Annotated in this window: 43 protein-coding genes and 1 pseudogene; 24 read left to right on the top strand and 20 right to left on the bottom strand. The window is 32.7% G+C overall.

Annotated features, from left to right (window positions below; translation table 11 throughout):
- Positions 1 to 19: 19 nt before the first annotated feature.
- The 7 genes from MKY71_RS19915 to MKY71_RS19890 form a co-directional block, all read right to left on the bottom strand.
- On the bottom strand, positions 20 to 148 hold the full coding sequence (locus MKY71_RS19915) for a class III lanthipeptide (protein ID WP_340733908.1): 129 nt from the start codon (positions 146 to 148) through the stop codon (positions 20 to 22).
- Between the two features lie 43 nt (positions 149 to 191).
- Entirely contained in the window at positions 192 to 320 is a 129-nt protein-coding gene (locus MKY71_RS19910) for a class III lanthipeptide (RefSeq protein ID WP_340733908.1), read from the bottom strand.
- Positions 321 to 363: 43 nt separating this feature from the next.
- Positions 364 to 492, bottom strand: coding sequence for a class III lanthipeptide (locus MKY71_RS19905; RefSeq protein WP_340733908.1), 129 nt, complete (start codon positions 490 to 492; stop codon positions 364 to 366).
- A gap of 43 nt (positions 493 to 535) precedes the next feature.
- On the bottom strand, positions 536 to 664 hold the full coding sequence (locus tag MKY71_RS19900) for a class III lanthipeptide (protein WP_340733908.1): 129 nt from the start codon (positions 662 to 664) through the stop codon (positions 536 to 538).
- Positions 665 to 701: 37 nt separating this feature from the next.
- A complete protein-coding gene (locus MKY71_RS20015; protein ID WP_445683749.1) occupies positions 702 to 824 on the bottom strand; it encodes a class III lanthipeptide in 123 nt (40 codons plus the stop codon).
- A 71-nt stretch (positions 825 to 895) separates the two neighbouring features.
- The gene (gene lanKC / locus MKY71_RS19895) at positions 896 to 3,517 is read right to left on the bottom strand and encodes a class III lanthionine synthetase LanKC (protein WP_340733907.1); all 2,622 of its coding nucleotides are present in this window, start codon (positions 3,515 to 3,517) and stop codon (positions 896 to 898) included.
- 21 nt (positions 3,518 to 3,538) lie between these two features.
- The gene (locus tag MKY71_RS19890) at positions 3,539 to 4,198 is read right to left on the bottom strand and encodes a trypsin-like serine peptidase (RefSeq protein WP_340733905.1); all 660 of its coding nucleotides are present in this window, start codon (positions 4,196 to 4,198) and stop codon (positions 3,539 to 3,541) included.
- Positions 4,199 to 4,665: 467 nt separating this feature from the next.
- Here MKY71_RS19890 and MKY71_RS19885 point away from each other — a divergent pair, with 467 nt between their 5' ends.
- The 5 genes from MKY71_RS19885 (at position 4,666) to MKY71_RS19875 (ending at position 7,253) form a co-directional block, all read left to right on the top strand.
- The gene (locus tag MKY71_RS19885; protein ID WP_340733903.1) at positions 4,666 to 4,809 is read left to right on the top strand and encodes a hypothetical protein; all 144 of its coding nucleotides are present in this window, start codon (positions 4,666 to 4,668) and stop codon (positions 4,807 to 4,809) included.
- A gap of 34 nt (positions 4,810 to 4,843) precedes the next feature.
- Positions 4,844 to 4,978 carry a class III lanthipeptide gene (locus tag MKY71_RS20010; RefSeq protein WP_445683748.1) on the top strand — a complete coding sequence of 45 codons (135 nt, stop codon included), beginning with the start codon at positions 4,844 to 4,846 and terminating at the stop codon, positions 4,976 to 4,978.
- 16 nt (positions 4,979 to 4,994) lie between these two features.
- Positions 4,995 to 5,111: a class III lanthipeptide gene (locus MKY71_RS20005; protein WP_445683747.1), complete on the top strand. Its 117-nt coding sequence runs from the start codon at positions 4,995 to 4,997 to the stop codon at positions 5,109 to 5,111.
- A 169-nt stretch (positions 5,112 to 5,280) separates the two neighbouring features.
- Positions 5,281 to 6,990 carry an ABC transporter ATP-binding protein gene (locus MKY71_RS19880; RefSeq protein WP_340733902.1) on the top strand — a complete coding sequence of 570 codons (1,710 nt, stop codon included), beginning with the start codon at positions 5,281 to 5,283 and terminating at the stop codon, positions 6,988 to 6,990.
- Positions 6,991 to 7,025: 35 nt separating this feature from the next.
- A complete protein-coding gene (locus MKY71_RS19875; RefSeq protein WP_340733901.1) occupies positions 7,026 to 7,253 on the top strand; it encodes a DUF3923 family protein in 228 nt (75 codons plus the stop codon).
- A 99-nt stretch (positions 7,254 to 7,352) separates the two neighbouring features.
- Here the strand turns inward: MKY71_RS19875 and MKY71_RS19870 are convergent, their stop codons facing one another.
- The 4 genes from MKY71_RS19870 to MKY71_RS19855 are packed head-to-tail and all read right to left on the bottom strand — an operon-like array spanning position 7,353 to position 11,339.
- Entirely contained in the window at positions 7,353 to 7,916 is a 564-nt protein-coding gene (locus MKY71_RS19870) for a helix-turn-helix transcriptional regulator (RefSeq protein ID WP_340733899.1), read from the bottom strand.
- Between the two features lie 28 nt (positions 7,917 to 7,944).
- Positions 7,945 to 10,257 carry a sensor histidine kinase gene (locus MKY71_RS19865; protein WP_340733898.1) on the bottom strand — a complete coding sequence of 771 codons (2,313 nt, stop codon included), beginning with the start codon at positions 10,255 to 10,257 and terminating at the stop codon, positions 7,945 to 7,947.
- Positions 10,248 to 10,424: a competence pheromone ComX gene (gene comX, locus MKY71_RS19860; protein ID WP_340733896.1), complete on the bottom strand. Its 177-nt coding sequence runs from the start codon at positions 10,422 to 10,424 to the stop codon at positions 10,248 to 10,250. The genes MKY71_RS19865 and comX overlap by 10 nt, the downstream gene beginning before the upstream one ends.
- A 12-nt stretch (positions 10,425 to 10,436) precedes the next feature.
- A complete protein-coding gene (locus MKY71_RS19855) occupies positions 10,437 to 11,339 on the bottom strand; it encodes a polyprenyl synthetase family protein (RefSeq protein ID WP_340733894.1) in 903 nt (300 codons plus the stop codon).
- 2,575 nt (positions 11,340 to 13,914) lie between these two features.
- On the opposite strand from MKY71_RS19855, the gene MKY71_RS19850 reads away from it, so the two are divergent.
- Both MKY71_RS19850 and MKY71_RS19845 read left to right on the top strand, forming a co-directional pair.
- Positions 13,915 to 15,360 carry a hypothetical protein gene (locus tag MKY71_RS19850; protein WP_340733893.1) on the top strand — a complete coding sequence of 482 codons (1,446 nt, stop codon included), beginning with the start codon at positions 13,915 to 13,917 and terminating at the stop codon, positions 15,358 to 15,360.
- 1,374 nt (positions 15,361 to 16,734) lie between these two features.
- Positions 16,735 to 17,295 carry a DUF3967 domain-containing protein gene (locus MKY71_RS19845; protein WP_340733891.1) on the top strand — a complete coding sequence of 187 codons (561 nt, stop codon included), beginning with the start codon at positions 16,735 to 16,737 and terminating at the stop codon, positions 17,293 to 17,295.
- Positions 17,296 to 17,877: 582 nt separating this feature from the next.
- Here the strand turns inward: MKY71_RS19845 and MKY71_RS19840 are convergent.
- Positions 17,878 to 19,197, bottom strand: coding sequence for a transposase (locus MKY71_RS19840; protein WP_340733890.1), 1,320 nt, complete (start codon positions 19,195 to 19,197; stop codon positions 17,878 to 17,880).
- 697 nt (positions 19,198 to 19,894) lie between these two features.
- Here MKY71_RS19840 and MKY71_RS19835 point away from each other — a divergent pair.
- The 4 genes from MKY71_RS19835 (at position 19,895) to MKY71_RS19820 (ending at position 22,808) form a co-directional block, all read left to right on the top strand.
- Positions 19,895 to 20,032 (top strand): hypothetical protein, encoded by a 138-nt coding sequence (locus tag MKY71_RS19835; RefSeq protein WP_340733887.1) that lies wholly within the window; start codon positions 19,895 to 19,897, stop codon positions 20,030 to 20,032.
- A 267-nt stretch (positions 20,033 to 20,299) separates the two neighbouring features.
- The gene (gene istA, locus MKY71_RS19830) at positions 20,300 to 21,820 is read left to right on the top strand and encodes an IS21 family transposase (protein WP_340733909.1); all 1,521 of its coding nucleotides are present in this window, start codon (positions 20,300 to 20,302) and stop codon (positions 21,818 to 21,820) included.
- 1 nt (position 21,821) lies between these two features.
- Positions 21,822 to 22,574 carry an IS21-like element helper ATPase IstB gene (istB, locus tag MKY71_RS19825; protein WP_340733885.1) on the top strand — a complete coding sequence of 251 codons (753 nt, stop codon included), beginning with the start codon at positions 21,822 to 21,824 and terminating at the stop codon, positions 22,572 to 22,574.
- An 81-nt stretch (positions 22,575 to 22,655) separates the two neighbouring features.
- Entirely contained in the window at positions 22,656 to 22,808 is a 153-nt protein-coding gene (locus tag MKY71_RS19820) for a DUF3967 domain-containing protein (protein WP_340733883.1), read from the top strand.
- A gap of 547 nt (positions 22,809 to 23,355) precedes the next feature.
- On the opposite strand, the pseudogene MKY71_RS19815 reads toward MKY71_RS19820, so the two are convergent.
- The 5 genes and pseudogenes from MKY71_RS19815 to MKY71_RS19795 form a co-directional block, all read right to left on the bottom strand.
- A pseudogene (locus tag MKY71_RS19815) lies at positions 23,356 to 23,607 on the bottom strand (class II fructose-bisphosphate aldolase); the annotation flags it as partial.
- 371 nt (positions 23,608 to 23,978) lie between these two features.
- Positions 23,979 to 24,293, bottom strand: coding sequence for a hypothetical protein (locus MKY71_RS19810; RefSeq protein ID WP_340733882.1), 315 nt, complete (start codon positions 24,291 to 24,293; stop codon positions 23,979 to 23,981).
- A 115-nt stretch (positions 24,294 to 24,408) separates the two neighbouring features.
- Positions 24,409 to 25,005 carry a hypothetical protein gene (locus MKY71_RS19805; protein ID WP_340733881.1) on the bottom strand — a complete coding sequence of 199 codons (597 nt, stop codon included), beginning with the start codon at positions 25,003 to 25,005 and terminating at the stop codon, positions 24,409 to 24,411.
- 232 nt (positions 25,006 to 25,237) lie between these two features.
- Positions 25,238 to 25,381, bottom strand: a complete 144-nt coding sequence (locus tag MKY71_RS19800; protein ID WP_340733879.1) for a hypothetical protein — start codon at positions 25,379 to 25,381, stop codon at positions 25,238 to 25,240.
- Between the two features lie 228 nt (positions 25,382 to 25,609).
- The gene (locus MKY71_RS19795; RefSeq protein ID WP_340733877.1) at positions 25,610 to 27,160 is read right to left on the bottom strand and encodes a primase C-terminal domain-containing protein; all 1,551 of its coding nucleotides are present in this window, start codon (positions 27,158 to 27,160) and stop codon (positions 25,610 to 25,612) included.
- 1,304 nt (positions 27,161 to 28,464) lie between these two features.
- Here MKY71_RS19795 and MKY71_RS19790 point away from each other — a divergent pair.
- The 4 genes from MKY71_RS19790 to MKY71_RS19775 all read left to right on the top strand — a co-directional run bounded on the left by MKY71_RS19790 (position 28,465) and on the right by MKY71_RS19775 (position 33,653).
- Positions 28,465 to 29,271, top strand: coding sequence for an AAA family ATPase (locus MKY71_RS19790; RefSeq protein ID WP_340733875.1), 807 nt, complete (start codon positions 28,465 to 28,467; stop codon positions 29,269 to 29,271).
- Complete coding sequence (locus MKY71_RS19785) at positions 29,264 to 29,680, top strand: hypothetical protein (protein WP_340733874.1); 417 nt, start codon at positions 29,264 to 29,266, stop codon at positions 29,678 to 29,680. The genes MKY71_RS19790 and MKY71_RS19785 overlap by 8 nt, the downstream gene beginning before the upstream one ends.
- Before the next feature lie 219 nt (positions 29,681 to 29,899).
- Positions 29,900 to 30,727, top strand: a complete 828-nt coding sequence (locus MKY71_RS19780) for a hypothetical protein (RefSeq protein ID WP_340733872.1) — start codon at positions 29,900 to 29,902, stop codon at positions 30,725 to 30,727.
- 172 nt (positions 30,728 to 30,899) lie between these two features.
- Positions 30,900 to 33,653 (top strand): type I restriction endonuclease subunit R, encoded by a 2,754-nt coding sequence (locus MKY71_RS19775; protein ID WP_340733870.1) that lies wholly within the window; start codon positions 30,900 to 30,902, stop codon positions 33,651 to 33,653.
- Between the two features lie 267 nt (positions 33,654 to 33,920).
- Here MKY71_RS19775 and MKY71_RS19770 read toward each other — a convergent pair whose 3' ends face one another.
- Complete coding sequence (locus tag MKY71_RS19770) at positions 33,921 to 34,178, bottom strand: hypothetical protein (protein ID WP_340733868.1); 258 nt, start codon at positions 34,176 to 34,178, stop codon at positions 33,921 to 33,923.
- A 321-nt stretch (positions 34,179 to 34,499) separates the two neighbouring features.
- Here MKY71_RS19770 and MKY71_RS19765 point away from each other — a divergent pair, with 321 nt between their 5' ends.
- From MKY71_RS19765 to MKY71_RS19745, 5 genes are all read left to right on the top strand, one after another.
- Entirely contained in the window at positions 34,500 to 35,084 is a 585-nt protein-coding gene (locus MKY71_RS19765; protein ID WP_340733866.1) for a restriction endonuclease subunit S, read from the top strand.
- Between the two features lie 13 nt (positions 35,085 to 35,097).
- Complete coding sequence (locus MKY71_RS19760; RefSeq protein ID WP_340733865.1) at positions 35,098 to 36,651, top strand: type I restriction-modification system subunit M; 1,554 nt, start codon at positions 35,098 to 35,100, stop codon at positions 36,649 to 36,651.
- A gap of 4 nt (positions 36,652 to 36,655) precedes the next feature.
- Positions 36,656 to 37,822: a restriction endonuclease subunit S gene (locus tag MKY71_RS19755; protein ID WP_340733864.1), complete on the top strand. Its 1,167-nt coding sequence runs from the start codon at positions 36,656 to 36,658 to the stop codon at positions 37,820 to 37,822.
- Between the two features lie 231 nt (positions 37,823 to 38,053).
- Positions 38,054 to 38,707 carry a hypothetical protein gene (locus MKY71_RS19750; RefSeq protein ID WP_340733863.1) on the top strand — a complete coding sequence of 218 codons (654 nt, stop codon included), beginning with the start codon at positions 38,054 to 38,056 and terminating at the stop codon, positions 38,705 to 38,707.
- Positions 38,692 to 39,369 carry a hypothetical protein gene (locus MKY71_RS19745; RefSeq protein WP_340733862.1) on the top strand — a complete coding sequence of 226 codons (678 nt, stop codon included), beginning with the start codon at positions 38,692 to 38,694 and terminating at the stop codon, positions 39,367 to 39,369. The genes MKY71_RS19750 and MKY71_RS19745 overlap by 16 nt, the downstream gene beginning before the upstream one ends.
- 35 nt (positions 39,370 to 39,404) lie before the next feature.
- On the opposite strand, the gene MKY71_RS19740 is transcribed toward MKY71_RS19745, so the two are convergent.
- Complete coding sequence (locus MKY71_RS19740; RefSeq protein WP_340733861.1) at positions 39,405 to 40,298, bottom strand: tyrosine-type recombinase/integrase; 894 nt, start codon at positions 40,296 to 40,298, stop codon at positions 39,405 to 39,407.
- Positions 40,299 to 40,689: 391 nt separating this feature from the next.
- Here MKY71_RS19740 and MKY71_RS19735 point away from each other — a divergent pair, with 391 nt between their 5' ends.
- The 4 genes from MKY71_RS19735 (at position 40,690) to MKY71_RS19720 (ending at position 42,899) form a co-directional block, all read left to right on the top strand.
- Complete coding sequence (locus tag MKY71_RS19735; RefSeq protein WP_340733860.1) at positions 40,690 to 41,013, top strand: PadR family transcriptional regulator; 324 nt, start codon at positions 40,690 to 40,692, stop codon at positions 41,011 to 41,013.
- A complete protein-coding gene (locus MKY71_RS19730; protein WP_340733859.1) occupies positions 41,006 to 41,566 on the top strand; it encodes an HAAS signaling domain-containing protein in 561 nt (186 codons plus the stop codon). The genes MKY71_RS19735 and MKY71_RS19730 overlap by 8 nt, the downstream gene beginning before the upstream one ends.
- Positions 41,559 to 42,371, top strand: coding sequence for a DUF4097 family beta strand repeat-containing protein (locus MKY71_RS19725; RefSeq protein ID WP_340733857.1), 813 nt, complete (start codon positions 41,559 to 41,561; stop codon positions 42,369 to 42,371). Before MKY71_RS19730 ends, MKY71_RS19725 begins: the two co-directional genes overlap by 8 nt.
- A 102-nt stretch (positions 42,372 to 42,473) precedes the next feature.
- Positions 42,474 to 42,899 carry a response regulator gene (locus tag MKY71_RS19720; protein WP_340733855.1) on the top strand — a complete coding sequence of 142 codons (426 nt, stop codon included), beginning with the start codon at positions 42,474 to 42,476 and terminating at the stop codon, positions 42,897 to 42,899.
- 186 nt (positions 42,900 to 43,085) lie between these two features.
- Here the strand turns inward: MKY71_RS19720 and MKY71_RS20000 are convergent, their stop codons facing one another.
- Positions 43,086 to 43,214, bottom strand: a complete 129-nt coding sequence (locus MKY71_RS20000) for a class III lanthipeptide (RefSeq protein ID WP_445683750.1) — start codon at positions 43,212 to 43,214, stop codon at positions 43,086 to 43,088.
- Between the last annotated feature and the right edge of the window lie 25 nt (positions 43,215 to 43,239).

Raw genomic sequence — 43,239 nt, 5'->3', positions numbered from 1 at the left:
GGATATTTAACTAAAGTTATTAGTTAGCGCAGAAATATAAGCTGATCGTACTGATGTTATCACAGCCTAAACTTACTGATGATTTACCTTTCAGTAAAACTACTTCCTTATCAAGTGCAGTATGTTGTAATGATAGTAACTTTTTCATTGTTTCACCTCCATGTCCAATTTTGGATATTTAACTAAAGTTATTAGTTAGCGCAGAAATATAAGCTGATCGTACTGATGTTATCACAGCCTAAACTTACTGATGATTTACCTTTCAGTAAAACTACTTCCTTATCAAGTGCAGTATGTTGTAATGATAGTAACTTTTTCATTGTTTCACCTCCATGTCCAATTTTGGATATTTAACTAAAGTTATTAGTTAGCGCAGAAATATAAGCTGATCGTACTGATGTTATCACAGCCTAAACTTACTGATGATTTACCTTTCAGTAAAACTACTTCCTTATCAAGTGCAGTATGTTGTAATGATAGTAACTTTTTCATTTGTTTCTCCACCTTAACCAAGTTTAAATATTTAACCAAAGTATTAGTTAGCGCAGAAATATAAGCTAATCGTACTGATGTTATCACAGCCTAAGCTCACTGATGATTTACCTTTCAGTAAAACTACTTCCTTATCAAGTGCAGTATGTTGTAACGATAGTAACTTTTTCATTTATCTCACCTCCTTTCAGGATTAAAGATTTTAGCAACTAGCAAAGAAAAACGCTTATAGTACTGATATTTCCGCAACCTATACTCACTGTTGAATTACCCTTTAGTAAAATAACTTCTTTATCAAGTGCAGTATGTTGTAGCAACAGCAATTTTTTCATTGTCCTCACCTCTCTCAAATTAAAGGATTATTTATAAATCTAAAAGTAAATCACATGGTTATTGAAACAGGCTATTTTTTAAAAAGATTTAATTTGTTATATTTAGATATAGGAATCCAGTTATTCCATTTATTATTTTGAATATCAGAAAGTGCTAATAATAATCCGCTATTTCCAGTTTGATAATCTAAAGAACAACGATATCCATAATCTCCAGGACTTATAATGCCCTTATCTCCTTCATATAAAAGGTAGTTTTTTAGCATTCCAATAGAGTGATTCAATGATCCTTTACTATAACCATAACTTTCTTTTGCGTTAGATAAGATTATCATCCCTCCTGCACCCCGTAATATTCCTGCTGTATAAGTACAGAAAAGTTCAGCAACGTTACTTAGTTGATATAATAATTTGAGATTTTCACCTTCATTGAAATCTGGGAAATGTTTTTTAAATTCCATTATAGTTAGAGCTACACCTGCAGATCCTTCTCCTAAATAAGGAACCAATCTTCCTTTCCCAATAGACGTATCGAAAATTTGAGCTAAATCTAACTCGGCATCGATTTGTATATTTTCATTAATTTCCTTCTCTAAAATTTCTTTAGAAATATTTAATAAATAATTATCTTCGCAAATATTCCCTAGTTGAAGGAGGAACAGACTAACTCCTGTCCAACCATTTAATAATCCATTGGGCATAGCGAATGGATCTAAGACACTAATAGCACCGTTATTTTTATATGTGTCGATTAGAATACTCCCTATTAACTTGGCTTTCTCTAAAAAAACTCTTTCATTTGTTATGGAATAGAAGGACAAATAATTAAGCCCAATTCCTGAAAGACCAGAATATAAGGTTAAATCTGTATGAATGATTTCTTCTATCTGAATATTTCTCAAAATATCGATAGCTTTATTTTTATAACCAATGTCATATAGAACGGTAGCAATCCCAGATAACCCATTAAAAAGGCCAAATGGGGTATGTTTAAAGTTTATTTTTTCTGGATCTAAATAATCTTTTAATATTTTATCCACCCATTTAAAAACTTCTTTAGGGACCTCTCCAGTTCTATCCAGAGCCATTATTCCTCCAAATCCACCTGTTGCTACAGATAAACCACCGAAATTTTCTATGAATTGTCGGATATCCCCATTTATTAACGTTTTAGAATTAATATCTAAATTATTTATAATACCTTTTCTTAAATCATTAATAATTAGATCTTTATTCTCTGTTGTAATAGCCATTGGAGGGACTGATAAATTATGCATATTATTATTGGACTTTAAAATTGGATTTACACGCTCTTTTATTTCTTGTAGCTTAATCATTACATTATTTCCAAAGTATTCTTTAATCCACTGATTTTGATTATTTTCAATTTCGTCGGATAAATCTGATACCGGTTCAATAGGTAAAAATAAAAATCTAGAAATTCTCATTAATGCAAACCAATCTGCTTGCTCAAAATTCTGTGCATTTTTTGATATAAAACCTGGGGTCATTAATCCTGGTTGATATTTTTGATCTGGCGTAGTAGCAGTTTCCAAATCTATTAATTTAATTGTTCCATCCTCTAAGATAACTATGTTATTTGGCTGTAAATCACCAATTGCTATTCCTAATTTATGAATGCTTTCAATAAGGTTTTCAATTTGTTCTATTACATTTAACATTTTCTCTGCATAAAGAGTTCTATTTTGTTTATAAGAGAACGGGAAATTTTGAGCCACATAGTCCCCAATATCTTGTCCATCTAAAAACTCTTCAATCAAATAATTATTTTCCCAAATTTCAAAATAATCATATATATCAACAACATTCTTTTCATTCTTTAGGACATTTAGAATTTCAGCTTCTGTTTTAAGACGATTAAACCCATCAGTCTTCAATCCATCTAAACCAGAGCCTGGTCGCCCTTCTTTCATAACATAGAATTTACCGTCTTTTTTAACCTTGTAAACTCCTCCACCATTACTAAAATGTAAAGCTGAGATAATTTCATACGCATCAAATTTTGAAGTATCTTCTTTTTCTAGCTCTTTTTCTATATTTTCTGTCATTAATTGAATTTCTGAAGGCTCTATAATAAATTCAGGTACTTCATAGTAAGGAGCCCTTACATCTGGAATTAATTCACCATCTAAGTTTTCAATAGCAGGTACGTTTATACCATCCTTATTAACGTACATTGAAGTAAAACCACCATATCTAAAGAAGAGATTTGTATCTTTCCAACGTTTATCATTTAAAATATAAGGTCCTTTAGGTAATTCTGAAATCAAATTTTCAATCTCTGATAAGATTTTTAAAAATTGATTTGTATCATTTGGATAAACCGTTATGAATTTACCGGAAGCTGATCTATCTCCATATTTAGAGTTTTTAGAAAGTAATTCTTTCTCATTTGGTACATATTTGAAAGAAATTTTATTATTTACAAAGTAAGGGACAACTAAATCTAAAGTTTTTTGGGCATAATCTAATGCTGTAGATATATGAATTTTCCATCCTTGCTTTGGCATGGGGTTACTTAAATTTATACAGTAACTCCAATTTCTATCCCCTTCTTGATTCCATTCATTATCATCCAATTTCAAAACATTATAATTTTTACGCTCTGCCAAAGGTATTGATTCGTAATATAAAGCTCCATTTTTTAAAAAATCAAGATATCTAACATCCATAGTAAATTCATCTTCCTTTCTTTAAATAAAAATGTAACCTTCCATTTTATTAGAACAATGTAGGTTTTCTAAAATTCTAAGCGCATTGTTATCCCAAGTTGTGGTCCATACTGTTTTTTTGAATTTTCTGATTTTGAAAGAAGCCACACCTAGTTGATAATACTTATCTTCTTTTTTTAAAAAACAAGGACCGCCAGAAACTCCTGATTTTAAATTACTTTGGATTCCTATTAGCCCTTCTTCTTTCAAGAACATTAAGTTTAGTTTTCCTTGCGAGATTTTTTGCTTAGTGTTTAGAAAACTAATAGGATATCCTCCCAAATACATTTCCGTCTTTTTATTAATATTTTCTTTAAAGTTGAAGTATGGTTCAAAATATTCTAAATCTTCTTTGTTCAACGATGTGGTGGAAATTTTCCCAAATGCATAATCAAAGGAAAGGTTTCCTGTACTAGCCCATTTTTTAGGAAGTATAATTACCGGAACCTTTATGTATATATTTTTTTTATTACGAACTTCTATATAAATATCTCTTGCCTTTTCTTGATGTAAAACATCGTATATACAATGTGCAGCTGTAGCAACATAGAGTTCATTATTGTATTTAATAATTGAAGCACTAGCAGATTGTTTTTTATTTGAAGATCCTAAATAAAAATGTAGTCTTACTATAGATTCCATGGGTAGAATACACCTCCTATTTCAGTGAATGTTTAAGAAGCCAACTTTAATATTAATTGAATAAAAAAGTAAAAAAGTAAAATTATTGAATACTTGGAAAAAGTAATATTTTTATTAATTCTTAATCTATCATTCGGTTAACCGACAGTACAACCGACAATTCTAACATCGGTTACACCGTCGGTGAATCGAGTCCACATGCTAAGCAAAATCTACACTAACTTTAAATAAGAAAAACCTTCTACTCGATGAAACCATCAAGTAAAAGGTTTTTATTTATAAACTTGCTATAAGCACCCTAATTTTTAACCGACAGTACAAACGACAACAAAATTGTCGGTTGTACTATCGGTTAAATAAATGGTAAATATAGTAATACAGAGATATGTTTTTCTAGATTATTCAATTAAAAGCGGTGTTTTTTAAAACTATTGATATATCAACATCTATAGAGGGAGGTGATCTATATGACAAAATTATTAGCTTTACAGCAATTAAACACTACAGCATTCAGAAACAAATTTAATAAATCAAATTTAAGTATTGTTTGTGACATTGGTTCAGGAAGTACTTTAAGTCTGTATTCATGTAATACGATGGGGAATTTTTAATGAGCTCTAATAATAGATATCGAGGTGTAATAAAATGTCTAAAATTTTAGAACTTCAAAAAATTAATAAGGATAGTACGGTCTCTCCTGATCGGAATTTATCTACTATAAGTGTGGGAATATGCAGTAGTTTGCCTATTTGGAGTCTTACTTCAGCATTTATTTGTTAAATAAGGAGGTGATTTAATGTTAAAAGTTCTTGAACTTCAAAAATCTAATCATAGTATTGAAAGAAATAAAATACAATCCAATTTAAGCATTGGTTGTTTAAATCGTAGCAATTTAAGCTGGTATTTTTGTTGATTTAGCATGATATTGTCTAAAAAATCTTTTTATTTGGCCATCGTTTAGAACCGATACTCTTTGTGTATTGGTTCTATTTACATTTTAAGTAGGCCTCACATAATAATATATAAATTAATAACTTACATACGGAATATTCTAAGTAAATCATTTTAAGGTGGTAATATTTTTGAAAAATACTAATACATTATTATTCCTGTTAAAAAAGATTTCCCTTCCTTGGAGATTAATAACCATTTCTATAATTATAATATCTATAGGTAGTATTACAGGTTTAGTAATCCCTCTATTCACCGGGAAAGCGGTTGATGATTTTAGCGCAGATAATATTACCCCAACATTCTTAGTTGTATTTCTTATTGCTTTTCTTTCTAATGCTTTTTTAAGCGGTTTAGGAATTTATCTGATGAGTAAGATTGGAGAAAAAATAATTTTCTCAATTAGAGAGATGTTATGGAATCATATTATTCATTTGAAAGTTTCCTTTTTCGATAAGAATGAAAGCGGAGAGTTGATGAGTAGAATAACTGATGATACTAAAATAATAAATTCATTTGTAGCTGAAAAACTCCCCAATGTTATTCCCTATATAATTACTTTGATAGGTTCAATAATTATACTTTTTATATTAGATTGGAAAATAACATTAATAGCTTTGGTTTCTTTGCCTGTATATGTTTTAATTATGATCCCCTTAGGAAAAGTTGTTCAACAGATTTCTAACAAAACACAAAATGAAATTGCTCATTTCACAGGTTTATTGGGAAGAGTATTAGGTGAAATGCGATTAGTAAAACTGTCTAACGCCGAAGAAAAAGAGAAAAAAAACGCAAAAGATAATTTACTCGAAATTTACTTATTAGGTTTAAAAGACGCAAAAATCTTTTCTATTATTCAACCTTTAACTAGCATTTTCACTCTCATTACTATTGGTTTAATATTAGCAGTTGGGGGACTTCGAGTTTCAGACGGTACTATTACCGCAGGAACTTTAGTTTCTATGCTATTCTATGTAATACAATTAACCGTACCTCTAATTAATATATCTACATTATTTACTGACTATCAAAGAGCAATTGGAGCAAGTAAAAGAATTAAAGAAATTTTATTGGAACAAACTGAACAAATAGATGATAGTTTCTTAACTTTTGAAAATGGGGACATTCAATTTCAACACGTAAAGTTTAAGTACTCCAAAAATAACATATTAAAAAATTTAAACTTTACTATAGAAAAAGGAACAACTGCTGCAATTGTTGGACCTTCAGGTTCAGGTAAAACAACTATTTTAAATTTAATTGCTAGATTATATGAAAATATAGAGGGAGAAATATTAATAAATTCTACCAATATACACGAAATATCTCTTAAAAATTGGCGAGAAAGTATAGGTTATGTATCTCAAGATAATCCTATGATAAATGGAACTATTAGAGATAACATACTATATAGCACTAATAAAGAATTAGCAGAAGACGAGTTGATAAGATATTCAAAATTGGCAAATTGCCATTCATTTATAGAAAATCTAGATTCCGGTTATGACACTTTAGTTGGAGAAAGAGGCCTGAAATTATCTGGTGGGCAAAAACAACGTATAAATATTGCTCGCAATTTTATTAAAAATCCCAAAATACTATTATTAGATGAAGCTACAGCGAGTTTGGATAGTGAAAGTGAAAAGAAAATTCAACAATCTTTAAATAATTTAATAGATGGGAGAACTACTATTATCATTGCTCATAGATTGTCTACTATAGTAAAAGCAAATAAAATTTTATTTTTAGATCAAGGTGAAATAACTGGTGAAGGATCACATGAAACGTTAATGAAGGAACACGCAAAATATAGGAAATTTGTAGAAACTCAAAGACTATAATTAACACTTTATTTCGATTTGGAGGTGAATTTGTAGTGAAATTATGGTGGTTAACAAGCTTTTTATGGTTAATATTTTTTAGTATTGTCGCATTAATTATTGGTTTTAGAAAAGTAGATGGTTCTGGTTTAGAACAAACTTCAGAATTAAGAATTGTTGCATTTATAATATTAGGAGTAATTTTTATCTTTGTTTTACTGTGCCAATTGGTATTTCTTTACTTCGCACTTAAACGGAAATCCAATTCTACTTATGGGAGATAATACATTTAGTTTTCTTTAGATTATTGATGTAAGAAGGCACCTGGTACTTAAATTTTGCCGTACCGAGGTGCCTTTTCTTAAATGGTTATATTGAATATATTATAATAAATTTTTTTCTTTAACAAATTCAATTGCTTGTGTTCTTGACGATACATCAAGTAATGTAAAAATCTGTGTCAAATAGCGTTCAACGGTACGCTGCGTGACATCAAGTTTATCTGCAATAACCTTATTTGTGTACCCTTCCATGAGCATGGTCATAAGTTGTTTTTCTTTATTTGTAAGTTGTAGATTATCGTGTTTATGCTGCATTTTATTTTTTAGATAATCAATAAAATCGCTCGGTAAAACTAAATCTCCGTGTACAATAGATCGAATTGTTTGGATAACTTTTTCACGTGGAGCTGTTTTAGATAAAATCCCATCAACCTTTTTCTCTATAATAAATGGATAGTAAGATTGAATATCATCTCCTGTATATAAAATTATAAGGGCTTTTTCTTGAGCCCCTTTAATATCAGCCGCTAGTGACAGTCCATCCTGAACAGCCATATTGACATCGATTAGAAATACATCAAAGTAAGTATTTCGTATTTTATTAAGTACTTCCGCTGTATTCTGTTCTGTTTCAATATGGATATCATTTAATCCTTGAAATAGCATTTTAGATCCTTCTAAAACAATAGGGTGGTCATCCACTATTAATACTGAAATCAAGTACATCACTTCTTTCAATAATTTTAATATGAATTGACATGCCTTCATTCATATTAGAATCAATCATTATCTGCCCATTAAAAGCATCTACTCTATCTAGTATACCTTGAAGCCCCATTGAATCACTACGCCAAACCTCTGATACGTTACAGCCAATACCATTATCGCGATATATTAATTCAAATCCGTCATCAATTTCTTGCAGATATAATTGTACACTCTCAGCTTGTGAATGCTTTATTGCATTATTTAATAATTCTTGAACAATACGGTAAATGACTAAATTTAACTGATCATCTTCTAAATACAGACGATTTAGCTTTGTTGTAAGTTTAAATTTTGCTCGATTTGCGGTCTGCTCAAAAAGTCTTTCAAGTGCAGCATTTAAACCGATATTTGTTAATAATGGGGGTTTTAATGTTTCACAATAGGACCTTAAATTATTTATCGATAAAATCATTTGTTCATGAAGACTTTTTAGTTTTGCTTTTATTGTTAATGTTTCTTTTTCATATTTTAATCCATCAACTTGTCTAGCAATATGTAAATGCTCTTGCAAAATCGTATCATGTAATTCTTGTGCTAATTGAAACTTTTCATCTTCTACTCTTACCCAAACTAACTTTTTGAGCCACGTTGGTTCGCTTACATCTGTCTGTTGTATTTGATGTAACTCATCTATCAATTCCTCAATTATTTTTGTACTTTCAATAAAGCTATTTGCATAAGTAAGCAATAACTCTAGCCATAATAACTCCTCTACTTTTAAGCGAATAGTTTGATTATGATTAATAATTAGCCACCTTTTATAATCCTTATCATTATGAAGCAAAGCAATATATGATCCGTCCTTTTTAGTGATCTCGCCTACATCTAGCTGTTGAATTGAGGCGATGCAAGGGACAGATACATTATTATTTGTTGATACTATTGTTTCAGTTTCATAACCGTACGTTATTACTGCCACTTCTTTAACTTCTAAATAGGCTATAATTTCATTTGTTAACATTTGTAACATCTGTTCCACACGATGAGAATGACCTATTTTGTCAATTGTTTGGTAAAGCTTGTGAATATTATTTCCTTTAGTAGAAAATAATATTTTCCTTCCACTATAGTCAATCTTTTCCTTTATATATAAAAAAACAATAGAAGATAAAAATACAAATAAGGCAGTCAAGAATAGTTTAGTTAATGATATATCATAAATTAAATACAAGCCCGTAATTAACCAAAATGAGAAAAATAAAGATATAGTTGAATAATAACGAAAGCGTGTTATGTGATACATGATGTCAAATAATCGGTCAGTTAATTGCATAAAAATTAAGTTAAAAGGGATTAACAATAAAAATAAAGCGCAAATATCTGCAGTAAAAATCGGTGAGTTAACTAATATTTCAGGTAATACATATAAGAATACGGATGGTAGAAATGGTAATACTAAACCAAAAAACGTCAATTTTAACTGTGATACACGGTACTCAATATAACTCCATATTAGAGTATAGAAAATATAAAGAAGTAATAATAAAAACAAGCATAAGATAAGTATTGCATTCACTTTGCCTAATCCAGGATACATTATCTGAATAAATCTAAAAAATGTAACACAAACCGGTAATATATAGAGAGTTTTAATATGCTTTACAAATATCCATTCAATTTTTAAGTAAGAGAAATAGGCTTTCAAAAAATGTAACAGTATGACTAGGCAAAGAACCATACAACTACTATTAATTATCAAACCAATGATATTTGTCTTTCCAGAAGCACCTATACTAATATAGGCGAGGGATACTGAAAGAAGAAAGGAAATTAAAAATTTCGTCAGTGCTATATGTCTTTTTAGGTAATATAAATAAGTTGTAGTGACTAACGTTAACAAAAAATAAGCACTTGGAAATAAAAAGAGCATGTAAAATTGTTTGGGCACATCTGAATGATCGAAATTAATAATTAATTCATTTCCATCAGGCTTCTTAACAACTATTTCAGTTGCTTCTCGAATGCGATTATCATGCTGAAGTTCCGGAATATCTTGTATTAGAATGTTATTAACGCTAAGAACTACGTCACCTTCAGATAGATATATCATATTTGATGAACTTCCATCTCTTGTTTCGCTATAGCTTATGTCACTAATTCTCCATTGTCCATTTATTTCCTCAAGCTTGATACCCAAGTAAGGGTTCGCATAGGCTATATATAGAAGGTATATCCCTAAAATAACATAGGTAGTTATAAATCCCCAAAACCAATTCGCCTTAATTATCTTTAAGACCAAATTCCGTTTCCTTCACGAAATGCTTCATCAAAATTATTAAAGTCATCAAATGCCTCTATTATAGCCATTTGTTCAATTTTATTTATTCCTATTAACGATAACCTTTGTTGCTTTAGTAACTCTACAATTTCTTTATTTTCTTGTAAAAAACGGATAACTTTTAACATTATTAATAACCCTCATTTCATTAAATTTATTAAGTAAGATTTACTTTCTTCACTAGATATCAAACTTTTTATAATTGGTAATGACTTGTTTTTGTATATATTTTTTATTGCTAAAATATAAATGGAGGCCTTAGAGAGTAAAACGTTTTCTAGAGTAGGCTTATCTAAAATGTTTATACCTGCTTCTTTATTATAGTACTTCTTTATTTTAACAGAATTTTCATCATTTTGGGATAAAAGGTAAATAATGGGTAACGAATATTTTCTATTTAATAAGTCATTTTTGGAAGACCACTTTGAAACGTCTTTAAAGTCATTTTTAATTTGTTGTATGACACCTATTGCTTTAGCGTATTTCTCCACTTGCATGGATATTTTACCAGTAGCCAATCCAAAGCCAACTAAACAACTCATTGCTGTTAAGGATCCAGATTTTTGTTCAATCATATTTAAATAAGAGGATTCATCTTGACAAGCATTTAATAAGTCCAGTTGTTGTCCGTTGATACTAAGTAATATATAATCATTCACTATTTTTAATGCAAGGCTTCGATGTTTAAATGTACTATTACTGATTACTTTAGAAGCGATTGCTAGCATTGCTAAGACAGCATTTAATGAGAGTGCGGGTGCTTTAGTCCATATATAATCCGTATCTTTATCTTGTAAATCATCTAAAATGTCAGATGATAAAATTAATAACTCTATTGCTGCGGCTACTAAATAAATTTCTTCATTAAATGAATCTGTATATTCTTTATAATGAATGATGCACAAGGTACCAAAAGGGAATCCTGTTTTTTTCTTTTCCTCCTTAAATTCATATATAACTTTCCGTAATTCACCCCCAATTAGTTTTTCTGTATTTACTATCTCATCCATTGAAATTCCAATTTTTTTTTGTAATTTTTCCATAGTTTCCCCTAAATCTTCTTTGAAACAATTATAGTATATTATTGTAAATATTTGTATGTTTTTCTGATATATAATACAAAAAATTGATTTGTAAGCCGACAATAAATTTGTCGGTTATTATGTCGGTAATATTTAACGATTCCTATCGGATACGGTAGGAATGTGTCGGTTGAATTATAAAATTGTACCTCTTTATTTGTGTCCAAGGTTTTTTGTATATTTAATCAAATGACGCATAATTCAAAACTTAATTATTTTTAAATCATTGATTTATCAATGTATACAGGCATTTACTAACTGAAAAAGCCTAGGAAATAGTTGTATATTTTTTTCTTCGTATATAATTTAAATTATATACGGAAACTGAATTTATTAATTATAATTATAGAGGGTAAAGTTTTTTAATCGTTAGAGTTCCATATTTAATTAGACGCCCTTTATTTACTTACAAGGTTTAACAGCGTCCGATATAGTTGTCAGTCCCCTTCATAAGTATTCTTCCAACTCCCACATCAACAAGAAAGTATCTAACGGCGTCCTAAACTTAGTTATTGCAGCGGCTAAGGCACCTGTCATATCGCTGGTTAAATTTATTTCCGCAGTGTTGCTATTGCTTTCCACTCGCAAATATTCCAAATAGCCCTAATTCGGCACAGAATTGCTACTCTCCCTAGCTAGCGAGGTATGCCGTACATATAAGCATCTGAAAAAATGAATTTTCCACCATAGCTATCCGAACAAAACGTCGGTTACTATGGGTTCGATATTGTATCGGGCTCATGCCTTTAATTCAACGAAGCCACTTATTCGCTGGGTTACTTGCTGGTTATATCCGTTACACCTGTTCTGTCAGTTATACTGGCTATGTCTGATATGCATTAATTTGTAGAACGATTTATAAAAGAATATAATAAGTTTTTACGAATTGTATGTATTATTCGGGACTAGGGGAATAAGCACTCCCCTTTCTTGAGGAAGTTACGGCGGATCCAGAGCTAGAAAATATATAAGAACCCTAAAATACCTTGTACTTCTTTAACTGTGTGCCCCAAATTTTTTGTTATTTAATTAAATATCGAATAATTTAAACTAAATCATTTTTAAATCATTATATCAATGTATATAGACATTTCCTCCTAAAGTAATTGAATTTATTAATTATAATTAGAGGGGCGGTTTTTAATTGTTAGAGTTCCATATTTCATTGATACCTTTAAATACTAAGGTTAAATAGTGTCGGATAATATGAATATAACAGTCCCATTTGTAAGCAAACGCCCGCATCAACAAGGTAATATGTTACTTTCCACTCTCGAATATTTCAAAAGGCCCTAAAACGATACAGTATTGCTTCTCCCCCTTTGCTTTTAACTACAAATAATGTGCGTAGTACTTACATATCAGAGACACTCTATAAAATAATAATTATGATTATATCTATTGATTCGTCCATCAACCTAACACCTATTATTAAATTATCCCTTTCTCAGATGTACACCTGAGAAAGGTTGATTTATCAATATTTATTAGAGTTTTCCAGTTTTATTAACAATAAAATTTTGTCATGTGTACACCTGATAAAGGATGGTTTTCAGTTGCGAATATAAAATTTAGAGTAGGTAATGAATCTCATTAAACAGTTTTATGGTGCTTGTGTTAAACAATGTAATAAACTTGGCAGTAGCGAGCTGTATGCCTTACATATAATCATTTAAATGAATGCATTTCCTGCCGTTCCTATCCGGATAAAACAGTCTAATTAGAGTAGCAAGAGACAAGTTGAATTGATGGTAAATTACTTAGATAACCTAGGGTTTAAACTACCGTTATTAATTGAATCACTACGAATGATGAATAATACAGTTTCAAATTATAATGTATAACAGCAATAAATCTATCTGCTTATGGTGAAATAAATCTCCTTTAAATCCTAGGTATGCCAATGCCCATCAACTACGCTAAAATCCCATCAAACATTATTTAAAATTAATAAATTAATTAACATATATGTGTCTTAAAGAATCAATACAACAACCGAATAAGCGATAATTTACATGTAGATTTATTGGAATTATTAAGCAAGGGAATGAAGGATTAAAAAAGTAGAATCACGTGAGCAAATAAGTAAAAAGATTAAAAGATTATCGCATCTTAAAGTATCGTTTTTACCGATTATCGAATTACTTCTTAAAGTACGGTTTTTTACGATAAAACCATACTTTAAGATGCCGGGGATGTAGGAAGTATAGCAGTAAGCCAGTCATAGCATAGTTTTGAAGCATATTTTGGACGACTACTAAAAGGGGTTAGGTATTAAGTCAAAATAATATTTATAAATTCCCAATCATCATCATAAAAGTGTCTGTTCCATTCTATGACTTCCCACCTGAATGCCACAGTAAATCAAACTCCTTATTTGTATAAAAGAATAATTGTGTTACAATCATTTAGGATAAAAAAAGCATACAAATCGTAGGGAATCCCCCGCCGATCTAATTTACATTCTACGCAATAAGTAGGTGTATTTTAGGTCGGCTTTTTTGTTGCTTTAAAAATATGAAGGGAAGTAAAAGTAATGAAATTAAAACCTAGTTTATCTCAATATGGAACAACCATTTATACTATTCCTAAAGCACATGGTTATAAAAAATTACTGTTACATGAATTTGAATTAGATTTATTGGAACAGGTAGTAAAGTACACCTATTTGAGAGCAATTGAATTAATCGATTACTTTGTCGTGATACGAGATAAGAACGGCTTTTCAAATGAAGATAATGTAAGGATTAGGCAGAATGCTACAAAAAGGTTGGCTAAAATTAAAGACGCAGGTGTATTGAAATCAAATGAAGCAAGTGAATACAAAGGACACAACCTTTTGTATAAACGTATTTTCTACACATTCACTAAACGTACACTTGAAATTTTATATTCGCTAAACCGCTTAACTGATGATGAACTTGCTTATTACACAGTGGTATTGGAAAAAAACATGCGATTTAAACCGCCATCAATTCATAGTGTAGCCATCGCAGCATTAGGAACTCGGCTCGACTTACAGTTAAAGAGTAAATTGGGTAAAGATGATTTCGTTATCAGTAAAGGTACGACACATCCACTATTTAAAAACTATACCGATGATACGGTCCAAATTTTCCCTGACTTATTGTTAGAGTTACCTGACCATAATAAACTTCTTATTTTTGAAGTGGACGGAGGGAGGCAATTAAGGGATGTAATTGAAAGTAAGTATTTCCGTTATAGGAAGATGTTCTCCAGTAATTATGTGAAGAAGTACAACAGTGAATTACAGGCACACATCATCTTTCTACCAATTGACGCTGATTTCTTAACCGATGAAAATCGCAGTAGCAAATCACACCGAATAAAATATTTAAAGAACTGTATTCCTAGCTTTGAAAAGTGGGGAAGCAATTTAAATATGTTCACCATTCGCTATAGTGCTATCGAGGAATTTGTAGATCGAACAATCACGTTTTCAGAACAACTAAGTGAATATGGTTTAAATGCTCTTATGAAACAGTGGCTATACAATTTAGAAAGTACTTTAATGCCGCTTAATTATAAAGTAACGGTTTTAACTGAACAGGAACTACTGCCACAAACTAAATCGACAGCTTATTCCCCGAATACTGTTATTAAGCTAAAGCAAGTTGGGAAGAAAGAGAAACATTACTTTGTTCTGTATATGAATAATGGGGAGATTCGAAGCCAGCAACGCTATTTAGAAACGATTCAGCGCCTAACAGCTATCAACGAAAGTGAGTCCAACAATTTACACATTAATTTATTGCTGCTCTACGCTACTTCTCATTCAAGGAAAACAGATGTATTAAACGACTTGGTTGCGTCTGATAATTTACAAATTTTTGCAACAAGTGAAGAAGAATGGAGGGAACTTGCTGAAGCGGAGAATATGGAGCTGGTTGTATTACCCCTATATGAGCAAAACAACAAATTGCTTAGTTACACTTTACGGAAGGAGAACTATCGCTTGTGAAGCAATCTGAACAACAAGAGCTTCAAATAATTACGCTATATTTTACAGCATGGTCTTTTATGAAATTCGAAGAATGAACCTAATTAATACACGACTATTAATACTGCCTCGTTCATTATCCAATTCGATTGGTGTAACAATATGGTAGCTTACGAGGTCTCCTACAATCGGATTTTCTAACTCTCTAAAACAGTTTGTTTAAGGAGTAGCAAGAACCTCCAAAGATGCTTGCAGGTGAAATTAGAAACTGCACTAAATGGGGTCCCGTCAGAAAAATTCCTTCATGTTGTAAATTCGCATTTTTCTAGCGGGGCTCCAAATTTAACGTATTGGATGCCAATGCTGCATATTAAAACCTCTTACCTGTTATTTAACTAATTCTTAAATCATTTACATCACAACCGCCAGTTTTATATGTTTAATGTATAAAAGTCCTTAACCGTTTTTAAACCGTTTTTAAATCATTGATATATAAGGAATTCGATTCGTCATTCTTAGGTATAAGTTTGTAACTTATATACAAATTCATTAATAAAAATATACATCGTTAATTCTAAAATAAATTAACCGTTATTTAAATATTGGTTAACTCAAAAATAAACATGTAATTTGGGAGATACTCTGCGATTACATAGAAATATTGGCTCTTTATGGTTTGACAGATTTATTTGAAGGAATAGTTAGACCTACGCCTTCATTTAATCAAAATTCCGAATTACACACTATTAGTCACAAGCAGCACAATACTCCTTATCCAATTGAATGAGGCGGTTGGTTACCAAAGTTTCGTTTGGGGACGTTAAACGAAATATTAATATTAGTGATAAAGCATTTAATTGCAATTTGAGTTCTTGAAGCGAGAGTTTATGCTCCTTTACTATTTGATTATCCCAAAAATTATCGTCAATATATCTTGGGATTAAGTGAAAGTGAAAATGTGTTCCTTCATCCATAATTGGACCATTAGTTTGAAGGACACGTAAACTTCTTATTAAAAATGGTTTTCAAATATTTCAATTATAGATTTTGTCCATCAATTCAATAAGTTTGGATGTAGTTAGTAATAGAAAATGAAACACTCCTGCCAGCTCCCTACACCTTTTATATATAAAATGAAACACTTTATAAATTTAAGAAATATTCCAATATGCGTGTCTAAAAGAATTAATACAACAACCAAATATGATAATACAAAAGCAATAATTTACTTGTAGACTTATTGGAATTATAAAGCAAGGGAATTAAGGTCGCTAGGCTACGTGCTGGTTATGCAGCTATGTCAGTTATATCTGCTATGTCTTAATTTGTAGAACGATTTATAAAGGAATGTAGTGAGTTTTTACGAATTGTATGTATTAGAGGGGGTGATATGTTATGTCTGATACATCGAATATAAATTTTATATCGGATATATCTGATACAACAATTGGTGGGGAGCTTATTTATGACACTGTTACAGTAAGTAAAATGCTAGGGGTTCAGGAAAGTACGCTGAGAAAATATTGTGCGTTAATGCAAAAGCATCATTATGAATTTAATAAAAATTCAGTAGGGCATCGTGTATATTATCCAAAAGATGTAGAGGTAATAAAAGAAATTGTAACGCTTAAAAATTCAGGATCGTTAACATTGAGTGAAGCAGTGAAAGCCATATTAAGATCTGACATAGACGATATAACAGATACAGCATCTATAGCAAACCCTGATTACAGTAAGTTATTAGAAGTGTTTGAGACATTTAAAAATAATCAAATGCAGTTCAATCAGAAACTGTTGGAGCAATTAGAAAAGCAGCAAAACTATATTGAAAATAGTATTGATGAAAGAGATAAGAAGTTGATGTTGGCTTTAAAAGAATCAATGGAAACAAGAAGACAATTAGCTGCAGAGGAAGAGAAGAAAAAATCCTGGTGGAAATTTTGGAGGAGAACCTAATTCCGATTTGACGCCAAGGAGACTTTTAGATTGAAACCCTATTAACATCGCGGTACGCCTAATAAAACGGTATATCAGGGATATCTATCTGATATACCGTAAGCTCGTAATCAAATAACACATATAAATAAACTGGCACCTCCGGTAAGATAAAAATATTACTCATAGAGAGTGCGATTCTTATGTCAACAAATAAATTAACCAATGTTCCTGTCAAACTCGACTCTCTTCTAATTGAAACTTCTTCGATTTATCCCATCTAAACACTCTATGAATATATATTTCGATGGTAAGGGCTTCGCTATACCCTTCAAAATCGATTCATTCGTTTGCTGAATCGTTTCTTTCCAGACTTTATACAATTATTTAAAATCTTTTGGAAAATGGTATAAGCGGTCAAAGTAAGGCCCTCTGCCTCTGCACTTACTTTGACCGCTTACTTGGAATGTTGCCCAATACGAAAAACTTAGGCCGAATGTTTCCCAAAACTTGACTTAGATCCAATGATTTTCTCAACGGAGCAGTTTAAGCTCTGAAAATAATCGATATATAAAATTAATTCATTATAATGAATTAACAATGTTAATCAGTATCTTTAATTGATTGTAAATGGAGTTGATTTTGTATAATCTTCTCAATATTCGGTACCGATAAATTTCGAGAAGCGTTATAATCTACATCAATTCTAAAACTACAATTTTTACATTTGAATCCTAATACAGTACGATTATTTTTATCAATATAACCACAATTTGAACATCTTCTTGATGTACAATATGGGTTAACTTTTACTACGTTAATACCATTTTGTTCAGCTTTATATTCAATAAATCTCTGAAGTGTATCATAACAAAACGTAGTCTTTTCACTAACACCCTTCAAATTTTCCATCTGAATAGTTCCACACTTTTCTTTTAAAGCTATATCAATAACTGCTTTACTCCATTTATGATATTTATCTTTATTAAAATTAGAAATTGATGTGGAAATTTTTCCTAATGGTTTCATACGGGTATTTTTCCCATGACCAACACTTCCTTCTGAAGCATATTTTCTTGATTTAGCTAGTCTTTTACGACGATTTAAAATCTGTTTCGTAAAATTCTCAATTTCTTCCTTACTACCTATTTTTACACTCCAATTTTCCTTGTCATTTATTGAAATTGCAATCGGCACATTCTTACCGATATCAATTCCCATAACACGAGTGGGATTATATAAGTTTTCGGGTTGTTTAAAGGAATATCTTAGTATTAAAAACCACTTTTTCTTTTTTTGATCATATCTCATTTGGCTCATGCCTAATTTATATTCACCACTAATAATTGCATCTATAATTGTACATTTATTATCACTAGCTATTAATTCTAAATGTATATTTCCATTTTTTAAACCAATTGATTTCGCATAAACTGTATTAATCAATCTTATCTCAGTTGAATACACATTATTGTTATTGTTAATTCTGAGATTGCGTGGTTTTCTATCGTCATAAAATTGTTTATTATGAATTTCCAATGGAAGATTTTTGTTAAAACTGGGAATTGAAACATTTCCCATCTTAATTTCTGGTAAATCATTTCTCCATTTTTGCTCAACCATACGCATAATTGCATCTTTACTTAATGCACATAGTGTGACAGTTTCAAATTTAAACTCATTTATAATATCATCTCGAACATTTTTGTAGCCATTAGGAAGTGTTTCATTCCTCTTTAAAAAATATTCACCATACCTTTGCATGTAAGAATAATCAAATTCTTCATAATCCCAAAACATCCGAATTCCTTTATTAGCTAATCTCCAAGATTCCAATTGAATAACCTTCATAACTTCTAAAAAAGTTTTTTCAGCAATATTTAATGGTCTTTTAACTTCCAATTTCAAGGCTCTATATATCATTTAACATCTCCTACTCTTTACTTTAGGGAGGTGCACCGAAAAAACGCATATTTTATATGTTAAGGTAAAAGCCTTGATATAAAAGGCTTTTATAAATCATTTAATATTTTATTTATAATTAAGATGCATTTACCAGAAATCCATAAACATTTGTTTTTGATAATCTCTTAACATATAATATCCACATTTTTTTGGCTGGACCCCTTAAGTAAATTATTGAACTACAGCCTTTACCTAGTCCCTCTTACTAAAAAGAGAAGTTACCGAGTGTAAAAAATACTTTCTCGATTTCACGCTGTCTAGGGCAACATAGTTATAATTTGATTTCAAAAAAGAATTTTATACTCTAAAAAGAAATCTTTTTTAAGGTCACTCACATTTAGCTTGCGAAATACACGCCGAAGTTTTCGTATTTAGCCTTTCCAATCAATCGGTAGCAGTTCGGTAGTGATTTCCTAAAGTTAGGTGATGTTATTTCAGGCAGCCTGTTAGACATGGGTTCGATATTGTATTAGGCTCATGCCTTTTAATTCAACGAAACACACTTACTCGCTGAGCTTATATACTGAGTATATCAGTCACATTAGATATGTCAGTTATACCTGATATATCTAATATGTCTTATTTTGTATAACGATTTATAAAGGAATGTAGTGAGTTTTTACGAATTGTATGTATTATAGGCGGGTGATTTGTTATGTCTGATACATCGGATATAAATCTTATATTGAATATATCTGATACAACAATTAGCGGGGAGCTTATTTATGACACGGTTACAGTAAGTAAAATGCTGGGGGTTCAGGAAAGTACGCTAAGAAAATATTGTGCGTGATTGTTAACATTGAGTCAAGCAGTGAAAGCCATATTAGAATCTGACATAGACGATATAACAGATACAGTACCTAAAGCAAACCCTGATTACAGTAAGTTATTAGACGTGTTTGAGACATTTAAAAATAATTAAATGCAGTTGTAACCGCTAAAATAAACTTAACAGTTTTTGCTCATTTCAATTGAACACTTTTTCACCAATTTAATAGTTTCCTGTAAACTGAAAATATCAGTTTATTAGGAGGCTGTACCAATGGAGGAGAAGCTTGTGTTACATATCGAAATTCATCAATTACGCAATCGTCGATTAAAGGTTGCACAAATCGCAAAACGACTAAAAATATCACGTAACACCGTGTATAAATATTTAGGTATGTCATTTGAAGATGCAATAAATGAATTTAGTCAGACCGGACGCAAAAAGAAGCTGGATGAATACCAAGATTGGATTGTAGGTTGGTTACTTGAGTTCCCTAGCTTAACGGGAGCGCAAGTTTTAGATTGGCTACAAGAAAAATTCCCAACGATTGATGTAGGAGAAAGTACGGTTAGGCGTTATGTAAATGAAATTCGTGAAATTTATCAAATTGAAAAAGTAGATGAACCTCGAGAATACGAAGCCGTTATTGAACTGCCTCCAGGGAAGCAATTACAAGTAGATTGGGGACAAACCATTCAAAAAACAACGGTTGGTAAAGAAGTGAAATTGTATTTCGTTGCCTTTGTGTTAGCGCACTCCCGGCATAAATTCACTGTGTGGTTAGATCGGCCTTTTACAACAAGAGATACAATAGACTGTCATGAAAAAGCTTTTCAGTTTTATGGCGGTATAACGGATGAAATTGTTTACGATCAAGACAATTTAATTGCGGTAAGTGAAAACGCTGGGGATCTTATTTTAACTCAGGAGTTTCAACAATATGTAAAAGACCGGAAATTTAAAATCTATCTGTGCCGCAAAGCAGATCCCGAATCGAAAGGCAAAATAGAGAGTGTTGTAAAATACGTGAAATATAATTTCGCTAAAAATCGAATTTATACAACACTTGAGGACTGGAACGAGAGGTCTTTAAAATGGTTAGAACGGACAGGAAATTATAAAGTGCACAATACAACAAAAAAGAGACCTTTTGAAGTGTTTCTCCTGGAAAAGCAACACTTAAGAAAAGTCTCTACACCGCTTCCTAAATTAGAAAGCAACCATACAGAAATTATAACAAGGAATGTCAACAAGGACAACACCGTTCGGTACACATCTAATCGATATTCTGTTCCATTAGGAACATATACGAAATATCCAGTCATACAAATCGTGCCCCTAGGGCAGAAATTAAAAATATTAGTACCGCATACTGGCGAAATTCTTGCGGAACATACCATTAGTTTAGAAAAAGGCAAACTGATAAAAAATCTAAATCATGGACGTGATCGCTCTAAGTCGCTCGATGAGTTACAACGTAATGTGCTCACTTTATTTCCATATAAAGGAGCCGAGCAATATATTCAAGATATTTGTCATACATACGGTCGATATCGTAGAGATCAATTATTGTTATTCCAAAAAATTGCGAAAGAGAACCCAGAATGGATTTCTGCAGCAATTGATAAATGTATTCAAGAAAAGTTATATAGCGCAAATGAGTTTCGGGATGTGGTCGCCTATTTTAAGCGAACAAAAATTGAACCAGAGCAGCCAATAACAACTGTAAAAGAATCAAAAGAATCGCTAGCAATAGCAGTTCAAACGAGAGATTTAAAAGAATACATTCAACGTATGGGAGGCAAATAATATGAGTAAAAGTGTGGCAGATATCCAACTGGCATTTAAGCAATTACGTTTAGCAGAAACGGCTGAGGGGCTCCCAGAGCTTCTCCGCCAAGCGGAACAAGTATCGTGGACGTATTTAGAATTCATTGATGAGCTAACAACATTAGAGCTTAGAAGACGAGAAGAAAAGAGTATCGAAAAGCGTTTATCGTGGGCACGTTTCCCATACCATAAGCCGTTGCATATGTTTCAGTTAGAGGAGCAAACAGCGATTACAGAGCGCCAAATGAAACAGCTGCAAGAGTTCCAATGGATAGAGCAAAGTTACAATTTAATTCTTTTAGGACCACCTGGTGCAGGGAAAACGTTATTGGCCGTAGGCTTAGGCATTGAAGCCATTCAAAAAGGCTTTCAAGTCTATTTCATAACAATGGGAGAATTAATTCAGTTATTGAAAACAGAGGAATTTACACATCGCTCACAAATCCAATTAAAACGTTTGAGAGCGTCAGATTTAATTATTATCGATGATGTGATGTATATGGCTTTAGATCAACGAGAAGCCACTTTATTCTTTCAACTCGTACATCAGCTATACGAACAAAGTTCGCTAATATTGACATCAAATCGAAGTCCAGAAGAATGGACAGAGTTAGTGGATAACCAAGGGATGATGACTGCTATTTTAGACCGCCTGTTACACAGAGTCGAGGTCATTCATATGAACAATGAAAGTCATCGTTTAAAACATCAACAAAGAATCTTTAACGAATAAAAAGTGTTCATCCTTAATGAGCAAAAAATGTTCAATTTGGGTTGACGGTTACAGCAGTTCAACCAGAAACTGTTGGAGCAATTGGAAAAGCAGCAAAACTATATTGAAAATAGTATTAACGAAAGAGATAAAAAGTTAATGTTGGCCATAAAAGAATCCATGGAAACAAGAAGACAATTAGCTGCAGAGGAAGAGAAGAAAAAATCCTGGTGGAAATTTTGGAGGAAGACCTGATTGCGATTTGGGGCAAGAAGTCTTTTAGACCGAAATCGTATTAGCATCTTGGCTCACTAATATGATGTTATATCATCAATACTAAAAAAATGGTAAAGATCAGACCCATCTACATATAAAAAATGAAACAAACCAAACCCATTCATATTCCCAAGTAAATTAAAATATAGAACTTACATTTTCCTAATCTTCAACTACTGTATAACCAACTTCCTTCAAACAATATCTTAAATAATCAATCATACCCTTATAAAACCCATTAGCCTTGTATTAAGGTCCTCGCCCAGCAAGTTGGCCTATGGAACGCCTCCCGCTTTGATTCTAGTAGTGTCTTAAACTTTCCTTCAACAATAATACTGTTAGGCTAAGCAAAAAACCTCTCAGAATGGGCAGATACTATTTGAACAAACGTTTATTTTACTAAAGATGAAAAGCACAGGCATAATATCGCTCATAGAAAACCCCGCAAAATTAATACTTTGCGGGGTTTTCGAGGTTTCATTTATTTAGTACACTCTTTGTATGTCACATTATAATTCTAAATTATTTAAGAATTATTAACTTTTTCTATTTGGTCGCATTCAGTTGCTTTTCCAGCCGATCCAAATAAGTTTATTTTTTCAATAATCATTGCTTTTACAGCATTTCGGCCTTCTCCAATATAATTTATAGCATTGTATACTGTTTGATCATTATCTAAAATTTGTCTTATCTCTTTAGTAAAGGCAAGGTGATTATCTGCATTTACATTGATTTTTGCAGTTCCCAATGAAATTGCCTTTTTAATTTGTTCTGGGTAAAGACCTGAAGAGGTGCAGCTTTCCTATGGCTAAAATGAACTCAAAAATTAACTAGTACCGGTTTAACAATAATACTTCTACTAAGATTCTGATCTTTCCTCACACTCCCCCATAAATTCTTCTAATGCTAGTGCCATCAAATCGGTTCCTGAGAACATTGGATTCTTCCTTTTGAAATCACCCCAACGTTCTCATAATTCTACATAAACGCTAATACCGGTAGTTTTCTTCGATCCCGCAAACTTTTTAATAAAGAGTAATTCATCATTTGAATACTTTTCTTCTCAACAAGACCTTGTCTATAAAGCGAATAGAATGTTTCGCGATAATTGGCAGTCAATTTAATTATTATATGTCTACCTCTCTATCCTTATAGCTTTTTAATACGTTTATTCCACTCATCTTCATTATATAGTGCAGATAATTTATAACCCCTATGTTCACTAAAATCATCTATATGATAAGTTCTAAATCTAAATTCATATTCATATCCATCAGGTTTCATTTCTAATTCCGCAACTAATAACGTGATTTCAAATGCTGATACTTGTTTCACAATGCAATTACAGATTTTTGATGTATCAAAATCATCTGCTGGAATATATAATTCAAAGCTTTTTCCTGCTTTTATTTTGTTTACATCAAAAGCACTTATTTTTGTAAAAAATGATTCACTATTTTCCAAAATAAGACCTCACTTTATAATATTTAGTTGATATTACTTTTTATACTTTCTTCGTAGTGATTCTGCATCTCTTTTTAAAGAAGCGTCATTTAATAACAATTTTATAATATCCCTTCTAAGAGTCGGCGCTTCCCTCATACTTCCCCATAAATTCTTCTATTGCTTGTGCCATTAAATCGGTTCCTGAATACATCGGATACTTCTTTTTAAACTCGCCCCAACGTTCCCATAATTCCACATACACGCTAATACCGGTAGTTTTCTTCGCTCCTACAAACTGCTTTAAAAGTAAATGTTGTTTAGCCATAACAACATCTTGTTTATTCTTAAAAAGTTCTTTAACAAAGAATAATTCATCGTTTGTTAATTCAATACTTTCCTTCTCAACAAGTACTTGTTGTTGATTAACAGCATCATTCCTTTTAACAACACTTTGTTTTTGTTTAACACTCTGCTTTTTTTTATTTTGTTTATCTATAACAAGATCTTGTTTCCATTTGTCTCCCATTTTAAAGGCTACATAGTTTTTACCATCTACCGTGATACCTAGTTCATTTGCATTTTTCTTTAACAACGAATAACTAAAATCAAATTTTCCAGATTTAAAGTTATCTTCTAATCGTCCACCCATATTTTTTAAATTTAACAGATGATTGTTAAGTTTTATTAATTGCTCTTCTAACGGTAAAGCCTTAAAATCATTCATTTTCATAAAGAAGCCTACCACCTTTACTGTACTGTTAACATTTAACTAATACTTGTTAAATTCTAGAAACGTTGCGAACTTCCCTTCCAGTAACAACAATATTAAGCTAGGGCAAACCATCAGGCATCTCCTTTATCCTGAATTTCCATCTACAGCTTTCACCATTTCAATACATTCCAATATTTTCTCTAATAAAATCTTCATATCCATCATATAAATCAACATAATAACCATTCACTCAAATAACCTCAATACCAGTTCTAATTGAAATTAAAGCTATGCCTCCTGGGGCATAAATAACTACTGGTTCCCGTTCTATAAATACCATTGAATGAACTTTACGAGCTGTTTTTATATCTCTATCCATTACAAATTGATTCAATCCTGTAACCTCTTATAACTAAAAGCTTTAGAAAACCCAGTAGCCTTATTTTAAACTCCTCGTCCAGCAAGCTAGTCTGTGAAACCCTCCCACTATGAGCTATTCCCCAAAAAAACAACGGTACTATAAACTCCCAAATACCAATTAAATGAGATAGATATATATTTCTATAGGGTAAATTAAAAAACAGGAAATAAGAAATATGTAAAGGCGGAGTGGAGTATTTAATTAACCAGTATCCGTTAATGTTTCTCTCATGGTCAGTTGTTCATTAATGATCTGTTCAAAATGAAGCTTTCTAACTTTATTTATAAGTACTTCATATCCTGCGACATGTTCCATCATATCTATTTGTTCTTCGATCATCGCCCGTATTCTAAAGATAAAACGTGAGCCAAGATCTTTTTTTAGCCAAATGATGTACGCCATGTATAAATCAACGGTTGTCCAGCCTGTTTTTGCATTACGGCCTTTTCCTATAGTTGTTTTCAATAGCTTTTTAGATTGCTTCAGCAGCTTGTTTAAAGAACTGTTTGAAATGCCGATTTCATTGCACAGCTCTTTTTGGGTACGCCAAATAAACGGCTCAGAAACTTGTTTTTTTGCCGTAATCCACTCCGTGATGTCTGTTTCCCATTCTTTTAAATGGCTGCGTACACGGTCTTTACGCGCTTTTTTATGCTTGTACCAAGCGGTTTGGCCAAAAGATACTTTAATATCTTTGTGTTGCGGCGCGTATAGTTCTATAAGTTGTTCAACATATTCCTTTTTTGGTCCGTGGTACCGCCCGGAATATGCTGATTCAACGATTGTATTTAGGTCTTTTACTGGCAGTGGTGTGCGTAGGCGTGAGTTAAACTGATCCAGTAAATCAAATGCATAGCTTTGGTCACGCGCATCTTGATAGCACACTAAAGCAAGCGTAAACAAATAGTTGTTACGCCCGATTTGGCCTTTTTCCCCCTTTACATCTGTTGTTTGGAGCAGCTGGTGAAACCAATCTGTGTTCAATAATGAAGGACTAGCTGTTTTTTGCGGTACTACATAAAGCTGGCGTCCTCTGTCTGCATCTTTACGCTGGGACCATGCGATTAACGCAGCCGGATCATAAATTGCATATTCGTTAAACCATTTCACATTACTGTTATTTGGTATACGGAAAAAACCGAAGTCATTACAGTACATATCTGCTTCGACACTCGCTAAACTGCGTTTTAAATTTTCTGCAATGCGTTTGGCTACTCTCAGGCTACGAAACTGGTTTTTATTTGATATAAAAATCGGCTTTATCAGAACAAAATACACCTGGTAACCCCTCTCTGTTTCTAATATGAGGGTAGGTGCGCCAATACTTTCATCAATGCAAGCCAATTGTATATCGTTTACGCTGTATTCCTTTGTATCAATATCGACTACAAATACATTGATTTGTTGCAGGTTTTCTTCTTCAAAACCCTTAATTGTTTGGCGTTTGTCATCGGCATAGTAATAGCGGCGATATACGTTTGGGGTGAAATGTGAAATTTGATTTGCCTGTTTAATGAGTGTTTCTTTTGATGTGATGATATAACCTTTTACACCATTCTCAAAATGGCTTTTATCGCGCACAGCAAAAACAGCCCCCTTTTTGTGGAGCTTGTCCAGCTGTTTTGCCCTGTACTGCAAATCTAGGGGTGCATCAGAAGATTTTGGATGGTAAGTTAGCAGACCTTCGTGCATGATTGTTTCAATGATTTTTGCTAGTGTATCTTGTTTAGTTGCATACGAAAAAATAGCCATTTGCGCAGACCTCTCCCTTAGATATAAGTGAGTGAGCGCAAATAGCTAAGCTAAATAATTCGTCAGAAATCCGTCAAAAAGGATAACCCTGACATTACAGGTATACAAAAGATAAATACTAATTCATTTTATTTGAGAACTAATAAAAGCAGTATATTCAACACTAGTTGTATCTCTTGTTTTAATAAAATAGAAATACCTGGACATTGCTGTCCTTTGAGGGGGCATACCTAGCTGTCAAAATACACTAAAAAGAGTGCATTAAAACAATTTTCAATACATTAATATTGAAAATGAATCTTACACTTGCTATAATCAACGTAATATTGAATTACATAATGGCGTGTTACCAGCACATCATTATATTTATAACAACAAGATAAGCGATCTATTAATGGCGCTACTTTATTTTGTTGTAGATTAATGACGATAAGTTAGTTATTTGCGAACACTTACTTATTTAGTTGTTAATTGTGTAAAAGTCATCCCTTGTCCGGCGAAAGACATTAGGGGATGGCTTTTTTGTTTTGTCTAAACCATTTATTACTATTTACTAAACCATAAAGTAAGTAGGTTGTAAACCAGCAAAAATCAAGGTTTGTAGAGAATTTCTTCGCAAATTTCTACTTTTCTACTTTTGCGAGAAAGTTCATTTTAGGTAGAAATTTCAAATTTCTACTTTTCTACTTTTGCTAAGTAGAATTTTTTTCTTCCCATATAAAATATAAAAAAATCTCCCTTTAGACCCCACTGTATAAGGGTTTTTAAAAGGGAGATGTGTAGAATCATTATTTCGAAAGTAGAAATTTCTACTTTTGCTAAGTATACATGATTTTCGCAAAAGTAGAAATTTCTACTTTTCTACTTTTGTGAGAAAGTCGGCATATATTACAGTTTTGTTACAAAGTATAAAAGTAATGATTTTACCCCAAGGTAATGTTTATTTTAATTTATTACGTAAAATAACATCTTTTATATGACAAACTTTTAGATATACCTAAAATATATTCATAGGCAGTGATAAATAAAAATGATGATCTTTATCAATATGTTGACCGACTTAAAATTGTAAATGAAATGGAACATTTCCTTCACAAAGTCGGGCGCTGCCTTACAATCACAATTAGCTTATCGAGGTTCCGCTGAATAATTGATAATTAAAGAAGTGTTTTCAATCCCCACTATTTTCATAATCATAATGATTCTAAAAAAGTAGAAATTTGCAAGGAATATTTTTGCAAAGTGTATTTTTATAAGATATACTTTGTGTATTAATAGTTAATTAGACATGAGGAGATGACAATATGGCAATTACAATCGTGGTAGGGAACTTTAAAGGTGGTGTAGGGAAGACAAAGGTTTCGGTGATGGCAAGCTGGGAGTTAGCGTTTGCCCGCAACAAGAAAGTGCTTCTGGTTGATATGGATCCTCAGGGTAATGCAAGTACGCTAATTGCCCGTTCCACAGGTGTAACGGAAATAAACACAAGTATTTTCGAAGGTTTTCAAAACGGATCACTAAAAGAGTGTATTGTTAAAGTCACAGATAATTTACATATGATCCCTGCACAAGTATCGTTCAAAAATTTCCCTAAGTTTCTATATACCAATGTAAAAGAAGAAATCGAACAAGTTTCCTATTTAAAGAAACTGCTAGATCCAATCCGTGATGACTACGACTATATTTTCATAGATGTACCTCCAACAATCAGTGACTTCTCGGATAACGCGATGATGGCAGCTGATTATGTGTTGATTATTTTGCAGGCTCAGGAGCTATCGCTAGAAGGTGCCGAAACATATGTTAAATACCTTCAGTTCATGGCCGACAATTATGACGCGGATATTCAGGTTGCCGGTGTCCTTCCAGTACTGCTTCGTCCAGGTGGGCGTGTAGATATGTCGACAATCGAGCGTGCAAAAGAAATGTTCGGTGAAGATAACGTAATGGAAAGTGTTATTAAGCATTTGGAACGCTTGAAGGCTTGGGATGTGACAGGTATCACGGAAAATGATATGCATGACCGTAAAGCACATCAGGTATTCTTGGATGTAATCGATGAATTAGAAAATAAATTAGCTCAGTTTGAGGAGGCTGGTAAATATGACTAACGAAAAAGGCGGTTTAATTAAAAAGAAGAAAAAGCCGGTAATCATGCAGCCAGCTGTTCCTGTAAAGAAAAGTGATATGGACTTTGGATATAGTGCTTCTGAAAAACAGGATCAACCTGCGGATCCTGTGAAAAAGGCTACTCCATCAATTGTCCAAAAGGAAGTTACCAAAATTGAGCCGGCAACACCACGCAATAAGCTCGGTGTCGGAAAAACCAACAGCACCAAAAGTTTAAAAGTACCGACTATCATTCATAGTGAACTTAATTTGCTTGGTTCATTCATGGATGAAAATAAAACATATATGATTTTACAGAAAATCATTGATAGTTATGTAAAAAACGAATTAACCAATCGTCAGCAGCGGCAATTTAAATTTATGGTAGAAGCTTTCCACGAAGATAAGTAAACAAAAGAATACCTAACAAAAGTAGAAATTTCTACTTTTGTTAGGTATAAAAATAAATAAAAAAGAGAACGCATGCACCAAGCGGCATGGGTTCTCTTTATCTGATACGCTAACGCATGTACCAAGCGACATGAGTTAAACGTTTCCGTACTATATTATATGCCCATTATAACAAAAAATTAGACGTTTTGTCTAGACAAGCATGGAGGTGCCTTTCTTTTGGACCAATCACTCTTAAACGAATCCCCCGATTTATTAATCTGCTTTGATGAAAGTGGTAAGCACAATAGCGATCCTATTCAATTAATGGGTGCCTTTTCTATTCCTAAAGCGATCTATACGCACCCACAGTATGAAGCTTTACATTCATTAAATATGGAATACCGTCTTCATTGGACAGATTACAGTGGTGATTCTAAGACAAGGAATGGTATTGAAAAACTGTTTGACTATGCAGTTCCACTTGCTGATTTCATGAATTTTAACTTTATTCGCTATTCAAAGGCGAGCTTGGCAAAGCATGCACAAGTATACATGGATATTTATGAATCCAAACAAGTTATAGTAAGCAACACAATATATGCAAAACTTCCAGAACGTATTTGCTATGGTCTGCTCCGTGGATACGGGGAGCATAATAATGTACAAGCGACCATTTTAATAGAAGACGCAACCGAGTATCGTGCGAAAAAGCTGCACAAAACAATTAAAGACTCTTTAAATATCCATTCTCTATATCGTGGTGAAGCCTTTGTAATTCGAGAATGCGATTATCGTGCGAAGGGAGAAGAAATCGGTGTGGAATTTATCGATATTATACTCGGCATCGTCAGTACAATTCTAGACAATCCTTCAGCTACATCCAGAAAGAAAAAAGCAAAAGTCCTTTTAGTTTTGAAACTCTTAAAGGAAGATAAACTACAGCCTTTCCTGAAAAACCTTCGTCTATTCGAACTGCAGCAATCTAATCAGCTGAAAGAAGCGAACATAGAAGCAAGTATTAAATTGTTTATTGCTAAGAACTACGAGGAATTCATTTCACTTTAAATATGAATCTCCAGAAAGAATACCTATCAAAAGTAGAAATTTCCACTTTTGATAGGTATTCTTTTATTATTTATAATAGTATTTCAATAATTAATATTAATTTAGGTAATTGAAACTATTTTGATAAAACTTCAGTATAATAAAAGTGAGTAATTTTTAGGGGGAATTAATGATGGGCTACCAGTCCGAAGCTCAATTAGAAGCAAATTTACATAAACAATTAACAAATCAAAGCTACCAGCCCGTATCCCTACCGGATTATACGGCTGTAAAAAATAATTTTCGTAAACAATTGAATACATTCAATGAACATAAATTAAATGGCCAACCACTAACTGATTCCGAATTCCGCCGCATTTTAACGGAAATCGAGGATAAAAGCATTTATGAATCAGCGAAGATCTTACGGGATAAGCTGCCGATTGAACGTGAAGATGGCACGATTTTATACGTGGAACTATTCAATACCAAAGAATGGTGTAAAAATCTCTTCCAGGTAACGACCCAAACAACAATGGAGGGAAAGTATAAAAATCGTTATGATATCACCATCTTGATTAATGGCTTACCTCTTGTCCAAATTGAGTTGAAGCGACGTGGTTTAGATTTTAAAGAAGCGTTTAATCAAATTCAGCGTTATCGCCGGCATACATTTACAGGTCTTTACCGTTTCCTGCAAATCTTTGTGGTTAGTAATGGCGTAGATACAAAATACTTCTCCAACTCTGATTATGATATTCAGTTTGGCTTTACGTTCTTTTGGACAACTGAAGCAAATGAATTGATCACTACACTGCAGGAGTTCACAAGTACGTTCTTACAGCCCTGCCATTTAGCGAAGATGATTAGCCGTTATATGGTTATTAATGATACAGATAAAGCATTGATGGTTATGCGCCCTTATCAGGTGTATGCGGTAGAGGCGTTAGTAAAGCGGGCAACTGAAACGAATAATAACGGTTATATCTGGCACACAACAGGTTCAGGGAAAACATTGACTTCCTTTAAAGCCGGGCAGATCCTTTCTAATGAGGACGGTATTAAGAAAGTATTTTTCTTAGTTGACCGACAGGACCTAGACAGCCAGACAATTCAGGAATTTAATAAATTCCAAAAAGGGGCTGTAGACCGAACAGATGATACGTCTATTTTAATTGATCAAATTAAAGACCCAATAAAAAGATTCATCGTTACCACGATTCAAAAAATGAATAATGCGGTGAAAAGTGAAAAATATGCTTCGATTATGGAGCCATATAAACAAGAGCATGTTGTCTTTATTATCGACGAATGCCACCGCAGCCAGTTCGGGGATATGCGCAAAGAAATCAATCAGCATTTCCAAAATGCACAGTATTTCGGTTTTACGGGTACACCTCGTTTTGAAGAAAACAAAAGCCAGGACGGGCGCACAACTGCCGACCTGTTTGAAAAGTGCTTACATCATTATTTAATTAAAGATGCTATTCGTGACGAAAACGTACTTGGTTTCTCGGTGGAATATATAAGTACGGTGAAATCGAAAATTGACGAAAATAATAAAAATAAAGTATATGCGATTGATACGGAAGAGGTTTGGCATAATGAAGAACGTTTAAATAACGTGGCCGATCATATACTGGACAACCATTTACGCCGTTCAAAAAGCAAAGGTTACTGTGCCATGTTTACGGTCGATTCGATTCCAACGCTCATTAAGTATTATGATATTTTCAAATCCAAAGACCACAACCTGAAGATCGCCGGTATTTATACGTACGGGCAAAACGAGGACAGTGATGGGACGGAAGAGCATTCACGTGAAGCATTAGATCGTATGATTAAAGATTATAACGGCTATTTTGAAACGGATTACTCGACAGATACGTGGGACCGTTATTTCTCCGATGTTTCCAAGCGTGTTAAAAATGCGCAGATCGATATTTTAATTGTGGTGAAAATGTTCTTAACCGGATTTGACAGTAAGCCTTTAAATACGCTGTATGTCGATAAAAACATGGTGTATCATGATTTGCTGCAAGCTTATAGCCGTACAAACCGTGTAGAAAAGGCAACAAAACCATACGGGAATATCGTGTGTTACCGGAACCTAAAAGAAAACACGGATGCAGCAATTCGTTTATTCTCACGAACAGACAATGTCGATACGGTACTGATGAAAAGTAAAACTGAATATTTAGGAGCTTTTCTAACCGCTATTTCTAATTTGAGATCACTCGCAGCTACTCCTGCAGACGTGGACCTGTTGGAAAGTGAAGAAAACAAGCATGAGTTCATCATGGCATTTAAAAATGTCACGAAGTTCCTGCAAAAATTGCAGTCATTCTCTGATTTTGAATTTAACGAAGATGTGCTTTCCATTTCGCAGCAAACATATGAAGATTTCAAGAGTAAGTATTTCAAAGTGTACGATGAATACAAACGCAGTGAGTTGCCAAAAGAATCCATCCTTCATGATGTGGATTTTGAATTAGAGCTGATGCACACAGATACGATTAATGTTGGATATATCTTAAATTTAATCGCTAATTTAAATACGGAGGATGAAAAAGAACGCGATAAAGAAATTCGTTTTATTGAGCAAGAACTTGATCACGCAACCGATCCGAAGCTACGTTTGAAAATGGAGCTAATTAAAGACTTTCTGCACAAAGTCGCGCCAACATTATCTAAAGATGTTTCTGTCATTGATGCTTTCCATCGATATGAGGAAGAAGTAAGTGAGCAAGAACTGACAGAATTTGCTGAAGTCAATGGTATTAAGGATGTCGTGTTACGTGAACAACTGGCCACGTATGAGTATTCCAATTACATTGAAAAGCAAAGGATTATGGATGCGTTACCAGGAAGCTTTTTAAAGAAATCACGAACAATTAAAGCCATTACTTCATTCATTCGTGATTTTACGGAGAAATATGGCGCGTAAAGTACACCTGATTACTAGTATCCCGTTCAGAATACCATGTTAATTAGGCATAAATTTGACATGTGAATATCCTTCATAGTCTTTATTTTTAGCAATCATTTTCACGAATTAAAAGGACTTAGTTTGCAGAAGCTAAGTCCTTTTATCATTATTCCGGTATTTGGATATTCAATTAATAGTGCCGTTTGTATTATTTTTGAAGTTAAATGAGACATTATATCCTAAAGTATGAAACTACAAATTAGCTAATAACAAATTGATATTTGCCTACTTGTTTCCTTCAGTTTTTAGCTCCTCAAGGACTTTTCTCAAAAATCTCCTAGTTTGGCCTATATCCGCAATTGTATTGTTATCAAAATGGCTATCCGCCCATGATGTCTTGCCAGTAGAGCGTATAAGTAATTTTCCACCCTTAATTAAGTATTGATTGGTTTCTTTAAAATTTCTACCGACGAAATTTGTCGTTTTCGTAAACCCCTCATTTAATTCTAGGAGTTTTTGTATCATATCTTTCGTTAATCTCATTGTTATTATCCTCCTTAAATTCCAGTTTATTTGTTGGTTAATCAGTATTGATACTTCACAATATTCTACTAATATATTACATACTTAAGTAATTTCTTATTATTATAAGTATACATTTTTTTGATTTATTACTCCATTTTATCCGATATTCAAACAAGTCAAATCTCCAAAATATTCTAATCAGTAGTTTATTATTTTAATAGAGCCAACGGAACAGGTTAATTCACTAAACTTAATATTGATATATTATAAAATATCAATTATAGTTAAATTGCTTGAGTGATATTTTATAAAATAACTTTTTATTTTCGAGGTGATAAATTGAAACTAGAGGAGATAGCAGAATTTACATTGGGTGCATTTGCTAGCCGACTTGAAACAACAGCACATCATCCGTCTGCAGTAAAAGTAAAACCTCTTTCTTTAAGAGAGTTTAACGACACATTAGGTGTTAAATATCGTATATCAACTAACAAAAGTTTAATGATTTATATTCCGATTGAAAAGTTAGATCCTGAACTTTTCACTGATACCACAAGTCTGATATTACATACACAAGCTCAAAAAGTCGTTTTACTTCCTGAAAAGTACCGTGGTCTACTATTAACCAATAACTTCTTGAAAATCCACTTGCATGAGTCTGTTGATAGGGCATTTTTCGAGTGGTATTTTAATGAACACCCTTATATCCAAAAGCAGCTCGCTGTGATGAGCGAAGGAAGTGCGGTTTCTTTATTGAAGCTCTCTCATTTAAAAGATCTTCGGGTTGAACTACCGACCTTGGATAAGCAGAAAATAATTGGGCGCATTGCTCAATTAAAAAGAAGAAAAGAAGCGTTACAACTAGAACGCATCGAGTTGCAACACCAGCTTATACAGCAACAATTAATCGATAGTATGAAATAACGGAGGAATATAGATGACAACAAGTGAAATTCAACGCCAGCAGCAAGCTGAGTTACATAAAAAATTATGGGCAATGGCAAACGACTTACGTGGTCAGATGGACGCAAGTGAATTTAAAGATTACATATTAGGTTTAATTTTCTATCGCTACTTATCAGAAAAGGTAGAGGCACGTGCTGATGTCTTGTTGAAAGAAGATAACATATCGTATGCAGATGCTTGGGCAAACGAAGAGTACCGTGAAGATTTAGCGGACTACTTAATCGATGAATTAGGCTATGTTGTAGAACCTGAATACCTGTTCTCCCACTTTCTACAAGAAATCGAAAAAGGCGAGAACGGCAGCTTTGACATTGAAATGTTGGCAAACGGTATTAAAGCCATTGAATCTTCTACTTTAGGAAACGACAGCCAAGAAGACTTTGAAAATTTATTCGACGATATGGATTTAAATTCATCACGTTTAGGACGTGCTGTAAAAGACCGTACAACTTTAATTAGTAAAGTTATCGTGAAAATTGCAGAAATTCCGTTTTTACAAGACGATGTAGAGATTGATGTCTTAGGGGATGCCTATGAATACATGATTTCACAGTTTGCAGCAAATGCTGGAAAAAAAGCGGGTGAGTTTTACACACCACAGCAAGTATCAAAAATCTTAGCGAAAATCGTTACGCAAGGAAAGTCAGAATTACGTAGCGTCTATGATGGGACATGTGGGTCAGGATCACTCCTATTACGCGTTGGTCGCGAAGCAAAAGTATTTAAATATTACGGCCAGGAAAAAGTATCAACAACGTACAACTTAGCACGCATGAACATGCTGCTACACGACATTCCTTACCAACGTTTTGATATTAAAAACGATGATACATTAGAAGCACCGGCTCATCTAAATGAACGTTTTGAGGCAATCGTAGCGAATCCTCCGTACTCAGCAAAATGGAGTGCAGATGATAAATTCAAGGAAGATGAACGTTTCAGTGCGTATGCCAAATTAGCACCAAAATCAAAAGCCGACTTTGCGTTTATCCAACACTTTATTCATCATTTAGATGATAACGGTACGTTTGCGGTTGTGTTACCACACGGTGTCCTATTCCGTGGTGCAGCTGAACTGGCGATTCGTAAATATTTAATTGAAGAAAAAAACTATTTAGATGCAGTAATTGGTCTACCAGCGAACATTTTCTACGGCACTTCGATCCCAACATGCATTTTAGTATTCAAAAAATGCCGTAAGCATGATGATAATGTGTTATTCATTGATGCATCGAATGATTTTGAAAAAGGCAAAAACCAAAACATTTTATCTGATGAGCATGTAGATAAGATTATAGCTACTTATGCGAGCCGTGAGACGATTGAGAAGTATTCGTACACTGCAACTTTAAATGAAATCAAAGTGAACGACTATAACTTAAATATTCCTCGCTACGTGGATACGTTTGAGGAAGAAGAAGCGATTGATCTGCAAGCTGTAGCGAAGCGCTTAGAAGAGATTGATGCGGAGATTGCAGAAGTCGATCAGGAGTTGGCGAAGTTCTTTAAAGAGTTGGGGGTGTAGGAGTATGAACGTACCGAAGTTAAGATTCAAGGGATTTAATGCCCCTTATAGAACTATCCTATTTGGAGACTTAGTAACTAATAAAAGCGATAAGTATAATCCCCTCCTAAATAAACAGTCATTTAAATGTATTGAATTAGAGCATATGGAATCGAATACTGGTAGTTTAAATGGGTTTACTGATTCAAAATTACAGGCAAGTATTAAGAATGTTTTCAATCCGAATTCAGTATTATATGGAAAATTACGTCCGTATTTAAATAAGTTTTACTATACAGATTTTTCAGGTGTATGTTCTTCAGAAATTTGGGTTTTATCATCCCTGGACAATAACAAGTTAATTAATCCTTACTTATATTATTTAATTCAAACATCAAAATATTCGAATCTTGTTGCACAATCAACGGGCTCAAAAATGCCTAGAGCTGATTGGACAATCTTATCTGAAACAGATTTTGAGATCCCAGTCATTGAAGAACAAAATAAAATTAGCTCTTTCTTAAAGAAGGTTGACGTCAGGATTAAACTGCAACAAGAAAAAATTAATTTGCTGAAAGAACAGAAGAAAGGGTTTATGCAGAAGATTTTTAAAACTCCAAATAACTCATTAAGAGACATTTATTATTTAAGTCAATTAGGGAATTTCTATAAAGGGCATACTTTAGCTAAACAAGATTTATCAGACAGCGGACTGCCATGTGTACTTTACGGACACTTGTATACTGAATATAACGAAGTAATTAGTTCTGTTAAATATAAAACAGCAAACACAAATGGATTTCCCGGGGTAAAAGGCGACTTATTAATACCTTCATCTGGTGAAACTGCAATTGATATTGCGAGAACAGCTACATTACAAGAAAATGCATTATTAGGTGGCGATTTAACTATATTGCGTGTAGACCCCCAAATTGTTGATAGTGTTTATCTGTCTTATTTAATTAATGCTAAATATAAACACACCTTAGCAAAGTTTGCCCAAGGAGCTAGTGTAGTACATTTATACAGCTCAGAAATAAAGAGATTAGCCATTGAATTACCTACAATTGAACAGCAAAATAAAATAGGTTCATTTCTTTTGAAAATTGATAAAAAAATTCAACTTGAAGAATCAAAGAAACACGCTTTGTTGATTCAAAAACAAGCCTTCCTACAAAAAATGTTTATCTAACTTAAATAAGCTTCTCGATTGTTCGGGAGGCTTATCCTTACTTATAAGATATTGAAGGAATATCATAGACAAAATCATATTCTTAAAATCCATAACCCGAGTATGGCTATAATGTTTACATCGGTGCGAATGTTGAAAGCACATTACTAAAATCTTTTTAATCCAGTTTTTTGAACAACCTGCCTACTGCCCAATACCATTAACAAGAGATATTGAAGGGAGCATTATACTTTGAAAAAGAATATTTTAATAAGTAAAAAACAACGTGAACTACTCTTACAAAGCGCTACGATTAAACAGAAAGAATTCTCGGACTTATTAACACACTTGAAAAAAAATGACACGATTACTTTTTATGATTTAAAAAGGTATCCTCATTTAGAGAATTTAACTTCATATTTGGATGAATTAATCAAGTCAAGTAGTAGCGAATGGTTTCCTTCACCAACCACTCCTGTTTTTGATTTAGGTCCCGATTATAGAAAAGCCAAAGTCGTATGTGATTTATGTGGCCACAAATATCTTAAATTGCAATATAGAATATATAATCGTATTTTAAAAAAGAACATGGTAATAGGGTCTGAATGTATTAAAGAATTTGGTGAAGGCCTTGAGAATTCTTTCGGTTCAAATATAAAAGATATTCAACGTGCAGCAAATAGGCTATTTTTAGAAAAGGAATTTCCAGGTATCCGAAACTATATTGAAAATAAAAATGTAATCCACTCCTACGGTATGGTAGTGCCTAAAAAGTTCGTTGTACAGTGGAAACAATTACGTGAAGAATTACGTAAGTCATATTCTAATTACGTAAGTGGAAAAGGAAAAAATTTAATTTTACTTAATTCCTTATGGAAAGAAAGAAACTATTGGAAAAGGGGATAATAAAATTTATTGAAGATAATAAAGATAAACCATTTGCTGTCACAGGGGACTTACAAAACTGGCTTTTAAGATACCAATCTGAAGACTTTATGAACGAATTACAGGAAAACAATGGCTTTATTACTTTAAACAATATCCATAAAGTTCATGAGCCAGAATTTATGCAACACTCTTCACAAAACGTTTCTGATGAATTAAAAAATTACGGCATTAAATTGCGGCAAGTCTCTTCTGATACTAAGCGTGTAGACTTAGAGTTCCAGAAAAATAAAAAAACTCTGGTAGGACACCTACCCTATTTTGTTTTAATGAAGGATACTGCTGGAATCTTATTTAACCTTCCAACTCCTAATTTGAGTTTTAATCATATTGTAGAAAAAACAACTATCACGTCTACAATACCTCTTATGAATTGGATTAAAATACAATTAGATTCTTTCGGATATAAAGTTGTATTTGAGAATGAAACTGAATTTGTTTTTTCAAAATCTAAAAATTATTATTTAGCTGTTATCAAAAATACTGTGGATACACATAAAGTAGACTTCTTTGGAAATAATTCAAATAATCAAATCAATACTTGGATCAAATCATTAAAACGAATGAATCAAAAAGAATACAATATCTATAGAGAACTAAAACGAGAGTTACAAATTAGATAACTCTACTTATTTTATTCATTTTTATAAAAATAAAACTACAAATACTCATCAACATCATCCGACCGCAAATTAATATAATGCTCCATAATAGTCTGATGCGATTTATGGCCAGACTGCTTGGCGATGGTTGGGATATCGGCACCTTTTTGATACATGGCCGTGATCTGTGTTTTTCGGAACGTATACGGTGCGAAGCCAAGCCAGCTTTGAATAGCTTGGTTATAGCTCACTTCACTAATTTGACGGCTTGTATGGTTACCCCATTTATCGGCTGCACCGACAAAATAATCATCGGCTAGCAGTTCACATGCAGCTATATAATTTCTAATCGCCTGCACGCACTCCAGTGTCAGGCGTTTTTCTTTCATGTCGCCTTGTTTCACCATCATCACCTGGACCGTGCGATTTTCTAAATCAAAGTCACTCACTTTAAGGCGTACCATTTCCGAAGGTCGATTAGCAGTAATTAAATTTACGAGACAAATCGCACGTTTCCGAATATCGCTTTTTTTCCCCGTATCATAGCGATCGATTAAACGTAGCACATCTGTTTGTTTCTCAGCACGAATACCATGCATCGATTTTAAGCGAAGATAATCTTCCTCATTGTAAAGTGACCGCAGCATTTTCACACCTGACTCTTGCTCATTCGTCATCTGCAGTCCGTTTTGATTAACCAGCCAGTATTTCACTCCGGCAAATCTGCGGTTAAATGTTGAAAGGCGTACATGTTGTTGCGTAATGAGTTCGTGTAAATAGAGTTCAAGCGAATCGAAATTCAACGCTAAAAAGTTTTTTTCACAGAATACCTGAAACAAATTGAAATCCGGCTTATACATATCCAGTTTCTTCTTTTTCATCGCCTGGATCGTTTCATCTTTCTGCTGTTGCATCTTATATTGCTGCAAAGAAAACAGAGTTTCTTCCATTATATATACCTCCCTATTCTATTCCGTTATTTTTACTACGTTTCTTTTCTCATCAATTTTGTCATTTTCACCCTAATCCAACTTGAAGTTCATCAAAACAAATTTCTACTTTTAATAAGTAGATTTCCAAAAGTATAGTTTGGTCGAAATTGAATCGAAATCATAGAGACTTTTAAGGGAACATACGTTTCTTTCAGTATACCATAATCAACCTTAAACAAGCATTATTTTTTAAGGTTGATATTTCTAGAATAAAGGTACTATTTTTTGGGGAAGGTCTTCAGTACCTTGCATTAAATAGTACGTAATGTTATTATTTGTAATATAAGGTAATAATTAAACAACAGTACTGTTTATTGTATAGTATTGAGAGATACTCCGGGGTGATTGCGTGAATGTACAATTTAAAAAGGGAGTGTTAGAGCTCTGTGTTCTCGTATTATTGAATCAAAAAGATCGATATGGCTACGAATTAGTTCAAATAATTTCAAAGCAGATTGAAATTTCAGAGGGCTCCGTTTACCCTTTATTGCGAAAACTAGCGAAAGCGGAGTATTTCATTACCTATTTACAAGAATCCTCAGAAGGTCCACCAAGAAAGTACTACCAGCTTACTAAAAAAGGGGAAAATTATTTATACGAGTTATTAAATGAATGGCAAGTTTTTTCTAGTGGGGTCAATCAGTTAATTCAGGAGGGAACTTCAAATGACTAAAAATCATTTTTTAGAATTATTGAATAAAGAGTTAAAGCGGCTTCCAAAGCAAGAGCGAGAAGAAATCATTCGTGATTATGAAGAATATTTTCTTATTGCCCAATCTAATGAACAACAAGAACACGAAGTTATCCAATCTCTTGGCTCCCCTAAGCATTTAGCGAAGGAGTTATTAGCCACATATTATATAGAAGAAATGCAGAAATCTGCTACAGTTAAAAATACTCTTCGCGCAATCTGGGCTGGTATAGGTTTAGGATTCTTAAATTTTATTTTTATACTCGGGCCTTTTGTAGCAATCATCACTACAGTTGCATCATTATGGTTTATTGCTATCATTTTTATTCTCACACCAATAGTTGTACTTATTAACGCAGCCGTTAATGTCGATTCCTTTTCATGGTTTGATTTATTCGTTGCCGTTACGATTTCCGGTGCAAGTATCTTGTTATTAACCGGAGTATACTACATCACTGCACTATTAAAAAAATGGACAGTTCTCTATTTAAAATTTAATGTTGCTATTGTGAAAGGAGAATCTATAAATGCTTAAAAAACTAATAATCGCTGCATTACTTCTCATCATAATTGGAGTTGGAGGTAGTTTAATTTTTTATAGCTCCTCAAATAATTCTATCGAAATAAATGAAACCCAGTCTATAGATTACAAAAATATTGACACTATACAAATTAGTACTGTTTCAACAAACATCGAAGTAATAGCTAGTAAAGAAGCTAACAAAGCAATAATTGAACTAACAGGAAAAACAAAAGAAGATAACAATCCAGAATTATCTGTAGAAGTTGATGGCCCAGAATTATTAATAGATATTCAGGAAGTTACTGAAAATAAATGGTTTAATGTCAGTCCAAACTTTGCCCCTCCTACATTAACACTAAAACTATATATACCTGAAAAATTAATTGATAAAATTGTATACAATGGTATTGCAGCTAATTTATTTTTAGACAATGTACTCGCTAATTCATTGATTTTATCAAGCACAAGTGGAGACATTGATGGTGAAAAACTGCAATTTAAAAATGCTAACATTAAAACAGTTTCTGGTGATATAGAATTAGAAGAGACAACAGGAGAACTGGTGATTAATACTGAAAGCGGCGACATCTATTTAACGGTATCCGAACTATTACAACCGATTCAAATAAACTCAAAAAGTGGCGATGTCGATATCGTTACCTCAAAAGAACCTAAAGACATAAATTTCAAAGTGCACTCTGTTTCTGGTGATATTACTATATTAGACGAATACAATAAAAGCACCGTAATTGGTAAAGGGTTGACACTAGTCGAAATTAATACGATAAGTTCAGATATTGTAATAGAAAATTATTAATTGTTTTATTGGAAATTTAAAAATCATTAAAGCGTTAATGATAAAAAGATGATTAAACTGCCATGCCCATTAAGTTAAAATTATCGAAAGAAGTGATGTATTTTGATTTCAGTACTAATAGTTGATGACCATCCTATTGTTTTAGAAGAGTCTAAAACATTTTTTGGAGATAATGATATATTAATTGAAACTGAGCAGAATGCAACAGATGTACTTTCAAAAATGATAAATACTCATTTTGATGTATTTCTACTCGATGTCAATATGGCTGTTCAAAATGGACTTTCACTAGCAGCTGATATTAAGGCAGTACAAGAACAAGCACTCATCATATTATATACAGGAGATGATATTCAATCTTATTATCCATTCATTGTAGATAAAAAAGTTGACGGGATTCTATCTAAAACTTCTTCTCGTGAAAAGGTTATCCAAACAATTCGTTCTCTTGTGCAAGGAGATTTAATTTTATCGTTCGATTTTATTAATTACATCATAACTAAAATGCAATATAATTATAATTCTTAACAATAAGGAAAATTTAATAGATGATCAAAAGTGTGAAATTCTCTCATTATCTAGGTAAATAGAAATTTTGTTGTTTAAGTTGGTTACCTCATGGGGAATATACTTTTTAATAGAACTATTTGCTGATAACGAAAAGACCGTTAAATAATAAAAAGGAAGAATAATTATTCTTCCTTTTACGTTTTTTTAGTTGGCACAGAAATATAAGCTAATTGTACTGATGTTATCACAGCCTAAGCTCACTGATGATTTACCTTTCAATAAAATTACTTCCTTATCAAGTGCAGTATGTTGTAATGATAGTAATTTTTTCATTTGTTTCACCTCCATGTCCAATTTC

This window comes from Solibacillus sp. FSL W7-1324, from assembly GCF_038008025.1.
GTDB lineage: Bacteria > Bacillota > Bacilli > Bacillales_A > Planococcaceae > Solibacillus.
Note: the sequence above shows the minus strand (reverse complement) of the source record. Positions and strands in the feature narration are given on the sequence as shown.

What these genes read in the sequence shown, in the direction of transcription:
- MKY71_RS19915 (WP_340733908.1), bottom strand. Translation starts at nt 148, where the DNA reads ATGAAAAAGTTACTATCATTACAACATACTGCACTTGATAAGGAAGTA.
- MKY71_RS19910 (WP_340733908.1), bottom strand. Translation starts at nt 320, where the DNA reads ATGAAAAAGTTACTATCATTACAACATACTGCACTTGATAAGGAAGTA.
- MKY71_RS19905 (WP_340733908.1), bottom strand. Translation starts at nt 492, where the DNA reads ATGAAAAAGTTACTATCATTACAACATACTGCACTTGATAAGGAAGTA.
- MKY71_RS19900 (WP_340733908.1), bottom strand. Translation starts at nt 664, where the DNA reads ATGAAAAAGTTACTATCGTTACAACATACTGCACTTGATAAGGAAGTA.
- MKY71_RS20015 (WP_445683749.1), bottom strand. Translation starts at nt 824, where the DNA reads ATGAAAAAATTGCTGTTGCTACAACATACTGCACTTGATAAAGAAGTT.
- lanKC (WP_340733907.1), bottom strand. Translation starts at nt 3,517, where the DNA reads ATGGATGTTAGATATCTTGATTTTTTAAAAAATGGAGCTTTATATTAC.
- MKY71_RS19890 (WP_340733905.1), bottom strand. Translation starts at nt 4,198, where the DNA reads ATGGAATCTATAGTAAGACTACATTTTTATTTAGGATCTTCAAATAAA.
- MKY71_RS19885 (WP_340733903.1), top strand. Translation starts at nt 4,666, where the DNA reads ATGACAAAATTATTAGCTTTACAGCAATTAAACACTACAGCATTCAGA.
- MKY71_RS20010 (WP_445683748.1), top strand. Translation starts at nt 4,844, where the DNA reads ATGTCTAAAATTTTAGAACTTCAAAAAATTAATAAGGATAGTACGGTC.
- MKY71_RS20005 (WP_445683747.1), top strand. Translation starts at nt 4,995, where the DNA reads ATGTTAAAAGTTCTTGAACTTCAAAAATCTAATCATAGTATTGAAAGA.
- MKY71_RS19870 (WP_340733899.1), bottom strand. Translation starts at nt 7,916, where the DNA reads ATGCTATTTCAAGGATTAAATGATATCCATATTGAAACAGAACAGAAT.
- comX (WP_340733896.1), bottom strand. Translation starts at nt 10,424, where the DNA reads ATGTTAAAAGTTATCCGTTTTTTACAAGAAAATAAAGAAATTGTAGAG.
- MKY71_RS19855 (WP_340733894.1), bottom strand. Translation starts at nt 11,339, where the DNA reads ATGGAAAAATTACAAAAAAAAATTGGAATTTCAATGGATGAGATAGTA.
- MKY71_RS19850 (WP_340733893.1), top strand. Translation starts at nt 13,915, where the DNA reads ATGAAATTAAAACCTAGTTTATCTCAATATGGAACAACCATTTATACT.
- MKY71_RS19845 (WP_340733891.1), top strand. Translation starts at nt 16,735, where the DNA reads ATGTCTGATACATCGAATATAAATTTTATATCGGATATATCTGATACA.
- MKY71_RS19840 (WP_340733890.1), bottom strand. Translation starts at nt 19,197, where the DNA reads ATGATATATAGAGCCTTGAAATTGGAAGTTAAAAGACCATTAAATATT.
- MKY71_RS19835 (WP_340733887.1), top strand. Translation starts at nt 19,895, where the DNA reads ATGTCTGATACATCGGATATAAATCTTATATTGAATATATCTGATACA.
- istB (WP_340733885.1), top strand. Translation starts at nt 21,822, where the DNA reads ATGAGTAAAAGTGTGGCAGATATCCAACTGGCATTTAAGCAATTACGT.
- MKY71_RS19805 (WP_340733881.1), bottom strand. Translation starts at nt 25,005, where the DNA reads ATGAAAATGAATGATTTTAAGGCTTTACCGTTAGAAGAGCAATTAATA.
- MKY71_RS19795 (WP_340733877.1), bottom strand. Translation starts at nt 27,160, where the DNA reads ATGGCTATTTTTTCGTATGCAACTAAACAAGATACACTAGCAAAAATC.
- MKY71_RS19790 (WP_340733875.1), top strand. Translation starts at nt 28,465, where the DNA reads ATGGCAATTACAATCGTGGTAGGGAACTTTAAAGGTGGTGTAGGGAAG.
- MKY71_RS19785 (WP_340733874.1), top strand. Translation starts at nt 29,264, where the DNA reads ATGACTAACGAAAAAGGCGGTTTAATTAAAAAGAAGAAAAAGCCGGTA.
- MKY71_RS19775 (WP_340733870.1), top strand. Translation starts at nt 30,900, where the DNA reads ATGGGCTACCAGTCCGAAGCTCAATTAGAAGCAAATTTACATAAACAA.
- MKY71_RS19770 (WP_340733868.1), bottom strand. Translation starts at nt 34,178, where the DNA reads ATGAGATTAACGAAAGATATGATACAAAAACTCCTAGAATTAAATGAG.
- MKY71_RS19760 (WP_340733865.1), top strand. Translation starts at nt 35,098, where the DNA reads ATGACAACAAGTGAAATTCAACGCCAGCAGCAAGCTGAGTTACATAAA.
- MKY71_RS19755 (WP_340733864.1), top strand. Translation starts at nt 36,656, where the DNA reads ATGAACGTACCGAAGTTAAGATTCAAGGGATTTAATGCCCCTTATAGA.
- MKY71_RS19740 (WP_340733861.1), bottom strand. Translation starts at nt 40,298, where the DNA reads ATGGAAGAAACTCTGTTTTCTTTGCAGCAATATAAGATGCAACAGCAG.
- MKY71_RS19730 (WP_340733859.1), top strand. Translation starts at nt 41,006, where the DNA reads ATGACTAAAAATCATTTTTTAGAATTATTGAATAAAGAGTTAAAGCGG.
- MKY71_RS19725 (WP_340733857.1), top strand. Translation starts at nt 41,559, where the DNA reads ATGCTTAAAAAACTAATAATCGCTGCATTACTTCTCATCATAATTGGA.
- MKY71_RS20000 (WP_445683750.1), bottom strand. Translation starts at nt 43,214, where the DNA reads ATGAAAAAATTACTATCATTACAACATACTGCACTTGATAAGGAAGTA.